Here is a 55,657-nt window from a genome sequence, read left to right as displayed (position 1 = left end):
CAATCCTCGACTCGATCTTTGCCCTGCAGCAGAAGTAGCCGAATTTCAGCTTTCACGTCGTAAGGAGGGTCGGACGAGCGAGTAGCGGTGCGGTTCGCCGCCTATAGCAGGGCGCGTCAGAAACTGCCTGCCGATCGGTCCACCTTCCGCTTTCGGGGGATAGACTGATCGGGCGCGGAGCCATTCGAACGAAAACCGGCATCAGGGCTCGTTCGAAAAGGTGGCAAGCAGCGAGATGAACTTCGGTCGCATCTTTTTCGGTATCGTCATGAAGGCGTCGACAAGCCGCTGTCCCTCTTCGGTCGCGACGAAGTCTTCCCGCAACGCCGCTTTTCTTTCCAGTTCGGCGCAGTCTATCCTGATCGGCCTGCTGAGGGTCTCGAAGAAGTAGGCGACAGGAACATCCAGGGCCTGGGCCAGGGAGTAGAGTGCCGAGGAGCTGACACGGTTTGAACCTCGCTCATATTTTTGGATTTGCTGGAAGGAGACGCCGACAGCGGCACCGAGGGCCGTTTGTGAAATGCGCAATTGCTGCCGGCGCTTCTTGATTCTTTTGCCGACCTCAACGTCAACGAGATGAAGCCCGTCGGTGATCGTCACCGATGCCGGATCTTTGAAGGTGGAACTGGTCGAGACATTCTGCTGCATGAAAACGCTCCCGCTGGCCAGCATGATGCTGGCTTGAGAAGCCGGGGAGTTGGAAATGCTGTTGGTACCAGCCCTCATGGATTTTAGCGCAAGCGCCTCTTGTATATTCCACGAGCTCCCCGACTCACTAGATCGCGAAGATTACGCTTTCTGCGTTTTACCAAATGAGGATTCCACGCCTCAAGGCGATAACCGCCTAGGTTGCAGACTAGCAAGATATTTCACGTTTGCAAAGAACTTTAAGACAACGTCTTAACATTTCCGAACTCAAGCTAATGCTCCTCCGGATCCTTCTCAGCCGCCAGCATGACCATCCTCAGCAGATAGCGAAGGAAGAGCATGTCTTCGTTTCCAGGATAGGTCTGGCAAATTTCCTCCGTCAGGCCCAAAAGCTTGGCGGCATCCGTGCGGACTGTCGCGAAGGCCAGGCGGCGCGCAGTCGGAGCATCGATGAGCGATTTATCGCGCCGAGCCACAAGACACCCCCGTCTATCCGCTGTGCACCAGACCGCTCCGGCTTCTTGTTCTCAAGCAGAGGACTTCTCCGACGATGCCGTAGTCTTTGTAGTGACGTGAGAGAAGGTCTTCGGGAAGGATCGAGTAGGCAACCTCTACCCGGTGTCCCTGGAGCGTGACATCGGCAAGCACCTGAACAGGATAGCCTCGTTGGCGCATCATCATGACGAGAGCGGGGTAGGTCAGAAAAAGAATTGCCTTCGCCCCCATACGGACGAGGCATTCAAGGACACCCGTCATCAAGAGATCGGAGGCAGCTATTCCGTTGATGAAGGGAGCATTGAGTGCGGTGGCGCACCTGCTCCACTCGAATATATCAGGTCCGGAAGGAAGGCTCCCGGGTGCCAGCTGACTGTAATCTCGGGCAAAGTGGGGTGCCGTGGTTGGAAGGAGGCGCGAATAGCCGATCACTTCCTTCTTGTGCACGAGCACAGCGTGCACAATATCCGGCCTGTCGTACTGGTCCCTCTCTCGCCGGTCTCGACGCCGCAGTTCGTTCCATTCCATCTGTTCAACGAAGCGGCGGTGCCGGAACGACCACACCTTTTCCATCAGCAATGGATCGTCATCTTCATCGAGGATGGTGAGCATGTTTGAACCCCGCGTGCATATTTTGAGCATGCAACCGGGGACTCCGAAAATCTATCCGTAAAATGTCGTATTTTTTAACGCTGCAAACCGCGGCGAAAGGATTCCGCGATCAACTGTGCCCGGTTGGATACCCCGAGCTTCTGCTGCAGGTTTCGGATGTGTTGCTGAACGGTGCGCTGCGAGCGATAGGTAATGCTGCCAATTTCCCTGTCGGTCTTGCCTGCTGCGCACAGGGTCAGGCACTCACTCTCGCTTCGGGTGATCTGCAGATCATCTCGCAGACAAGGCTCCGGCGGGGTGTTGAGATCCATGATACGCCGGTGGGTAGTCTCGGCGACAAACTGTAGAAGGGCCACTTCCGATGCCGCCACCGGGACACGCCTTCCCGCGACCGAGAAAAGGCCAGCGAGCCCGGAGCGAGAATGAAGCGGAATGGTCAGGCCATCGTGCATCCCGAAATCACGGGCTTCATCCATAATACGCTTCGGGCGCCCTGAAAGATGGCTGGCCCGCACCGACTGGGACCAGACAGACGGCCGTGCTGTTGCTCGGACGAGGCTGACGACGGGATCGGCGTGAAAATAATTGTTCTGAAGATAACGGTTGAGCCAGCCGTCGGGCCAACGTTGCCAGACGAGAGAGTCCAGTCGCTCATGGGCTAGTGGAAGAAAGGCCATTGCGAAATAATCGATCTCGAGCTGATGGCTCACCTTCTCCATCGTGCCAAAGATTTGCTGCAGGTCAGCCGGCTCTTCGCAACCGACCAGGAACTCATACAATACATCGGAAACTAACGCGCTCATCGGGGTCCTCCAACAAGGGCAGCATATCCGCCAGGCTGCACTTCATCAGGATGCATCCTCTGTTTGTATTGTCACAAAATCTTCACGTTGAAAAGCGGCTGGTCCGCGCAGGGCATCGAGTACGGCCGTGCAAGGTATCAGCTTCCTGCGCAACGAAGGCGGAGGCATTCCGAACCTCGTGGGGCTGCCTTTGGACCGGCGATCGCGAATGGCTCTCACCGACAGCTGATTGTCGCTGCGCAAGCATGTCTTCGCGACAGTCCGTACGTTTTCAAGGCAACTGCGATAGCATTCGAGGGTACCTTGCCAATGGGACTAATCCGGGTTTGGTGCGAAAAGCTCCGTCAGAATGAGCCCTCGAAGCACCATGCATGCAGTGTTCAAGCGACACCAGATCGACGTCTGCGCGCCCACAGATAAGCTCATCGAGCGCACTGGAAACCAGTTCTTTGACGTTCGAGGATGCATGCGAGGGGTATTTTTTTGGTTGCACGATCGCAAGCGTGGCGACTGGTCTCGGGTACCGCTAAAAAACGGTTTTTGTCGAGGTCGCTTTAAATGTGCGGTGATCACTCACGCCGTTGACCTGCGAAAGTCAGGGGATCGAGCCAAGTCGCCCAGGCGACCGACATTCCGGCAGACCAAACGGCCGTCGAGAGGCCGATGATTGTCACAAGATCGCTGAACGCCTTCTCGGTGTCTGTTGAGGCAATTGTCAGCTCGGCCTCCAGGTCGGCATCATCTGTTTGCTGTGCCGGCTTTGCGTGGCCATCTTGGGACTGTTTTACTTGTGGTCCAGCGCTTCCGACGACAACGAGAGGCGGGGTTTTATCGGACATGCTTGATTCCTTGATTGTGCTCGACAGCTGAACGAATGACCGGAAAAGGCATCGCATCAATGAGCTCGGCCTTCCGGCAACGATAGTTCCAGCACCAGTGAGGTGAACGCCACCTCTTCGACGTCTCGCAGTCTGTCATGTACGTTCTCGGGGCCGGCAATCATCGCTGCGATGGCAGTCGCCTTTACGCGATGGCCGTAATCCGAGACATAGCCCTGGAGAAAAACGTTTCGACCAACCATACTTACCGCGATGGACGAGGCTTCCAGCTCTGGTTCCGCAGACATGGCTGTCCGTACACGGGCGAGCTGATCGTGGGCGAGGAATTCCAGTTCGACGTTCATGTCAAGCTCCTTGTGATGCCAAGAGAACAGCGCAAAGCTGATTTGGTTCACAGGGCGGGACTTAGGTCCTAGATGCGGACGATCCCAATCGCTCGGCTGCGCGAATGAGGGCCGCTCGGGCATTGCGACTAAAGTCCTGCGGACCCCGGACTGAGGTCCGTGGTCTGGAACATTACTCGGTTCATGAATGTTTGCACCGCCGGCGGAATAGTCCGCTCAAAAGGAGGAAAACATCATGAAACTTCGAACAGTAGGTATCGCAACCGCGGTCGTCATGGCATCGGGCGTAGCGTTCGCACAATCGGCGATGGCACCCGAGAAGGTGATCACCTTTGTGCAGAAGGCTCCGGCCCCCAAGGAACGCATTGTGGTCAAGGAGAAGGTCGTCGTCGGCCAGCCGCTTCCCGACACCGTCGTCGTGACGCCTATCCCTGACGAGGCAGGCTACGCCTACGCTATCGTCAACGACGAGCGCGTGATCGTGGAACCCTCCACCCGCAAGGTGATCCAGGTCATCCAGTAACAACCAACCGTCGAACTTGGGGGGCGCTCACCATCATTCGAAGCGCTGGACTATTCCGAAAGGTTGGCCGATGCAGGTCTGAAGCCGTACCAGGCCGCCGAACGCGAGGCCTGGGAAGAGGCTGGCATCAAGGGAAGATCAACGAGAAGGTTTTCGGGCATTACGCTTATGCGAAGTTTCTCAAGGGTAGCGAGAGCGTTACCCAGTCGTCGGCGTCTATCTGCTCGAGGTTAGACGCGAGCGCCCGCGGTTTCCCGAACGAGGCGAGCGGGAACGGGCGTGGCGGCACCCGAGAGAGGCGGCGGTCCTGGTGAAAGAGCCGGAACTGGAGAGCTTGATCACCAGGGTGGGGCGAAAGGCGAGAGCATAGGTTTCCGTCCAAGCTCGCCGGTTCGATGCCAAGGCTAGGCCTTTTTGGGGTGTCGAACAAAAGACCGTCGACGAAGCTCGCAACGTCCAGAGGCTTTTGATGAAAGGGGACGTCAGCGTATTCGGTTGGAATGACCGGCCGATCGGCCGATCGCCTTGACCTTCGCGGCGACACGACCAGCGTTGTGGACATAGTGACCTGGACTTTGTGGGATGATTGGCGTTTGCAAAAATTCCGGCTTCGATTGCAACGATTGTGACGCTTAGGACCTTGGTCCGTTGGCAGGTATGGTTCATCGACCTACAATTGCCCTTAATCCGAGCGTTCGGATACGGGCGCTGGCGGCGGCGACGACGTGCTGATCTGTCGGTGCTCCAATGCTGGCTGCCGGAACGTGAGACTGGCAAAAGGCCTGATAATCGGGGCGTGCGTTGAGTAAGTCTTTTGACGAAATGACGGTCATCGAGAGACAAGAGGCGTTTGGCCGTCTGATTTGTCTCCTTCACAGGATGCGCCAAGATGCGGCAGATCAAGGAAGCGAACACCTGGTCAGGGCGTTGGACGAAATGCTCCACGCGGTTCGCGGTGCGTTGCCGTTGCTCCTAGAGGGTGATGGAAATCTAGCTGCGGATGTGATGAAGCAGGCAATTAAGCTCATCTTCGCCAACGCAAAGGTCGATAGCTCCGCCACCAATAGTACCCTTCACTGAATTTTCCACCTGATGTTATTGGGCGCAGGCTTTCACCAACGCCAACAACTGCGACCCAACTTTTCTCTGCGATTTGACAGGCCTTGGCAGTCTGCCGTGTCCCGAGCACGAAGGGCCGCGAAATCCAAAACTCAATAGACGCCCGGGTGACCCTGCAGGAGTCGTAGGAGGGGCTCTATCCTCGGATCGACTACCTCATAGTATGCCAAGCGCCCAACCTTTCGACGAGACAGGACATTCGCAGTTCGAAGCTGAGCCAAATGCTGGGAGACCATCGCCTGCGGGATGCCAAGAGTTTCCTGGATATCACCAACGGTCCTCGCTCCATCCAACAGACACACCAAGATCAAGACTCGTGTGGGATGCGCTATCAGTTTGAGTAGATGTGTTATCTCTCTCGCGGTTTGAGTTGAAGTTCGCCCAAGATCATTCATTGCTGCGGCTCGAAATTCCAGATTTTTATGTACGGTCCCCCGCAGATAAGATCATTCGCTAGAAATCAATAGTGTAATTATTATTTTTGCCATAACGAATCGGGGCTTTGTTCAGATTCATTTTGTGGCATCGGCTGATACTTGTGCTCTGGGCGGCAAGCGCCCCAAGCGATTGCGAGTGATGGTCAGGTAATTTTCGGTCGTAGCCTTCCGATGGCGGAGACAATAGCGATGTCTGAAGTGTCCCTTAGACGTGAAAAGAGAAGCCCGGCGCTTGGGCCGGGCTCTCGTGCACGCTTCGTCGTGTCAGTCCTGACGGAACGAGTTGTTCTGTCCGGTCTGAGACTGTCCAACACTATTCTGGGACTGTGATTGACGGCTGCGTCCGTCATCGATCTCGACTTCCGTCTTGCGTACGGTGTCATCGATCGTCTTTGTCTGCTCGGACGCGGTCTTGCGAATGCCGATCTCCTCGACCACGCGAGCTTCCTTCTGCACGACAGCTTCTTCGTGATGTTCCTCGGCGGAAATTGTCCGGTCCCGGAAGGCGTCGTCAGCGTCACTCACCGGACGATCAACGATTCGGCGCTCGATCTCGACGTTTTCCTCATGGAGGCGGACGTCTTCCTGCACAGGCTCCTCGACCGTATAGGCTCGAACACGAACGGAACCGTGGTTCACGTCACGCTTGCCGACGCGAAGATTTTCCTCAACGACTGGAATGCTCTGGTCGCGGTCACCGGCATCAAAGGCATCCTCGCGGGATGCGTTCGCTTGTGGCACGACGCGGTCGAGATCGTCATTGAACTTTCGCTGTTCAGAAAGGCCGGAGCCCGCACTAGTCCCGCGTTCATTGGCTGCGTTCCGGTCGTAGGTGGAAGTGCCATAGGCTTCGCTTGATCGAGCCTGCCAGCCTTCGCTACGCCATTGGTCAGCTCTCTCGTCGATGTCGATCGAACCCTCGTCATCAAGAATATCGTGGGCCGTTTCGTAGTTTGCATCGTCTACCTGAACCGAAACCAGAAATCCGCCGCGGCGAAGGCCTTCGGCATAAGTAGCGCGATCTTCATCTGGAAAGAACCAGTCCTCAAGTTTTGCCCAGAAGCCGGATCGGTCGTCGCTTGCCACGTTTGCGCGGTCGTTATCGCTTTCGTATCCGGAAAGGAAACGAATGGAATCGTCACCAATTCCAGCGTCTTTCAGGCGCGAAATAGCGTCCTCCGCTTCCGACCGTGTGTCGAAGAATGCCGACAGTGTGCTGTAGGACGAGCCCGGTACGGATGCAGGGGCGTTCTCGTTGTACAGGTTAGCCACGTTATTTCTCCTTGGTGTGCTTGTCTTTCGATGTGCGCTCGACCGTCGCTTGCTGCTTCCGCAGGTCAGCCTCTACGCGTTGGGATTGGAAGGCGGTCGTGCGACGGAGGTGAATTTCCTCGACGAGGAACAGCCGCTTGACGATGCGTTCCTCGAAGACCGGGACTATGGTGGTGTCGCCTTCCGTCCGGACTTCGGGAAGGTCGTCCACGAAACGATCGATCCGGACGCGCTCGACCTCTACGTCGTCTCGGCGAAGATCGAGTAGCAGGTCCTCGTGAACCTTGCATGTCCTCGTCCGAACCTCGACGCTACCGTCAATGATGAGCTCCTTGTCGACCGAGAGCTTCTCCTCGATGACCTGCAGGTTGCGTTTGTTTCCGTGCATCTGTTCACCTTCCGGGAGCCAAACGAAGACGATTCCGGATGGTTCCGTATTTGATCACCGAGGTTCAGGATGGTCTTTGATCGTACATTCGGTGCTGAATTATATGTTCAGACGATGGAGACTATTGAGCAGCACACGCCGGTCGGTACGGCAACGGCCACAACGTGTTCTTGGTCGCATGTGAACTCGGTCTCGGGGGATCATCGCCAAGCGGAAGCAACTTTTCGGAATGAGGTGGGAAAACGCAGGCAGAGGATCTCTGAAGCCCGAACGGCGGCGGCGAGAAGCTATGAGAAGCCGCCGCAGAGTATCTCGTTAGGCCGACGCAGCAGTCTCCTGAACGTGCCAAGCGACGGTAAGAGTTGCCTACGCAAAAGCCGAGGCGGCGTCCCCGCCGAAAAAGCATGCGAGCCGTAATGGCGGGTGTCGATCAGCGGCTGGTCGTCGTCGAAATTGCCGTTGCTGGCCGCGTTGTAAGAATTCAGGCTCCGTCCGCCGCCGCGCGTTCCGAGCGCCGTGGCGACCTCACCGAACTTTATGAAGCCCTTCCACTGCGCGCGATGCCCTGTTGCCATGACGCCTACTCCGAATCACTTCGTCGCGAATCAAAGACGTCTCAGGGTGATTCGGTCCGACACGAAACGAATCATTTTTCAATAACTTACGGAATCGCGTTCAGAGATTGATTCCGCATGAGACCCTGTCTCGACGATTGAGCAGGGGCTACGCCATCCGCTTCACACGGAGCCTCCAGCCATGAGGCGAGGTATGAACGGCCACGCCGTCGTCGTCTTCATCCATCTGGAGGGTGGCGACGATCCAGTCCGGCGGCGTGACCCCAGGCAGTTCCTCGGTACGCAGGACTTCGATCAATACATCGACGGCATCAAGACCACCGCGTGGTTCCCGCCCGTCGCGCTGCAGAGTCCAGAGGTGCTGCATGGTCATCCTGATTCCGTTCGTTTGGCCCTGCATAGCGGGTTCGGCCGTCGCTTCAAGCGCAGCACGAAGTGCTTCACCCTTTCCAAGGAACAACTGGAATCGTCCCAAGTTTCTTCCCTGGAAATCCGATAAAGGAGAAACTGTATGGCAAAGACACAGACACCAAGAGGCCGCGCGCAGGATCGTACGCGCGTCGCTGGCGGCCAGGATCATGAGGTGACATACGAAGCGAAGAAGGAAGGTGTTTCCAAGGATACCGTCAAGAAAGCGGTCAAAAGTGCTGGCAATTCCCGGAAGAAAGTTGAAGCCGAAATCGGGCGTCGCTGATCCTTTTCAGCAGTTCTCGGATCACTCTTTTCTATCGGAGCAGGCTGGCTTTCCGGGGGAGCTCATGACAAAGGCCAGGACCGACCACCGGATCATGTCACAGGCTGTCCGGGAATAGTATCGATATTATAAGGTCGAATGGGACGATCAGGCATCGTCGTTTCTCTGCGATGCAGCTATCGATCTTTACGACCACGGCTGCCGATCGGTTGAGGATATGGCGACGACGTTGATCGAGACCTACGTCGGGTTGGCTGATACTCGCGTCAACGCATCGTCTTCCGTCTCCGTGCACTGACGCGTCCGCCGGTATACAATCAGGAAACGCTGGAACTTCTGAACCCACGGGAAGTTTGAGGCCGGGAAGCACACGTACTCTCCTGCCCGAAGCCGTCTGGACCTCATTCGGATGGCACTCGAGCCCATGTCGCGTGTGCTTCCTCGCTGTCGACTTGACGGCATTCTCGCCCACTTGCCGTGGGCTGCAACGCGAGTAGAATCCGGAGGTCGGCCCACACTGCTTTCGGCGGGACCGCTTGAGAGATGTTTCGTGCTCTTGCCGTTGAACGGAGGGCACACAATTGTTCTTATCACTAACTTGCCTCGATGATCGCGATCTCGACGCCATCGTTGATGCGGTTCGTGGATGGTGTGCAGTTCATAGTATCGACATCGACGGCCCTCGCGGCCGTCGCGCAATGGTTATCGCGATCAATCATTGAGGCGACGGGGTCTGTGGACGACCTGTGGGGAATATTGGCCAACACTGTGGAAGCTGGCGGTGAAGACGAGGTTGGCCAGACAGTGCCGCGCGTTCTCGTAGTCGAGGACGAATTCCTGATCGCGCGGGAATTGGCCGCCGCCTTCGAGGATCGAGGGGCGATTGTCATTGGACCTTGTGCCACAACGGAGGACGCCACCCTGCAGTTGGGCGCGTGCTCGCCGACGTTGGCTGTGATCGATATCAATCTCGGTAAGGGAAAGTCTTTCGAGGTGCCCCGACTTTTAGTCGAACGCGGCATACCATTCGCTTTCGTGACGGGCTACGACCACTGCGTTATCCCCCACGAGTATTTCTCTATCCCCTTCTATCAAAGGCCGATGGACACCAACGCCTTTGCCGATGAGGTTTTAGAGCTGTCCTTCAGGTAGGCAAACAGATCAGCGTCGGCAGGTTGCAGCCCTCGATGGTCGCCCAATTCACGTTTGTTAGGGCAGCTTTGACCAAATAGGAACGGATAGCCTGTTCAGCGGTTTCAGCTTCTTTATCGAAAATCTTGAGCAATTAGCCGCGACGACAGAAGGTTTGGAGCAGTGCTTGCAAATAGATGTCGAGGCCGTCTCAAGGAATTCTACGGCGACGAAACAAGAACGCCAGATTCTGCCCTCAAGGAGGAGGACCTGCTAGCGGCGTTCGAAGAAGGTACCGCCGCCGCGAAAGGCAGGCTGGATAGAGGCTACCGCGGCTGCAGGCTAGCAGTGGCGAATACCGATAATCAGGCAAGCAATCTTTTTCAGGAGAGACGCTCGCGGCAGATGTCGCCGACAATCTTCTGCAAACCGGTGACGTGGTTCACCACCCAGGCGAGTTCGTCATCCGCAATAGAATAGTTCGCCGAATACCTTGCTTCGACGTAAGCTCGATCGATGCTGGTAAAACAACGCCGCGCAAACTTCGTGTCACGCGGCCAGGCGGCGATCAGGCGGTTGTCGGCCCGTTCGGCGTGCGACCGCAGGACTGACAGCCGATGTGATTTCGGACTGTAGAGCGTCAGAACTTGCAACACGCAGTGATACAGGCGTTCGATGGTTTGATGGAGGAGAAAAGCTGCCTCATTCCGAAAACCATCGACGATTGCCACGTCAGCAAGTTTTGCAAACCGTTGAGCGCTCGGATACCATTGATCGAAATAACCCTGTGCCTCGTCCCGCGCTTCCGCTGTAGAAAGCTGCCGGGGCGAGGCGAGAGGGTGACCGGGGGCCTCATACAGGGCAATGCCGTCGCGGGCTATATCGATAAAGAATGGTCGCCCTCTAGCAAGCTGATCGTTCACCTCATGAAGGGAATGAACGATGAAATTGACCGGAGTTTCAAGCTGCTTGGTAACGGTCAGTTCGCGAACGAGTCGCTCGGAGGCATTCTCCCAGTAATCGGAGGCTTCCGTCGCTCTGTGTGAATTGACGACAATCAGCAAATCGTAGTCGGAGCGATAGCCGCTTTTTCGGTCCTCGACCCAGCCACCGCGCGCGTATGAACCAAACAAAATAATCTTCAGGATGCGAGCGTTGTTTGCGTCGTCCTTCAACTTGGTTCTGCGCGCAGCCTCGAATTCCTCAAACAGGATGCGCGCGACCTCTGCAAGTTCGTCCTGCTTGCGCGGTGGCAGATGATCCAAACCTTGCATGTCTACCTTTCCATCAGCCCGATCCATACAGCTGGATGCGGCATTCCCAGGGAACCTTACACCATTGCTTAGGTCGCGGTGTACGGAAGTTTCACACAATCCACACGAGCAGTAGCTGGAGAACTCAAGCTATCCACATTATGGATGACTGATCTAAGGAGGCTCAGGTGATTCATGGCGAAATTGCAAATCCCAGTCATCGTCCTGCGCGGGACAGCATTCGAGCGCGGCCAACAGCATGTATCTCATTTGCGCAGTCTCATTATCGCTGACTACGATCGTTTGCGGCGCTCGGCTGAGACCACCGACTGGAACCGCGCATGCGCGAAAGCCGCAGCCTCCCTGGAAAAGGTCTCGGCGCTCGATTCTGATCTTCACTCGGAACTTGAAGGAATGGCCGCGGAGACGGGAATCTCTGCCATCGATATCTATCTGCTTTCCTGTTTCGAGTACTTTTCGGACAGGCGCACAGGATGCACGTCTGCGGCCATTTCCACACCATCTGGTGCGCTTGTTGCGCAGAATTGGGATGGACCTGAAGGCGCGGACCGGCATCTTGCCATTCTTGTGCACGAGGCTCCGGGCAAGCGCATGGTCACGATCGCAACCGCCGGGACTCTGGGTTGGGTCGGGCTGAACGACAGCGGGTTCGCATTTGTCAACAATGACCTCATGCTCGATGAGAAGCAGGACAGCCTGCCAAGCCTTGTTATTCGCCGACTGATGCTTGCGCGGCCAAGCGTCGAAGCCGCACTCGACGTTTTGATGTCTCAGCCCCACATGTCCGGCCGCTCTTTCATTCTTGGCGACGCCGCCGGTCGATTGCAACTCGCCGAGGTTGGCCCATCGATCGGTCTTTCTCACCGCATTGTTGATTCCATCGTGCATACGAACCATCCTCTCTTTCCCGATGCCTCGGTATGGGAAAATATCGAGGCTGAAGCGCGCCACTATCCGTCGAGCCGCGAAAGGCTAAGGGCAGCGCGCCGGTTCGCTTTGACGGATGCGGCAAGCCTGGCGGCGTTATTGCGCGATCGAACGGGAGCCCCGGATGCGATCTGCAAGTCGTTTTCACCACGCGAGCCGACCGCGACTGCGTTTTCAGTCATCTTCGACTGTGGTCAGCGCGAGGCAGCGATATGGCCTGGGCAGCCAGACGGATCCTCTCCCCAACGTGTTGGTTTGCTGGCCTAGCTGGCCACAGCAGAAGGCATCCCATTGATACGTGCGAAGTGCGCAAAGTGAGCGGCCAGTTCCGCTGCGCGCTCTTCACACTCTTCGGGGCTGTACGATTTGAGATCAAAGCCGAGGACTTCGTGAAGAACCTCCGATGAGGCATCCGTGAAACGAACGGTACCGTCATCATCAACACTTTCGATGCCATCGTAGTGCTGGCATCGGCAATTGATGTCGATTGCCTCGTCTAGTGTCAGCTTGCCGGGAAGATCGACAAGAAGGCCTGCCTTGGCTATGCGCACCGGATATCCACCAACAAGGCCCAGCGGCCCCGGCGCGTGGACGACATGTCCGGCCGGGTTTGCGAGGGCCAGCAGCATGGCTGTCGCCGACGAGGCGGTAACAGACTGGCCCGCCAGGCCCTTGACGCGACGAAACCGGCTGGCCACGGATTTGAACAGCGCGTCGTGGTCGATCTCTCCGGCTGGAACCTCCATCCCGTTGGCATAGATGCTCAGATGATAAGGCGCACCATCGGTCCCCCCGGTGCTTGGCATCCGGTAGCTCAAATAATGGTGGGCGAAGAAGCGCACGTCGACTTCTGCAGGTGGCAGGTTAAGCATGTGCGACGCGGCAAGTCTGATGCCAGGAACGGCATTGGCAATGTTGCCGATGCCGACCGACGGCGCCAGCCCTTCGCCGGCAAGCGAAGCGTTGACGACATCAGGATAGGATGCATTGACAACAACGGCCTTGCTGTCGACCAGGCGAACTGCCTTCATGAGCTTGCGGATCAGCACCTGGTGCATTGGCGTCCATATACCGCCGCGACCAGCATCAAGACGTGCGAAGGCTGCCGGCGGAAGCTTGGTTATTACCCACCAGCTGTGCAGTGTTGTGGCATTGAAGATGATGTCGGGCTTTAACCTTTCGATGAGATCAGCCGTCTGCTCCACCTCCATGAGGTCGACGGTCACCAGATCGACGGGTTGCGATTGACCAAGGTTGAGAGCCGTGTAGCGCGCAAGGTTGATCCGCTGCAACGCTTTTTCCTGGTTGCGTGCGCCAACCGTAAGCGCAAGCGGCGCGCCACTCTGCAACAGCAGATCCAGAACGTCGCCGCCAAGCACGCCCTGTCCGATAACGAGAATCTTCGTTTGACGATTGGGTGTCATCATATCCCTCCATTGCTCGTGATGCGGTTATTGCTCTCTCAAGACATCAATAGATTGCATTGTGCATTAGCTTGATCTAAACTGCAACCGAAAATTGGAACGCATAATGACACAGCTAATGCGAGCGCCGCATGTCGAACGCATCAAAGCCCCGACTTCTCGTCGATCTCCAGGCTATCGAACATAACTTCCGGGCAGTGAAGCGTCTGGTTGGCGAGAAGGTCGATGTGAGCGCGGTGGTCAAGAGCGACGCCTACGGGTTGGGGGTCGACCCCGTTGTCTCGTCCCTTGCAAGCGCCGGATGCAAGAGCTTTTTTGCAGCCGATGTGGACGAAGCAGTGCGGATCAGACGTCGGCTTCCGGATGCCGATATTTTCGTGCTCTCGGGATATCGCGCGCGACGCAAAGCACAATACCGGCACGATCGCCTTGTTCCGGTCTGCAATACGCTTGGTGAGGCCAGAGCGATCACATCTATGGGCTACTCATATGCGATGAATCTCGAAACGGGGTTCTCGAGGTTGGGGCTGAACCAGTCTGATGTCTGCCGCTTCATCCATCTCAATCAACGCTCCCCAGTCCTGGTGATGAGCCACCTTGCCTGCGCAGATGATCCACGACATCCGCTGAACGCTCTGCAGCGAGACCGGTTCATCGGGATTGCCGGCCTGCTTGGAAATGTACGGCGCAGTCTTGCAGCATCCTCCGGATTGTTGCTCGGCGCGGCCTATCGTTTTGATCAGGTGCGTATCGGTTCGGCCATTTTCGGGATCGGCAATGCCGACTTCAAGACCGATCCCTTCCTGCCCGTCATAAGGCTACGCGCCCGGATCGTTGATACGCGTTTGTTTCAGGCTGGAGCAACAGTCGGTTACATGGCGACGTTTCGCACGTCGCGTCCGACCTGGATCGCAGTCATTGCTGCAGGTTATGCGCATGGCTTCCCATGGTCGCTTGCCAACCGGATGTCGGTCGAGGTTGGCTCCTATCGCGCACCCGTGGTTGGCAGGGTGTCAATGGAATACGCTGCCATCGACGTGACGGATATTCCTGCCGCACTCAGGCGACCGGGTCTCTGGGTGGAACTCATAAGCACAAGTCAGCCGGTGGAAAAGTTAGCTGGCCCTGCAGCAACGATACCGCAGGAATTGCTTACAAGGCTCGGTCAGTCCAGCCAGCGCCGTTATCGCACAAATAGCGCGGGAGAGCAGACTTGAAACCTCGTCACCTTGCTTCGCTCTTCGTCTTGGTATCAGCCGCCATGTTCAGCACGGCGGGATTGTTCATGGGTCTTTTGAAGGCGCCGCTTTTAGCGGTTGTCTTCTGGCGCAGCGCCTTTGCCCTAATTTTTACCGTTTTGCTTCTCGTCCATCAACGTGATCTCCGCGCTTTGATTGGCTTTGACAGCCATGCGTTGCTGGCAAGCACAATGTCAGCATTGGCAACACTGTTTTTCATCGCTGCTCTGCGCCTCACATCGGTAGCCAATGTCGCGGTCATTCATGCGTCTCTTCCATTGTTGACAACCATGATTGCTGTTGTGGTCTCGAATGAAACCGCATCGAGCCGAACGACGGCGTTCGGCGTTCTTGCTGCCGCGGGTGCCATATTCATCTTCTCAGGTTCGGTGTCGTCAGGCTTGCGCATTTTGGGAGACGCACTGGCGCTGGCAATGACAAGCTGCATGGCAGTGATGACCATTGCCTTTAGGATGTCGAAGACGCCAACGGTTCTGGGGATGGTAGCGCTCTCCAACGCCATTTCGATGGTGGTGGCAGCATCCATTGGCGATCACCTTGCCGTGACAGGTCGCGAGGCCTGTCTTCTTGCGGCGTTTGCTTTGTTTCAGATGACGCTTGGCCTGGTCTTCTATGCCAAAGGCGCACGCCAGCTCCCGCCAGCAGAGACAGCGTTGCTTTCCCTGGCTGAAATGCCGCTTTCGATCATATCCGTCTGGCTTGCATATGGCATGCGTCCGTCCTGGCAAACTGCCTGCGGCGGAAGCCTTGTGCTTTGCGCGGTCGTTGCCCACCTCGCCACACCACGCAGTGCCATTCGGTGAAAGGGAAAGATGATGCGGAATTTTAACGGCGACCAGCCGACATTCCGGAACATTGCGGAGAGCTTTGAAGGTTTTATCATCGATCTCTTCGGTGTCCTCCATGACGGCGTCCGCTCATTTCCGCCGGCGCTTGACGTGCTTCGCCACCTTAGATCGATTAACAAAAGGATCTGCCTGCTGTCGAATTCACCGCGACGGACACAGCAGGTGGCAACTCGGCTTCAGTCGATGAAAATCGACGTGGGATATTACGACGCATTGATTACCTCGGGTGAGCTCGTATTCGAATCTTTATCGGAGCGGGAACCTTCCTTCATGCCAACCTTGGGGTCGAGGTTCTTCCACATTGGACCCGACGAGCTATCAGGGCTTCTGACCGGTCTGGCTTTCGCGAGAGTGGCAGATGTATCGGATGCGGACTTTGTTCTCGCTACGGGGACATCGGGGCAAACTGCGGGCTTTGCGGCATTGAAAGAGGCGGCAGCGCGCAACTTGCCGCTCATCTGCGCAAATCCGGATCTGAGCGTATTGATCGGCGACCGGGAGGTTGCCTGCGCTGGAGTGGTGGCGGCGGAGTATGAGTCTTTCGGAGGTAGAGTTTATCGGTTTGGGAAGCCGGCTTTGCCGACCTATCAAAAGGCGCTGGGAATGCTACAGCTGCCGCCCAATCGGGTGCTTGCGATCGGAGACAGCCTCGCAACGGATATAACTGGCGCCAATCAGGCAAATATCTCGTCCGCTCTGGTGCTGAGCGGAATTCACCATCACTATTTCAGGTCCCGACATGGCTTCGACAGGGCAGCCTTTGAACAGCTCTGCCAGAAGCACGGCTCCCGCCCGAGCCTCATTCTTTCATCTCTTGGCCTGAAGGAGGTGGCCCTCGATGCCGGCTTCGAGAACTTGGCCTAGCGCTGGATAACAGATCCAGTCCCGCCCTGGCCTTGCACGGCTTACTCCGCCAGCGGGTTGAGCTGCGCCTCGATCTTTCGCACCTCAGTCGTCAGCAACGCAACGAGCTCTGGCAGGCGGCCCTCGGTTAGTCGTGGGCTCGTCAGGTTGATGGCGAGCGAGGCGATCGCGTCTCTACCGGGCGGCAAGACAGGAACCGCGATAGACGATATGCCGGCGACCAGTTCGCCGTTATCGAGCGCATAGCCGTCGGTCCTTATCTTCTTAATCGCGTCCTTGATCTTGCGGGCTGTGAACGTACCATACTGTTTATAGAGCGCAGCATTCTGGTCGAGGATGACGTCTGCTTCGGCCTGTGGCAGAAAGGCCAGGATCGCCTGGCTCGCCGGCCCGATCCCCATCGGGATTTGTCCGCCTATATGGCCGGTGAGGCTGTCGATCACATATGTACCCTGCTGTCTGTCGACGCACACGGTGTTAAAGCCCGCGCGCGCCATGAGGAACACGGAATCGCCGGTCGTTGCAGCAAGACGCATCAGCGCCGGGCGGGCGAGCTGCCGCAGCCCGGTTCCGTCAGCTGCTGCAGCGCCCATGGCAAAGAGGGCCAGCCCCAACCTATATCTCTTGGTCTGACGTTCGCGATCAACCAATCCGTGCCGTTCGAGCGCGGTCACAATGCGATGGACAGTCGGCTGCTTGAGTTCCATAGCCTCGACGATCCTCGCCATCGAGGCGCCGCTCTGCCCAACTTCTCCCAGATATTTCAGGATTGCGACCGCTCGATCGAGTAATTGCGTGCCGGTTCCCGCGATCTCTTCCTTGGCCATGTCGTTTCCGCATTTTCTTTGGTGCGATTCCATATACATCGCGACGACAATGTAAACGGCATGGCCGCGCCTGAGGAGGATTTCTGAAGTTGGATTCAAAGAGACGACTCTTGCCGGAGTTGCGCGATGGGCCGTCTCCTTACACCAGAAGGCGCTCGCCGCTCCTTATGATGCTGGCTGATCGAAAGCCAGGCGAGCCTGGGCTCAAATCGGCGGCAGCTCGCTCGTTCGCTCGTCACTTGGGCGTGGGTCGACGCCGTTGCGGCTTGAATTCCACTAGCAGTGACTTCAACTCTACCTCGCGAACGCGTCGAGCTGCCTCGTCCGGACTTACCCAGACAATCGTTCGCTCGCCACGCTCCTTGAAGTTTCCGTGCGACTCTTTGATCTCGATTTGAAAGACATCGACGATACAAGGCACAACGTCGCCATCTCCCAGCAGCTTCAGGTAGGTGTATCTGCCGATCGGTTTCTTCCTGACTTTCCCACGCATACCAGCTTCTTCAAATGCCTCGATTGCAGCCGTCTTGTAAGGCTCCTTGCCTTCTATCGGCCAACCCTTGGGGATGATCCAGCGTCCACTGTCGCGGGATGTGACCATCAGAATCTCGATCGTTTGCCGATCGGCCTTGTATCGAAAGCATATGGCCGCGAATTGCTGCCTAAACTTTCCCGTGAAGAGCTTCTCCGGGACGGCTGCCAGCTGTTTCAAGAGCGATTTTGGTCTGGCCGTGCGCCCATTTTTGGATTGCTTTTTCCGCGTCATGTCCTTCGATGAATGGCAGAAAGCGTTGTTGGTCGCAAGGCCGCGCCGGCCCGACTTCCAAGTAAGTTCTTATGCAGACCGGATGACCCGAAAGATTTGCCAGCGCTTCCGTTTCGCTCCAAACTCCGATCGGCCGGGCAACCATGCCCGAGCAGAACGGAGCTGTGCAACAGTCAGGCTGTTGTGCAGCCTGTTCGAGCCGTTCGGTCGCAGATGTAGATTCGTTTGTCCGTTCCGCGTCAGTCGCCGACCACCGACGTCCGTAGCGCGTCCAGTTTGCTGCTCTCGCGCGGTCCAAGCGCGGCGAAAAGATCGGTCGCGTCATGAAAGCGGAGACGGTTCACAACATCGAAGATCTCTTGCGCGACGTCCGCGGTCAGAGCCCCCATGGAAGCGAGCCTTTCAAACTTTCGCTTCAGATCTGCATCCGATAGCGGATTTTTAGGTTCACCCTTGGGCAAACAAATCTCGACTGTCTTGTGGCGGCGGCCGTTGGCGATCATGGTGACACGTGCTGGCGTGGCGGCGGGAAAGACGCCGATATAGTCATCTGCGCTCGTCAATCGAATTCGCCCAGCAAGATTGGTCACGGACCGATCCTTGAGGTGATCGTCCTTGAGCGGCAGCAGTGCCTCGGGACCATGGATCAAGGCAAGAGCAACGCAAAAGGGGATGCTGTATTGCGCGGCCTCGCTCGATTGCGGTTCGCTCTGGTTGGGAAGTGTCAACGCCCGATCGAAGGTTTCGACGACGATGCTTTCAATCTCACTGTCGCAGACCTGCATCAGACTCTTGAGGATGAGCGCACCATCAATTGCGGCATGAGCCCACCGACAGCAGCTGTAGATCTTGAAATAGGCCTGCTCGATCGCCCAGTCGCGTCCAAAGTTTTCAATGAGCGCGGCACGATCGTAAGCAACAGGATCGTCGAGAAGATCCAATGGTCCTCTGTGGCCGCTAGCCGCCAGAGCAAGGGCCTGGAGACCATTTGCCGTAGCCCAGGGGATCCCTTCCTTGACGGTGTGGCCAAGCTGTGTCCAGCCGGTCGCGGCCTGAGATGTCGACGTCTGCCCGGCGATCGCCATCGCATGCGCAATGACTGGCGTGGAATGGCCGGCTAGCCACCCTGCAGCCGCTGCGACGCCAAGACCACACCATAGCCCGCTGTCGGTCGTGCGCAGGCTTGCGATGTCACGCGCGGCCGAGGCCCTGACGGCGACCTCGTAGCCGAGCACGATGGCAGTCAACAGCTGTGCCGGACTGGCATTTGTCGTTTGGCCGACCGCAAGGACGGCCGGGATAATTGCAGCCGCCGGATGTCCGGATGCCCCTCGATGACCATCATCGAGATCCAGGGCAGCAGCATAGGTCGCATTCACGAACGCCGCTCCCGCTGGCGGCAGTTTCGTCGCGGAAAACCAGACGGAAGAGCCTCCGCTGCCCCAGATGGTCGGGGCGGCAGCATGGGAGGCATTGCCGCCGGCAGTCGCGGAACCCGCTGCCGAAACACCCAAGGTGTCCAGGAGGGTTCTGCGGGCGGCGTCAAGAGCAGGTTCGGGCACATCCGTTGCCGCTCTGCAGGAATTTGCCAACGCCATCAGGGCGTAGGAATCCCCAAAAGCTCCAATACTCTTCAAGGTAGTACTCAAGTTTCGAACATCCCCAGTGAGAACAAGTTGAAAGTGGATAGCTACACGCGTTGACATCCATAATGTGGATGCATAGCCTGTCAACAACAAATGCGGGAGTGAGGTTCGAAATGGCCAGAAAGCAGGATTCCGGGCCGCCACGACTGGTCGTAGCCGTGGCTGCGCCAGTCAACATCACCGTTGACAGGCGCCCGGTATCAGCAAGGCGGGGCGAGAGCGTTCTGACCGCTCTCCGCTCGGAGATTGGCTACGTGCGCAACTCCGAGTTCTCGAAAGAAAGGCGCGGCGGTTTCTGCATGATGGGCGCCTGCCAGGACTGCTGGATCTGGCAGGCGGACGGTCGTCGATTGCGGGCCTGTACGACCCGCGTCGAGGAGGGGATGCAGCTGATGACAACACGGGAGGACCTGCCATGACTGCGCCGATCGTGATCATAGGCGCCGGTCCCGCGGGCATTGCGGCAGCTGGCGTACTCGTTGAGGCCGGTGTGAAACCAGTCCTCATTGATGAGGCACCTGAATTTGGCGGGCAGGTCTTTCGGCAACCGCAACCGGAGCTGATGCGACCGACAAGCCAGCTCTATGGGTTCGATACCGCAAGAGCTCTCGCGAATTTCAACGCAGTCGCGTCGTTGAGGAGCGACATTGACTACCGGCCGAACACCCAGATCTGGGGCGCAGCCGTTGGGATGCTCCACGTCGTCAATGCCGGCAGGGCTTCCGTGCAACCATGGTCGAGCCTCGTCATCGCATCGGGGGCGATGGATCGCCTGTTTCCGGTTAAGGGCTGGACTGCTCCCGGAGTTTACAGTCTCGGCGGCGCTCAGGTCGCCCTAAAGGCAGATGCTTCCCTCGTTGGCCGCCGCGTCCTGTTTGCGGGTACTGGCCCGTTACTCTATCTCGTCGCCTACCAATATGCCTTGGCCGGCGCGTGCGTAGTTGCCGTTCTCGAGACGGGCAGACCGCATCGTGCCTGGCGCCATGTTCCAGCACTGGCGAGCGGCAAGGCCATCTTCGTCAGAGGTCTCTACTACATGGCTGCACTGCGGGCACGAGGCGTTGCCATTCATCAGGGCGCCGAACCCATCGAAGTGATCTGTGGCGCTGATGAAAAAGTCGCCGCATTGGTTTTCAGGCACCGCCGGCGCGAGAGGATCCTGGCCTGCGATGCGCTAGCCATCGGGCATGGTTTGAAAGCCGAGTCTCAAATCGCGGATCTGCTCGGCGCTGAATTCGATTTCGACGAGGGACAACGGCAATGGCTGCCACGCGCAGATCTCGACGGGCGCTCGACGATATCGAACGTCTATCTTGCCGGCGATGGGATGTCAGTTCGAGGCAGCGGACTTGCGGAGTTAACAGGAAGAATTGCTGCCTCTGCATTGCTCGTCGACGCTGGATATGGTGCCCACGCGCGTTTGCGCCGCGATCGTCGACTTGTGGAGAGATCGGCGCGATTCAGGAGGGCACTGGACAAGGTCTTTGCGTATCCGCACGCGAAGGCTTCGGAAATTCCCGACGAAGTTACGGTATGCCGGTGCGAAGAGTTGACGGCCGGCACAATCCGGCAGGCAGTGCTTGCGTCAGGCGAGACCGAGATCAATCGGATAAAGGCGTTTTGTCGCGTGGGCATGGGCAGGTGCCAGGGCCGTATCTGCGGACAAGCCACGGCTGAGCTTATTGCGGCAACCGGCGGCGTCCCGATCGAGTCTGTTGGCCGCATCCGCGCTCAGGCTCCGATCAAGCCGGTTCCACTTTGCGAGCTTGCAAAGGGACTGTCATGACCAGTCTCTATGACCTCGCCATTATCGGGGGCGGCCTTGCGGGGTGCTCCACGGCACTGCACGCGGCTTTGAAAGGCGCATCCGTGGTCCTGCTGGAGCGAGGGCGGTGCGGCGCCCAGGCTAGCGGCGTGAACTATGGTGGCGTGCGTCAACAAGGACGCCATCCGGCGGAGCTCCCACTGTCGAGGCGCAGCCGGGCCATCTGGGGTAATCTGAAGCAACTGGTTGGCACCAGCTGTGAGTTCGCGGTGACCGGCCATTTGAAACTCGCCCGCAATGACGTGGATATGATGGAGCTGATCGCGCATCAGCGGTTGCTTGCCGAGCACGACATCTATGCTGCAATCCTCGATGCCAGCGATCTGAAGCGCCGCTTCCCTTATCTTTCCGGGCATTATCCGGGTGGGTCATTCTGCGGCGAGGACGGGCAGGCAAATCCACGTCTTGTGGCGCCTGCCTTCGCGCGCGCCGCGCGGGCCTGGGGCGCTCACATTCGCGAGGGTGTAGCCGTCAGAACCGCGGCCACTTGTTCGGAAGGATTCGTATTACATCTCGAAAACGATCCGGTTCCTGTCAAGGCGCGGCGCCTCGTTAATACGGCGGGGGCCTGGGGTTCGGCATTCGCCGCGCAATTCGACGATCATGTCGAAGAGGGCGTCATGGCGCCGAACATGTGCGTGACAGAACCCATCGCACCTTTGATCGGACCAAATCTCGGAATTTGCGGAGGCGGTATTTACATCCGCCAGGCGGCCCATGGCAGCGTCATTTTCGGGGCAGGTCTCGGCTCTGCCGATCGGGACTTGCAACGAGCCCGACCTCTGGCTGACGTGACAATGGAAGCTGCTGCCGAGGCGATCGCCATGGTGCCTGAGCTTGCCAATGTTCTCCTCGTCCGCAGCTGGACCGGCATCGAGGGACGCATGCCAGACGGCCTTCCGATTGTAGGGGAAAGTCCGAACGTGAGCGGTCTTTTTCATGCCTTTGGCTTTTCCGGTCATGGTTTCCAGCTGGGGCCAGCCGTGGGCGCAGTCCTTTGCGAACTTTGTCTTGATGGTCACTCGCCGACTTCGATTGCCGGCCTGTCCATGACACGATTCCAGCCGGCACTCACGCCGGCGGGCCAACCCTGAAAGAGGAAAAGAAAGGGGAACAGACGTGCGATATTCCTTCGTTCAACTGCTTGGAGGAGCGCTTGCGTTGACGGCAAGCCTTCAATGGAGCTCTGCGTTTGCCGCCGAGCCGGCTTATCACCTTGCCGAACCGGGCGTTCTTTCTGTCGCCGTCACTGGTGATATGCCGGGGCTGGTGGCGCGCGGTGGAAAACTTGCCGGCTATGACGGCGACATCCTGCAGATTGCTGCCGAAAAGCTGGGTTTGACAATAAGGCCGGTTCCGATGGAGTGGTCAGGCGCAATTGCGGCGGTGCAGACAGGTCGTGTGGATGTCATCGGAGGCAATGTCGCCTGGACAAAGCAACGGGCCGAAACCCTGTCGATGAGCGACCCGACCGGCTATTTCCAGAATGGTATCACCTCCAGGAAGGACGCTGGGTGGCATAGCCTCAAGGATCTGGAAAACCGCAAGGTCGGATCGATGACGGGATTCTCCTTCCTGCCGGAGCTCAGGAAGATCCCGGGCCTGGAGCTATCGCTTTACGACAGCACTGATGCTGCGCTGCGCGACCTGCTGGCTGGTCGTGTCGAAGCGCTGGTCGGAGACCCACCGGTCATCGACTATGCGCTGTCGAAGAACCCTGATTGGGGTCTCGTCAACCTGGCCTTCACCGATAACAACCCTGACTTCCCACTCCTGACCGGCCTTGGGCGTCAATATGTGTTCGGTCTATCCAAGGAAAATGCAGACCTGGCGGCGGCACTGAGCAAGGAGATCCGTGGCCTATGGGCCTCGTGCCAGATCAAGTCGATCGGCAAGCTCTACGGCAATATCAGCGAGGCAAACTACACACCGTCTGCAGAGAATTTCAGGGCAGGCGTTGACCGACCTGCCGATTGGAAACCACCGGTTTGTGACCATTGAACATCAGCGGCCGGTGAAACGGCCGCTCCTCACAGAAAAGGAGGTCACGATGGCCGCCGACGTGCTTCTTGAGGTTAAAGACCTCGGAAAATCATTTGGACCGTTGAGGGTTCTCAACGGCATCTCCTTTAATTTGCGTCGGGGAGAGCGCGTTGTGCTGATTGGCCCCAGTGGATCGGGCAAATCGACCTGTTTGAGAGCGATCAATTTTCTCGAGCCGCCAAGCGAAGGCGAAATTCGCCTGGAAGGGACACTGATCGGTCGTCGAAGGAACGGGCGTTTGATGAGTGAACGTGAGATGGCGCCGCAACGAGCCGACATAGGCATGGTTTTCCAGCACTTCCATCTCTGGCCACATTTGTCAGTTCGCGCCAACGTGGCACTGCAGCCGACAAAAGTTAGGGGGCTGAAGCATCGAGAGGCGGAGAAGCTTGCTGGCGAACTGCTCGCAAAGGTCCATCTTTCGCGGAAGGCCGATGATATGCCGCATCGGCTCTCTGGCGGACAGCAGCAGCGTGTTGCGATCGCCCGCGCGCTTGCCCAGCAGCCGAAGTTGCTGCTTTTCGACGAGCCGACGTCCGCGCTCGACCCGGAACTGGTCGGGGAGGTCCTGACAGTCATAAAGGAACTCGCGCAAGAAGGTCGGGCGATGGTGCTCGTCACGCATGAAATTGCCTTTGCGCGCGAGGTTGCCGATCGCATCATCTTCATGGATGGCGGCCGTATCATTGAGGAAGGTCCGGCCAAGACGGTTCTGGATGACCCGCAAACGCCCCGCCTGAAGCAGTTTCTTGCGAGCCTGCAGCTTGGGGGACGGGATCATGGATGACACGTTTGCTGGCACGCTTGCAGGAGCACTCGTTTCAGGCGCGGCAGTAACTATCGAGGTGACCGCTGGATCGCTCATCGTGGCTCTCATTATCGGCGTCGCTCTGGCAACCAGTGAATTTCTGTCAGACAACAGCCTGCTGCGGATCGCCATCCGTTTTTATGTCGAGAGCCTGCGCAACATTCCGAGCCTGACCTTCCTCTTTCTTCTCTACTTCGGTCTGGCGTCGCTCGGGCTCAGGCTGTCCTCAATCGCAGCGGGCGTCGCCGGATTAGGCATGATCGGCGGTGCTATCTGCGTCGATATCTTCCGCTCGGGATTTCAATCCGTCCCGGTCGGGCAAAGCGAGGCAGCGGCGTCAATCGGCCTCACGCCGTTCGCTGCATTCCGGCTGATCGTGGTCCCGCAGGGGTTGAGACTTGCGCTCCCTTCCATCGGAAACTACGCGGTCTCGCTTGTCAAAGATACGTCCCTGGTCGCGGCCATCGCCGCGCCCGAGATCCTCTTCAATGCAAGACAGCTCGTCAACGAAACCTTCGAGACGACACTGATCTACGCCGGTGCTGCCGCTGTCTATTTGATCCTGACCAGCGTCGTTGCGCGGTCCGTCGCCCTGATCGAGCAGAAACTGGGGATTGAATGATGTTCATTGAAATCATTTCCAACAACATCGCTGACTGGGGTCCGCGTCTCCTTCACGGACTTCACCTGACCCTCTCTTTAACCGCGTCAGGATTCTGTCTGGCTGTCATGCTGGCCCTGTTGATCGAGTACCTGCGCTCGCGGCGTGCACTTGTTCCGCAACTGGTCGCGCGCGTCTACATTACGGTTGCTCGCGGCGTGCCCATTCTTGTGATCCTCTATCTGCTCTATTTCGCTCTTCCGGGAGCGGGCGTTACCTTGTCGGCATTCATGGCCGGTACGCTCGGGCTTTCCGCGGTCTATGCGGCCTACCTGGCGGAGGTTTTTCGTGCCGGTTTCTGTGCAATTCCCGCTGGTCAGCGCGAGGCTGCTCTTGCTGCCGGTCTGACGCCACTGGCAGCCTTCAGGCTTATTCTATTGCCGCAGGCCATCCGGCAGTCGGTAGCACCTTTGTTGATCAATCTCGTCTCTCTTATGAAGGACAGTTCGATCTGCGCCCTAATATCTGTTCCTGAGCTGACTTTGGTGTCACGCGAACTGATGTCTGAGAGTTTCCTTCCGTTGCACGTCTTCGCGCTTACGGCGTTGCTCTATTTCAGCCTTGCATGGCCGGCTTCTATTGCCGCCCGAATTATCGAGCACCGGTTACAGGGACGCGCGCGGCTTCGAGCCCACCGCAGTGCCCTGCCAAGTCTTCTTGCCAGAACCTGTCCGTAGGTACTAGCCAGGTCCCAATCACCACGGAAATCAAAAGTCGAGTCAATCAGGAGTGCAGATGAAGAAACTGATAAATCGCCCGGAAGAGGTCGTCCGGCAAGCGCTGGAGGGTGCCGTTGCGCTATCGCCTGGCACTGCCCTTCTTTCCGACGAGAACATCGTCATACAATCCGGCCTGCCAGACGCAGCGGCTCGTCCCGTTGCCGTGATCTCTGGTGGTGGAAGCGGACATGAACCGGCACATGCAGGTTACGTGGGCCGATCCATGTTGACGGCTGCGGTTGCGGGTGACGTCTTCACGTCGCCGAGTTCCGACGCCGTACTGTCTGCCATCAGGGCCGTCAGTGGGCCGGCCGGTGCTGTGCTCATCGTCAAGAACTATACCGGCGACAGGCTGAACTTTGGACTTGCAGCCGAAATCGCGAGGGCAGAGGGGATTCCGGTCGAGATTGTTGTTGTCGCTGACGATGCCGCTTTGCGCGATACGGTAGCTCCAGACAGACGGCGCGGCCTCGCCGGCACGGTTCTCGTTCACAAGATAACAGGAGCCGCAGCGGCTCAAGGACATTGCCTTGCGGCTGTGGCCGCAATCGCGAGAGATGCAGCACAGCGGGTTTCCTCGATGGGAATCTCGCTCGGAACCTGCATCCTCCCCTCCGTCGGGAAACCTGGTTTTGTCCTTGGAGAGAAGGAAGTCGAGGTTGGGCTCGGCATTCACGGCGAGCCGGGAGTTTTCCGCATGGAGATTGCGAGCGCCGATGAATTGGTCGAACTGACTTTGAAGACGATCCTGGTTGACGGCAAGGTCCGGAGAGGAGACGAGGCCGTTCTGCTCGTGAACGGGCTCGGTTCAACGCCGCCGCTAGAGCTTGCAATCCTCGCCAGAAGCGCACTACGAAGCCTCGCCAAGGGTGGGGTGACGGTTGTACGGGCCTGGGCTGGCACGTTCCTATCAGCGCTCGATATGCAAGGATTTTCACTGTCGGTCATGCCTGTGACATCTCGAGACTTGCCGTTTTTCGATATGCCGGTCGAAGCGCAAGCCTGGCCGGGCGGCGGCCTTGTGAACGCGGAGCCCTTGGTGGCAGTGCCCAGTCCGCACGATCTCCCGATTGTGGCGCAGGAAGATCAAGCAAACGTCTCACCCGCCGGCCGGCGTCTGCAGGAGATATTTGCCTCCGCCGCACGCGCATTGATTGCAGCGGAAGATCACCTTGCCACGCTGGACGGAATTTCGGGTGACGGCGATCTCGGGGCGAGCATGCGTCGCGGGGCTGAGGCCATCCTGGACCTACCGGAGGGCGCATTCTCTTCCGTCTCAAAAGGGTTATCTACAGCCGCCGATCGTGTCAGAAGAGCAATCGCTGGGAGTTCAGGTCCCTTCTACGCTGCCGGACTGATGCGGGCGTCCAGGCATCTGGCTACGATCGACGAGCCGTCTGCGAGCGATGTCGCCGCTGCGTTTGCGGCCGCCGTCCAGGCGATATCCGAACTGGGCGGAGCAACGCCCGGCGACCGCACAATGGTAGACGCATTGCAACCCGCGGCCTCAACGTTCGAGGAGCAAATCGCCGCGGGACTTCCTCTGAAGGAAGCATGGGAACGAGCCGTGACGGCGGCAGAGGAGGGCATGCGACGAACGATTGACATGCGGCCAAAGCTTGGGCGGGCCAGCTATATCGGTGGGCGCGTAATCGGCAGTCCTGACGCAGGGGCAGCGGCAGTGACCATCTGGCTTGCTGCGAGTGGGGCAGTGGAAGATGCTTCACACGCTAAGACATAGAATTGAAGCTGGGACGGGAAAAACCTCCTCGTGATCATTTTCCAAGAATCGGCTTTGCACCACACTAAGGTTGCCTGTCGGCTTGGCGGCTTGTCCGTCGTCGAGCTTCCAGTTGCTACAGCCGCGACTGCAAACAGAGGTCGGGCGGAGGGAGGCGGCGGCATATCGAAACACGGCGGAGCGTCATCCTAGCCGCGATGACTGGCCACGAGGAAGGGGGTGATTGCCATACGCGCCGGCGAGGCGGACGACATCACCCGCGAACTCTACGAACTTGTGGGCATCTACAATCCGATGACTGTCACATTTGTCAGTCGTACTGAGCCGACTTCGTTTCAGCCTCTTCCGTGCCTTTTCTAGCCAGGAAAAGGCAGCGGAAACCTCTACCAAAGCGATACAGTTTGAACGGTTCAGATCAGTGACGGTAACCGCGGCGTATAGCCTCAGTGCTCCACACGCCGCCATCTCCAGCCAGCAATCTCTGGCATGTCCTCGCCGTATTGCCTGATGAAAGCAGCATGTTCGACAAGCTTGGCATTCAGCGCCTGCACCTCGTCCGGCACCTTAACGGCGAGACCTGGAATCCGTCTGATCGCCTCCAGTGCCAAATGATACCGATCGATTTCGTTCATAACAGCCATATCGAACGGCGTGGTCGTCGTTCCTTCCTCTATAAAGCCTCTCACATGGATGTTCTCGTGGTTCGTCCGTCTATAGGTCAAGCGATGAATGAGACTCGGATAGCCGTGATAAGCGAAGATGACGGGCTTGTCGGCCGTGAAAATTTCATCGAACCTCTGATGGTCCATCCCATGGGGATGTTGATCCGGATCTTGCAGGCTCAAAAGGTCCACGACATTGACGGTCCTGATCTTCAGTTCAGGAATCGCTTCATGGAGAAGCATGACCGCCGCAAGCGTTTCCATCGTTGGCACGTCGCCGGCGCATGCCATCACGACGTCAGGGGTCAGGGTATCGTTTTCGAAGCTCGCCCAGTCCCAGACGCCAAGGCCAGCCTCGCAGTGCAAGATGGCTTCATCCATCGACAAGTACTGTGCTTGCAGTTGTTTTCCAGCCACGATCACATTGATGCGATTAAAGGTGCGAAGGCAGTGATCACCGGTCCATAAGAGGGTGTTGGCGTCAGGAGGAAGGTAAATTCGAACGATGTCAGATTTCTTGTTTGCGACGAGATCCACGAAGCCGGGGTCCTGGTGGGAGAAGCCATTGTGGTCCTGCCGCCAGACATGCGACGTAAGAAGGTAGTTCAGTGATGAGATCGGTTTTCGCCACGGCAGTTCGCGAGATACCTTTAGCCATTTTGCATGCTGGTTGAACATCGAGTCAACGATATGGATGAACGCTTCGTAGCACGAAAAGAATCCGTGGCGTCCGGTGAGAAGGTAGCCCTCGAGCCAACCCTGGCAGAGATGCTCGCTGAGGACCTCCATGACCCTTCCATCGCGGCCAAGATGAACGTCGTAGTCCTCGATCTTTTGCATCCAGACCCGGTCCGTTTCCTCAAAAACGCTCCCGAGACGATTGGACTCGGTTTCGTCAGGTCCGAAGATACGAAAGTTGCTGTGGGCGGCGTTGAGGCGAAGGACGTCACGCAAATACCGTCCCAGAACCTCCGTCGACTGCATCAGGTTCGACCCGCGATCGCCGAGCTCGACTGCGTGTTGCGCAATTTCCGGGAGGATGAGTTCCGTTCGCAGTCGCCCGCCATTTGCAAATGTTATCGCACCCATTCTCTTTTCGCCTTTGGGTGCTAGCTCGCGCAGCTCCTCCTTCAGGCGGCCGCGGGAGTCAAACAATTCCTCTGGCTTATAGCTTCGCATCCAGTCTTCGAGGATCTTGCGATGGCCTTCGTCGGCGCGGCAGTTTGAAACGGGAACCTGATGGGCTCTCCAGAAATCCTCCACCTTCTTGCCATCGACCTCTTTCGGACCGGTCCAGCCTTTTGGGCTGCGTAAGACGATCATTGGCCATCGTGGGACGCCTTCATACTCACTGGCCGAGCGGGCATCCCTTTGGAGGGCTTCGATGAGATCAAAAACTTCATCGAGGGCCTTTGCCATTTTCCGATGCATCTCTGCCGGGTCATGTCCCTCGACAAATATCGGCTGGTAGCCATAGCCCCAGAACAGGCTTTCGAGGTCGCCATCGCGTGTGCGGGCGAGGACTGTCGGATTGGCTATTTTGTAACCGTTGAGATGCAGGATCGGTAGGACCGCCCCGTCGCGGACTGGATTGAGAAACTTGGTGGAATGCCAGGCGGCAGCCAGAGGGCCGGTTTCGGCTTCTCCGTCGCCAACGACGCAGGCTACGACCAGGCCCGGATTGTCAAAGACGGCCCCAAAAGCATGAACGAGAGCATAGCCAAGCTCGCCGCCTTCGTGGATCGAACCGGGCGTTTCTGGCGCCACATGGCTCGGAATCCCGCCAGGAAACGAGAATTGCTTGAAGAGCCTGCGTAGGCCGTCGGCATCTTCCGTTACCTCCGGATACACCTCGCTGTAGGTCCCTTCCAGATAGGTATTTGCGACCATTCCCGGTCCGCCGTGACCCGGGCCGCATATGTAAAGGATATCTGCGCCGCGGTGTTTGATGATGCGGTTAAGGTGAGCGTAAATGAAGTTCAGGCCCGGCGTCGTTCCCCAATGCCCAAGGAGCCGTGGCTTGATCTGCTCGGGCCTCAGTGGTTCGTTAAGAAGCGGGTTGTCCATGAGATAGATCTGACCGACCGAAAGATAGTTTGCGGCGCGCCAATAGCGGTCAATGAGCCCGAGCTCCTGGTCGAGCATTGCGATGTTGTCTCCCATTTCGAACTCCTTCAACGAAGTCGGTGTTGATTGATGACAGCAAGTGCTTCGTCGGCGATGACCTGCTCCTCGTCTGTGTGGACGACGAACGCTGCAACAGCACTGTCCCTGGCGTTAAGGACGGGTGCGTTTGTTCTGTTGGCCGCTTCGTTCAGCGTAAGCCCCATCCATGACAGGTGTCTTTCGATGCCTTTGCGGATCTCGGGCTGGTGTTCGCCGATGCCGCCTGTAAAGACCAGCGCGTCAATGCCCCCGATCGATACGGCAAGCCGACCGATCTCTCCGGCAATTCTGAAACAAAACAGATCAAGTGCTTCCCTGGCGCTCGGCCGGAAGTCCTCTAGCAGGACCTGGGTATCACCGCTTATTCCCGAGACGCCAAGAAGGCCGCACCGGTGATAAAGAAAATCTTCGAGTTTGTCGGCATCGGGAAATTGCGATCTGAGCAGATGGATCAACACGCCTGGATCGAGCGCTCCTGGGCGCGTTGCCATCGGGATGCCGTCGAGAGCGGAAAAGCCCATGCTGGTATCAATACTGACCCCATCGACCATGCCGCAAAGACTGGCGCCGTATCCGAGATGGGCGCACACAACTCTGCCGCCGCCGGCGTAAGGCGCAAATTTCTTGAGGAACCCTGCGACATATTTATACGAGAGACCATGAAATCCGTATCGCCGTATGCCAGCTTCGTGCATAGCGTTGGGAATGGCCAACCGGCTCGCGAGGCTGCATTGAGAGGCATGGAAGGCCGTGTCGAACGAGGCTGTCTGCACCACACGGGGGTATAGGGAAAAGACAGCGTCGATGAGATCCAGCGCCTGTTTCTGGTGAAGGGGTGCCATGGGGGCCAAGTTTTGGATTTGCGATATGACGCTGCCGTTCAGAAGCACAGGTCCTTTGAAGGCCAACCCGCCGTGCACGACACGGTGGCCGACAAATCCAATGTGAAAATCACCGTTCAACAATCGATCAAGAACGGTTGAAGTTGCCCTGGTGCCGAAGCTGCTTTCCGCCGCAGGTAGTGCGATATCTTCGACCTCGTCGGCTACCTGGTATCTAAGCCGTGGATGCTGACCCAAGAGTAACGTCGCGCGACCAATACGCTCCGCGCACCCGGAGCCAATGTCGAACATGCCAATCTTCACGCTCGATGAACCGACATTGAAAGCAACGCCCACGTCCTTGCTCATGGGGATCCCCGCTTGTCCGTAACTCTATCTGGATCTCGCTTCATCCACAGCTGCAGCCAGAATCTGCAGTGCATAGTCACCGGTCGTCTTTTCGTCATCCGCGGTGAGTTGCAACGTGCGGCAGCGGTGCTTCAGATCACGCAGGATCCGACGCCGAACCCTTTCGATGACTGGCGCACGTTCCTTCCTCAAGAGTTCCTGGAGACAGGCGACAGCGACCAATTCTGACACCATGAGCTTTCCTTCGACTTCCCCTTGGGTTGGAACGGCGAAATGCTCGCCGCCCGGTTTGGAATCCCGATCAGTGGACAGCATTGTCTGTCTCCTTCCCTCTTTATCGCTCTTCTTCTTGATCGAGCGACCGTCTCACCTTTCCGAAGGAAGACGATCCGGCTGCAGCAGTCGAGCTTTTTGACTTCGAGCCAATGAATACGGTCGGGGTCGTGGGTTGCGTATCCAAAGCGTCCCGTAGCTAGCTTTAAAAAGGACACCGGATTGACCGGCTTGCTCATGGGTCGACAACACTGCCGCAAGTCCATGCGCGAAAGGCCGATCGCTCAATTCCTTATCGCGCCTTGTTCTCTCAAACATGCTGCAGCCAATGAGCATTCGCAAAATCCGCCTCGAAAGCAGGACCAGCATCGACGTGGAGAGACGATCTCAGGTCCTGAATGGTTCACCGATACTAGCTGCGGAAGTTTAGGGGAGGGAACGAAGGCTTCCTTGATGGAGATCAATCTGGGATATCATTTACAGCAAACGTTTGTAATTTCGCAGATCGTGTTTTGCTAATGTAACCATAGGATCAGCTTCGGATCCGAATGTGTCGGGCGCTGATTTCGTGGAGATGACGACCTCGCCTCGCCCAATCAGCTGCTGGTCGGAGCGACCCTGCAATTTTCCCAAGCTCCAGCCCGTGTCGCCGATTTCTCAGCGCAGTAGGAGTTTGTTTACCACGCCTTTGCTAGAGTCTCGCTGTCGCGGGGATGAGATACCGAGACATTTGCGAGGAGCCTGGTTCGTTTTTAGTCGTGGCTCCTCGCGCCCCGCTCGACAGCAAATATTAAATCCGTTCCTCGTTGCCTGCCGGTGGTGGCAGGGCGACTCGGTAGTAGGGATCGATCCAGATCAGGTGATCTGTTGTCGATTTCACGCCTGGTACGTTCTCGGCGGCGGCCTTGGCAGCGAGCCTCTCGCGTTCGTCAAAGATGGTACCGGCAAGTTCGGCTATGCCGTTTCTCACCTGACAGCGGATGAGTCCGTTTCTGCTCCAGGTTTGCTTCGCAAGCTCGGCCTCGACGGCATCCTGGATCGTGGTGTCTTCGACCGACGGCACGGAGAGGTTTTGCGTTCTCGCCAGCGCGCGCAACAGGTCGGATCGCGAAATGATGCCAACCAGTCTGCCCTCCGAAACAACTGGCAACCGTTTGACGCAGTTTCGCTCCATTAGGAGCACAGCGTCAGAAAGAGCTGCCGTGGGAGTTGTGACGAGCAGGTGCGGGTTCATCACCTCCTTTACAAGGCGGCCGTGGGTGCGAACGTATTCATCGGCCATTTTGCCTGGGCTTGTCAGAAAAATCTGCAACCATGATCTTCTGCGGTCGGTCTTGAGTTCGTGGCGCCTCAGGAAGTCGCTTCCGCTGATCATACCGATCAGCACACCGTCATCGTCCACGATAGGAAGGCCGCTAATCCGATTTGGGAGCATGAGGCTCGCTGCAACGAAGACCGTGGCGGACTCGCCTATCGTTATCGGCGACGGTGTCATTGCGTTTTCAACGATCATTCCTGTCTTAAGGGCCCCATCTGCGGACAAAGTAGACCTTCACCAATTGGGCAAGGAGTGCGTAGAGGAGAAGGATAACTGCGAGCAATGGCCAGTAAAGAAGCGGAAGGTATACGAAACCGAGAGCCGCGCCGAGGCCTGTGAAAGGCAAGGCAATACCCACCACTGCTATGAGAAGACTTGTAACGATAAGGGCTGGACTGGCAACGCTCTCAAGGAATGGTATGCGCGCGGTTCGGATGATATGAATGATCAAGGTCTGAGTGAGCAACGATTCTACGAACCACCCCGTCTGGAATAGTGCCGGATTGGTCCACGCTCCGAACGAAATCAGCATGACGGCGAAGGTCAGATAGTCGAAGATCGAGCTGACCGGTCCGAGCAGTATCATGAATCTGAAAACACCGGTGATGTCCCATCGCCTTGGCAAGGATACATAATCCTCGTCCACCCTGTCCGTAGGTATGGCCGTTTGAGAGATGTCATAAAGCAGATTGTTAGTCAGGACCTGAATTGCCGTCAGGGGCATGAATGGCAGAAAAATACTTGCCCCAAGGACGCTGAACATATTACCGAAGTTTGAGCTTGCGCTCATCCTGATGTACTTGGTGATGTTCGAAAATACTCTTCGCCCCTCCAGTACGCCGTCGCGCAACACCAGCAAGCTCTTCTCAAGCAAGATGATGTCGGCCGACTCACGGGCGATGTCGACGGCGCTATCGACGGAAACCCCCACATCCGCCCGCTTCAGCGCAGGTCCATCATTGATTCCATCCCCTAAGAAACCGACGACACGGCCACTTGCCTGCAGGAGACTGACGATGCGTTCTTTTTGAGCCGGTGTCAGCTTTGCAAATACATGAATTGAAGCCGCCGCGGTCCTGGCCGCGTGATCGTCCATTTTTTCAAGGTCGGGACCAAGAAGAACATCCTCGACTTCGATACCAACGTCACCGCAGATCTTTCGCGTGATGACCTCATTGTCTCCTGTGAGGATTTTGACCTGTACGCCGCTGGCTTTTAGCGCCGCGATGGCCTTTGGCGCACTCTCCTTCGGTGGATCGAGGAAAGAGATATACCCAAGAAGCACCATAGCGCATTCGTCCTTTACGCTGTAGTTCGTCTTTATCGCTTGCATTTCCTTGTAGGCGACCGCGACGACGCGAAAGCCGCTCTTGTTCAAGACTACAGTTTCTTTCTTTGCTGTCTCCAGGTGTCCCGCATCCAGGGTTCCAATCGTTCCCGCATCCTCGTAGTGCGTCGAGACGCTGAATATCTCCTCAACGGCTCCTTTGCAGATCAGCACATGCCTGTCTTGCCGATCGGCAACGATAACCGACAGGCGTCTCCGGGAAAAATCGAACGGTATCTCCCCGACTTTTTCGAAATGCTCGTCTACTCCAAGAGCGTCGTGCACGTCGCCATGCTCCAGAACCGCAATGTCGAGGAGATTTTTCAGGCCCGACTGGAAGTAACTGTTGAGATAGGCGTAATGCAGGACCTTCTGTGAATCCCTCCCATGCATGTCGACGTGCTGCTTCAGGATAATCTTGTCTTGCGTGAGCGTTCCAGTCTTGTCTGTACAAAGGACGTCCATTGCGCCGAGATTCTGGATGGCGTTCAAACGCTTGACGATGACCCGCGACCTGGCCATGGCCAAAGCACCTTTGGCGAGATTGATGGTCACCGCCATCGGCAGCATCTCTGGTGTCAATCCAACGCAGATAGCGACCGCAAAGAGCAGGGCTTGAAGCCAGTCCCCCTTGGTCACCCAATTGATGACAAAGACGAGGGGAGCAAGGACGAGCGTGACGCCGATCATAAGCCAAGTGAAGCGATTGATCCCACGATCGAAAGCGGTTTTCTCCTGTTGCGCTACAACCTTTTCGGCCAACGCTCCAAAGAATGTGCTGGCACCTGTCTTGATGACCAGCGCGCGACCAAACCCACTCACGACGTTTGATCCTACGTAGCAGAGGTTTTTTCGATCCAGTGGGCTTTCCATTCGATGAGGGCGACACATTGCCTGCTTTTCGACAGGCATTGTCTCCCCGGTCAAGGCGGATTGGTTCACATAGAGGTCGGTCGCCGTCAGAAGACGCACGTCGGCAGGAATAAGATCACCGGCCGAAAGTTGTATAACGTCACCTGGAACGAGATCCTCGACAGCGATCTCCTCGGTTCTGTCGATCGCGCCCTCAGGACGGTGAACGGTCGCAAGGGACCGCACCATGGCGCGAAGCTTCGCGGCAGCGTTGCTGGAGCGGTGTTCCTGGATGAAGGCCATGCCGACGGAAAGAATGACGATCGCCGATATGACGATCGCGGCGCGGATATCTCCAAGGGAATAGGATACGAGTGACAGTGATAGCAGAAGGGCGTTCAGAGGGCTATTTGCGCGCGACCAGATTTCACGGAGAACCGGCGCGCGCTGCTCATGACTGATCAGGTTAGGACCGTATCGCGCGCGCCTGAGCAAAGATTCAGAAGACGAAATGCCGTAAAAGCCCGACCGGAGCAACTCACACGCCTTTTCTTGCGAACTATCGCTGATCGTCTTCAGGTCATCGGAAACACGACCGTTGGAATGAATTGCGCTAAGAGACCGCGCCTGCACCCTCAGGTCCGCCATGCGGCTCGAGCCTCCAGTTCCTCACGCGTATGCCATTCGACGTCATTAGGTGACTTCATTTTCCCGGCTATCCATGGTCTGCATCCTGAACGATTTTCGACCGGCGTTCGAAGACCCGCGTGATTTCCTTGTTTCGGCGGCGTCTTCGTTCCTCTCGCAGGTGACACCGACGTCGCCAAACCAAGGTCCGCTGCCATCGGTCGAGTCGAGAATGTCGATTTTGACTTCATCCCGACGACCCACCTATGAAGTCCGGAAAAATATGCAGACCATTCGCCTTTCGGTTAGGCTTTGCGATCGTCCTCTCATCACCTCTAGGAACGGCCTAGTTCCAAAGTGCTTGTGTTGCTCGCAACGCATGGACTTCATGGGTTACTCCTGCTTCCGGCGCGGTGGAGCCGGAAAGAACGCTGAGACGCCGGATACTATGGTGGTGATCGCTCCAGCGATGACGATGATCCAGGTCGCTGCGACCGGATCGACGTACGGGTCGCCCACCCACGGGAGAACCATCATCCAGATCCCGAGCGCAAACTCGATCAGGGCCTCCCACCGGCCCGGAAGAAGGATGCCTCCAACCGCGATCAGCGACATTGCAATACCGGTGAGAATGAGTGCCCATGCCAATCGGTCGCCTGCTATCGGGTCACCGAACGTGGATGGCAGCAACCATTGGATCGCGAACATCGATACTCCAAGTGTGACCATCAGCGGATCCTGCCAGCCAGGTTCGTTCATCGTATCCTCCAAGGTGCGTTGAGGCTGCAACAGGATAGTTTTCTTTGATCAGATTTCATTGCGCTCGATCAAATCAGCAAGTGGCCACCCGGCAGTTCCATCCCCGCTCTAGGCAGACTGAGATCAGATGGTTCGTCTGAGGGATGTCGTGGGGTCTCTTTGCGCGGTGGCGTCAACCCCGCTGGCCCGCCTATACGGCAAGCTATTCCCGGTTTAGGCCGAGACCGGCGATCGATGTCAGCTCGGAAAGATAACATAATTGCTTTTCACGGGCGGACGGGGCGCCAATTCAACATCCCTGAGCGTAGGGCTTGAAGTCCATGGTGCCATCGCGCACCGCTTGGAGTTCATAGGGCGCGACGTAGGAATCGTCGGTCGTCAGGCAAAGCTTCTGAACGTTGATATTGCCCATCTCGTTCATGTAAGGCCGAAGCTGTGCATCGCTTAGGTGGGCGGCGCACCGATAGGTAACTTCCTTCTTGATGGAGCGATCATAGGCATCCCGAAAGCGGTTCCACACCGTCCAAGCATGCAAGGCGGCACCGGCGTAGCCGACAACGATTGATAGCCGCAGCCCTCTTTCATCCAGCGTGATCGGAAGACACGACCCACGCGACCCTCCCTCGATTGATAGCGAATCTCGCACAGATTGCGAGCAAGGAGGATCCAACTCAATACAGATTATGCGCAACGCCTATTAGCTGCAGATAGGTCAGCCATGCTGGCTTGATTTCAGGTTTCTTTAGTAGCAATATTATTGAAGGTCATTCGCAGCGTTCCAAGCTCAAGCCAAGGCGTGAAAGCGACGGAAGCGAAAAGCTAGAACCACGAGCGATCCAACGTAAGGCTCCGAGAAGTGAAATCCCTCTGGAGCCTTTCGTTTGTCTGGCCTCGCCATTCGTGGTGCGACGCTTCGCATGTCAGTATCTTCTTGCGAGTTCCCGCACGACATCGGCTTCGAGTTCGGCGCAGACACTCTCGTATTCCTCGATAATAAGTTCACTCCCGGAACTGCGCCTAAAGCCATCGAGCGCAATACACGCCTCATCATATATCTCGAACAGATCGCGCAGACGCGCCGGGACAAGAGGTCCAGCCAATGTCGCCAGTCTTGCGCGGTGTTGAGGCAGCTTGAGCATCAACCGTCGTAATCCAGATTGCGCGTTACCGCGACTACCCTCGATCTCCTCTTGATCGCTAGCCATTAGCAATCCCTCGACCCCACTGCCAAGGGTAGCGCCGCGATGCCCTTTAAAGAAGTAACTTACCGTATGCTCTATCTCCGCCTCAAATGAGGGGCTGCTGAATTAGCTGAACCTTTTGGGTGGGTTAGCATTGTTAATTCGGGACACTTTTTCGCGGCTACCGTGGCCTGTTCCCTTGCGCCTCTAGTTGTATTTTATCGGAAGGCGGACCCGATGAGAATTCACACTCCAAGCGTACACGCCGAACCATCGCCTGTTGAGGTTCTTAAACAGCTCGATCGGATCCTATCGAGTTCTGACTTTGTCATACCGGATCGAGGGCGGAGGTTCTTGGAGTTTATAGTCCACGAAAAACTGGAGGGACGAGCGAGCCATCTGAAGGCCTTCACCATCGCACAAGCCGTTTTTGAACGGGGGGTCAATTTCAATCCACAGAACGACCCTTGCGTCAGGATGCAGCAAGCCAACTCCGCAGCGCGCTCGAACGATATTATCTTACGGCGGGCGCGGCGGACGAGGTGTTGATAACGGTTCCGCGCGGCGGGTACGCCCCTTCAATGACGTTCTCCGGGAGCGTGTCCGGTATCGAAGACGTCGCAGGTGAACGGCAGGTGGATTCTGCCGCACCCGCTTCCGAGCCATCGCTCGTGCAAGCGTCCGAGCCGCCAAAACGGGAAAGCAGAATTCTCCGATGGATTCTGGTCGTGGCGGGACTAATCGTTCTTGCTGCGGTCGTGCTTGCGTCATTTGCAGAGCGGGACAACCCAGCCTTGAAAGAACCCGTGATGGTTGGTGGCAGGTCGACAATTTATGTTGAGCAATTCAGATCCGATAGCGACAGCAAGCTTTCAGCCCCCGATCTTAACGGCCTGCGGAATTCCATTATCGTCAACCTCAGCAAGTTCACAAAAGTTGCGGTGCTAGATGGCGCGGCGAACGAAGACAGTGCGGTGTATTTGCTGCAAGGAACTCTCCAGCGCGAAGGAGACGACCTGCGATCACTCGCCCGGCTCGTGCGGCAGGCTGACCGCGCCGTCGTATGGTCCGGCGACTACAACATCAACCTGAATGGCCGAAGCATGCTTGACGTAGAGGCAGCAATCGCGCGCTCCATTTCTTCGGCCATCGCGGCACCGTTTGAGGAGCGCGTCGTTTCTCCGCCTGATGGGGCCAAGGGCCAACCGCGTTAGTCGTGCGATCCATCTAACAGCGCGGCGTTGATCGGCGGCGCTCGGCAAGGTCGGCAATGATATCGCTACCTGGGGACATGGCGTTTAATCCTATCCCGAAATGGAGGGCGGCGAGCATGGCGGCCAGCCGCCCACAGCGTCATTGGCCCCGCTCCAAACAGCGGCAAAGCCATTTCCGCTCCTTCTCGCGTTCCGGGCGCGGATCGCTGGCGATATAATCGAGCCTCATTTGCAAGGCCTCGTGGTTCATCGATCCGTGAACGCAGATCAGTCCGGGGCCGACGGGGATCGGCGGCCCTTGTCGGTGATCCCTTGCCGCGCTTGTCGGCAATGGCAAGGGGCGGAGAATTCGCGAACTGGACGTATTTGAAGGTGCCATCCGCGAAATCCCTTCTAGGCTCGATATCGAAGCAATCGGCTGTCGCCCCGACCCTCCTGTATGCTTCCTCGTAGTCCTCCTCGGCGCAGACGGCTGCAATCCGCAATTTTCGGCGCGGCTTGAATGGCCCGAACTGACGCCCACAGGCTGCGAGCATGCCGAGGGCCACGGTAAAGCTCGTCTTTCCCGTAGACGTCTGAGCGACCAACTCGGAGATATGCTTTTTCATGGCAAGGCCGGGGATGAGCCATTCGCGGCGCCGTATCGCCTCGCGCGGGCCGAACGTGAATTCCCGCATCGTAACCGGGAACTGAACAATGCCGCTTCCGTCATCGGCCATCGGCGCGCCTCCTTTGGTGGCGGCACGAGCGACTATGCGCGGTTAGCGGGGAAATATTTCCAAAAAGGCAACGCTTTGAGATTCGGCGGGAGAGAGCGGCCCCGGCAATGGGGCATTTTTGGCGGGGATGGAGCGCCCCGCCGCGCATATCAATACCTGCCTTGCATGCGGTCCGCCTTTCGAAGGCGTTACCGGCGGGCTTGTAGGGTGGGCGGCGGAAGGGCTATATTGAGCGGACCCAATGTTACTCTTGTTTCCTTCCGCGCCCGGCAAGCCACGCCGGGCGTTACTCTGTTATGCGGACTCCAGTTCGCGGGCGAGGCGGCGAATGCCCTCCAGCCAGCGCTCGACCTGTTTCTTGGAGTATCCCGGGCGGGAATGCTTTGAGTCCGGCATTGTCACGATAGAAGGCAAAACAGGACCATTGTCCGATCCAGATAGGACCTCAGTCCGATGTGCAATCAATAACCACCGTTTAGATTGTCATCATCTTAAACAAGCGAAGCACGCGATTTTACTCGCATATATTGATTGGACCAGACGATGCGCATCACCACATTGGCCTCCACGGCGGTACTCACCCTCGCTGTTGCAACGTTCCCGCTTGCCGTTGGTGGGTTCGACACCGTTGCGATGGCAAAAGGCGGCGGAAACGGCGGCGGGAACGGGGGTGGAAACGGTGGTGGCAGCAGTGGCGGCAGCCACGGAAGCAGCGGTAGCCGGGGAAATAACGGCACACACGGAGACAGCGGCAGCAAGAGCGGGGCTTCAACTCATGGCAACGCGAAATCTCAGGGCAACGCGAGTAAGTCTTTCAGTGACGCTGGTAGGAAATCGCAGTCCGCAAAAGCTGACAAGCCAACCACTGCTACCCAGGAGAAAAACACTGCCGCACAGCTTGCTGGTCTCAACTCGCTGAAACGGAACTACAAGGCCTATCTGCACACGTCTGACCCGAAGATGACCGCGATTGCGGCCTACGCGGTTGCCTATGCCCAGTATGAGATCGATAACGGAACTGAGCCGTCGGTCGATGACCCGATCTTGGGTGACGAGGCCTTGGAGGATGCTCTGGCATCCGCAACGAAGACAGGGCAAGTCAGCCCTGCCGTTCTTGACCAGGCAAAGGCAATCCTCGGCGTTGGCGAAGCGGACGGGAAGATCGACCAGATCCGAGGTTCGCTGGAGACTTCCGCTCCGGAAACTCCAGACGAATAAAGGGAAACCTGGTCAACAAGGCGTTGCTGATTGCATGGACCTTAGTCCAACTTGGCGCTCACGTGAGTGCAGCCTAATATGAAGCTGTCCTCTTGAGAGGATGGGCGGAAGCCTGGTGGCTGGGATCAGACATCATGCCTATGCCAGGCTTCCGCGCCGTGCTTGACGAACGTGTCCCGGCGCGGAAAAGCCGACGGACAAACTTGTCAAAAGATGAACATACTTAACGTTCAGGCTCGTGCCTGCATCGAGGCATAAAGTCGATACTCATGCATACGGCGATTTCGTTCGGACCGGGGAGCGCCAGATGAATTTCATCGACCTAGTCGGCAAGCGTGTTCTTGTGGTCGAAGACGACTACTTACAGGCAAGCAATGTAACCCTTGCGCTTGAAGACCAGGGCAGCGAGGTGATCGGCCCATTTCCTGATCTGGAAAGCAGCCTGTTGAACCTGGAGGCTAGAAATATCGATATCGCCGTCCTGGACATCCATCTCGGTAGCGATCTGGTATACCCCGTTGCAGACAGGCTGGATCAAGCACGGGTGCCGTTCGTATTTGCTACAGCCGGCAATGAAAGCGGCATTCCCGACCGTTTTTGCAGGGTTCGGCGTCTTTTGAAGCCTTTCAGCATCGAAGAACTCGCAGTGGAACTGGCCATCTTGGTGGCCGAGCGCAAAGTGACGTGGCAATAGCGGGTTTCGTCGGCACAGACAGGACCGTTCACGGACCGGACTGACCAGCTACCGAGGAAACTCGATCCTCACAGGAGCGAGATCGCCCCAAAGACCGGGCTTATTGGGACTTTTCACCTTTGCGACGCTGGCGGGAGGCCCGCTTCACCGAGGCGGCAACGATCAATGCGGTCCATAATCCGACGGAAAAGATGAGTGGCTGACCATCCAGCGAGCGCTTGCGACGGCCAAAGTGGGGGATACCATTATCCTGGCTCCCGGGCTCTGCCTGCAAGACATCAGGTCTGTTCGTCCAGGCGAGACGGGAAAGCCCGTGGTCATTCGAGGCGCCGGTGCCTCTGTGGTCAATGGCGGTGGGAGCCTACGGGCTATTGAAATCAATCACAGCTTCATCGAACTACATGATTTCGTGGTCGACGGTCATTTCACGGCAGCGGAAACGGAGGGAAGCTACCGAGACAAGCTTATCTACATGATGTGCAACACACCGGGTCCGGCACTTTCCGGGCTGCGATTGATCTGAAAGGACATCCGCAATACCGGCGACGGGTGCGTTCGGCATCGCTACCAGGCGCGGGACAACGAAATTGCCAACTCGAAAATTTCACCCTGTGGTCACTTCTATTCCGTCTACAAGGATGGCGCCAAGGACGGCGAGGGCATCAAGTCGCTGTGGCTTCTTTTGGTCCGTGTAAAAAGGAGTTTCGGTTAGAGACGGCGAGATTTTTTTGTTGGCGCCACCGGAGAAGGCATGCCAGCAAAGGGTACGGTTTGATGCATCGCCTTCACGCTCGAATTGGCGTGATTGCAGTATTAATATTCTGTGATTATGGGGCAGGAAACGGGGCGCGATGCTTTACGGCAATACCCCGAATTCCCTGACGCATTAGCCAATGCGAAGATGATCCTCCACCGACTTCACGCCGGCGGCCGACCAAGCAGCGTTCTCGGCGGCCTTGCGCTCGGATAAACGTTTGACTGTTCCATCAAGAGTGACCTTGCCATCAAGGACGTTTACTCGAATAGCTCGGGCCTCAAGTTCCGCGTCCCGTCGGAACGCTTCTTCGATCCGTCGTTTGACGTCACCGGATGTTGCCCGTGGAGCGACGGTTATAAGGTTGGAGATCCCAACGACACCGGCGAGATCGCGAATGGAATCTGCTGCCGCTTTCCGTTGATACTGCCATTCAACCTTGCCTTCGAGGGTCACCCAGCCATTCTGTACCCTTACATTAACCGCGTCCCTTGGAACCGTCGTGCGCCATGAGAGCGTACTGACTGCACGTCTGGCAATCTCGTCATCGGCCGTGATGTGTGTGCCGTAGGGGCGAACTTCTATTTCCTGAGCGATGGCATGTACACCTGTCACGCGCCGCGCCGCACGTTCGGCGGCATCCTTTTCAGCATAGGTTGCAACGTGTCCGGTGAGCGTGACGACGCCACCTTCGGCCGTAACACCAATATGTGCTGCGTTTATGCTCGGCTCGAATTCGAGCTCGTCTAACACAAATTGCCGCAGAAATACATCTGTCATGGGAAGCCTCCTTCTACGGTTCGACGTTCTAATCTTAAAAGCAACCGCGAAGACGAACTTTGACATGCCGCAAAGTGCAACATTCTTGTTTTCACATGTGAGGCATCATGTAGCTATATTTTAGGTGGTCTGTCTTCAGGCGCTATTTGGTAGAAGAGTGCGTAAGCACTCGGTTAGCCGGAACCGAAACCTTCGAACATGCAATCTCCGGACTTCTGAAGAAGAGGGTCGATTTCTTTGCGAGGCGGAGCACCTAGGCCACCGAATTGCGGAGATCAAGAACGACACCCACGCGATAGAAGGGTGTTGCATTGCTTGGGCTAGACTGTCGACCTGAACGCGGCGCAGAAACGGTATGTCATCTTCGGAAGCGGGGAACTGACGCGCGCCATCCTGCGGGAACTTAGTCGTTAGTCGGGGGACGGTGACCGTCATGTATCGAGGTTTCCCATCGTGTTTAGCGGGTGTAGAAGGGTCTCCCATAGCAGCGCGACGAGGGGAGCATCCGATCACTGAAGGATGATCGAAGCAGTAAGGTCTGGGCAAGACGGACACGCTAGCCATTCCAATCTATCTACGCGTTTCATACCTTTAGCAGCCGCTCCGCAGACCCTATCCTTGATCGATTGGAATACGGAACGAGCCGCAGAGGCTTGTCTTTGGCGCAAGACGTACGCTGTAGGGTAACACAAGCATCGCTCGACGCGGGCCCGCCTGCATGCTAGTTTAGCGGTCCCTAAAATATTGTGTGCGAGAAATCCGGTTGTGACGCTTGAGGGGAGCTGCCGAGATGACAATCGTTCGCAGTTTGCTTGTATGTGCGGGTTTGGTTGGTCTCGGATGCACAACGGGACTGACTCAGCAGGTCACCGGAACGCTGGGTTCGCCAGGCGCGACGACAACGATTACCGGACAGCAGTTGCCGCCACCTGACCCGAAATTCGGTGGCGTGATCAACCAGAAGGCATCCGAATCGACGCCATGGTGGGCCCCACGCGTCGTGCCACCCAAGGGTGCGCCCAACGTGCTGCTCATCATGACGGATGACCAGGGGTTCGGAGCGCCCAGCACCTTCGGCGGCGTTATTCCCACGCCGACGATGGATCGTATTGCCAAGGAGGGGCTTCGCTTCACGAATTTCCACTCCACGTCGCTCTGTTCACCGACGCGGGCTGCGCTGATTACCGGGCGCAACCATCATTCGGTCGGCTTCGGCGTCGTGGGTGAAATCGCGACAGGCTTTCCCGGCTACGATTCCATTATCCCGATCGAGAAGGGCACCATCGGCACCATCCTGAAGGAGAACGGATACGCCACGTCGTGGTTTGGCAAGAACCACAACACGCCGTCCTACCAGTCAAGCCAAGCCGGCCCCTTCAACCAGTGGCCGAATGGCATGGGCTTCGACTACTTCTACGGCTTCGTCGGCGGCGATGCCAGTCAGTGGCAACCGAACCTGTACCGCAACACGACGGCAATCTACCCCTTCGACGGCAATCCCGGCTGGAACCTGGAGACGGCAATGGCGGATGAAGCGATCGGCTACATCAAGCAATTGAAGGAGATTGCCCCCGGCAAGCCATGGCTCGTCTACTATGTGCCGGGCGCCACCCATGCGCCCCACCATCCGACGCCGGAATGGATCAAGAAGATCAGCGATATGCACTTGTTTGACGATGGCTGGAACAAGGTGCGCGAAACGATCTTTGCCAACCAGAAGCGGCTCGGCATCATGCCTCAGGACGCCAGGCTTACGCCCTGGCCAGATGGCCTGCCGCAATGGGATTCACTAAGTTTCGAGGAGAAGAAACTGTTCACCCGGCAGGCGGATATCTACGGTGCCTATCTCGCCTATGCCGACCACGAGATCGGACGCGTCGTCCAGGCGGTTGATGATCTCGGCGAACTCGATAACACGCTGATCATCTACATCGGCGGCGACAATGGCGCGAGCGCTGAGGGAATGGTCAACGGCACTCCGAACGAGTTCACTACCTTCAACGGTGTCTCGGTGCCGGTCAAGGACCAGTTCCTCTGGTATCCATTCTGGGGTTCGGAACGAACCTTCCCGCACTATGCTGCCGGCTGGGCCTGGGCGATGGATACGCCGTTCAAGTGGGTCAACCAGGTACCCTCGCATTTCGGAGGAACGTCGCAGGGCGTCGTCATGTCGTGGCCCGGCCATATCACTGATGCCGGCGGTGTAAGGCGCCAGTTCCATCACGTCATTGACATCGTGCCGACCATACTTGAGGCAGCGAGCATTCCGGCGCCGGACATGATCAACGGCATTCCGCAGAGCCCGATCGAAGGTGTGAGCATGGTCTACACCTGGGACAAGGCCAACGCGAACGCCCCCACCCGGCATGACACGCAATATTTCGAGATGCTCGGCAACCGCGCCATCTATCACGACGGTTGGGTGGCTGCCACGACACCGGCCACGCTGCCGTGGGAACTCAGCACCAAGACGCCGCCTGACGTCATCACCGGCTACGACTGGGAACTCTACAACGTAGTGGATGATCCAACCCAGGCCAACGACCTTGCGGCTGCCATGCCAGAGAAGCTGAAGCAGATGCAGGACCTCTTCTACGCCGAGGCAAAGAAGTACAATGTGTTGCCGCTCGACAACTCGACACTTGCTCGCTGGAACACGCCGCGCCCAAACCTTACGGCGGGGCGCACCGAGTTCTCCTATTCGGGCGAACTGAGTGGCGTCCCTGCGAGTGCGGCGCCCGACATCAGGAACAAATCCTATACTATCACCGCCGATGTCGACATTCCCGAGGGCGGTGGAGAGGGCATGATCGTCACGGAGGGTGGTCGCTTCGGCGGCTACGGCCTGTTCCTGAGCAAGGGCGACTTTGGCGTCGGACGAGGCAAGGTGGTGTTCCTCTACAACTTGCTCGACCTGAAGCGGACCATGTGGGAAGGGCCCGAGCTGGAAGCAGGCAAGCACCGGATCACCTTCGACTACAAGGCGGACGGTACCAATCTTGGTACAGGCGGTATGGGCATCCTCTCCGTTGACGGACAAGAAGTAGCTCGCAACTCGCTGGAACACGGCATCCCGGTGACGTTCCCGGAGGACGAGACCTTCGACGTCGGCCAGGACACGCGCACAGGCGTCGCGCTCGTGGAGTATCGCTATGATACGCCGTTCAAGTTCACCGGCAAGATCGACAAGCTAGTGTTCGAGCTAGGGAGGAGCAACCAATGAGCCTCAAACACACCTTCAGCACCCTTGCGGTCGCTGCGACGCTCGGCGTTCTCACATCGTCGACAGTAATAGCCGAAAACGCCATCACCGCTCCGGCGACGAAGTCCATCGGCACATCGAGCACACAGAAGACCGAACTCGTCCCCTCTCTGATCGTGATGAATTCCGATGGCGCGACCCTAAAGGGCGACACGCTGACTCTGACGAGCGTTTCCAGCAACTCAATTCTGTTTGCCGACCGGCCGGTCCGCTCCGCCGGCCATGCGCTCACCGCGCACTTGCTGGAAGAGTGGGCTCAGGGCGGTAGCTTCGAAAAGGATCCGCCGAACGCCACCGTCTCGGTGCTGAACAAGGACGCGTCCGGCGTCGAGGACGCCGTCGTCGTTCTGAAGGAACCGAAGCTCGAAGGCACGAACCTGACGTTCAAGGTGGATGTGCTGGAGGGCAACCTTGCCGAAGCAAATGGCCCGGCATCGATCTTCATCGACATCATTGGCATGCCGAGAACGCCGATGTCCTTTGCGGGCGTGGCGCGTCGCACTGCGTATCGGGGAGCCTGGTACGGTGCGGCCGCCGCCGGCGCCGCCGCAGCCACCTACGACCGCCCCTATTATCGACCCTATTATCCTCCGTCGGGCTGCGGCTATTATCCGCTGCCGCCATGTTAGTGCTGAAGCGTCGTCCTGACCGGAGTGTCAGAGAGGAGGATCGGCGTGACCAACCACACAATTGCTGTCGCGGCCATCGGTGAAATCGTGACCGGTCTCGCGTTGGTCGCAATTCCCGCGCTCGTCGGTGAGTTGCTGCTTGGGGAGGCGCTGGTGGGCGTCGCGGTCGCCGCCGCGCGCGTCGCTGGCATGGCGCTGATCGGACTGGGGATCGCCTGCTGGCGGGGTCGGCCCCTCGAAGGCATGCTCTTCTACAGCACGATCGTGACGCTGTACCTCGCCTATCTCGGTCTCGCTCACGGACCAATGGGCGTTCTGCTTTGGCCAGCAGTCGTCCTGCACGCTGTCCTGTCGGCCCTGCTGGTGCATGCTTGGCAAGAGGGTCGGGTCTCCTGAGGTGTGCATGAGGAGGCTGTGAGGAGCCATTTGCCGCCGCGTGGCGCTATTTTGCACGAGATTTAGACATGTTGGGCTTCAAAAAACGGGCCCACCATCATGCGCTTGCGCAATGGCCGAGAATGAGATCCTGAGCGGACGCGGCACCTGACGACCTACGTTCTTGGGGCAAGGGCTTACCCATGCACCAGCTGACAGTTGCGCTGCCAATTGTCCTGGTTCGAGCACGCGCTCGTCGCTCAAAGGCCCGAGGTCACGCGACATGGTTCGGCTATCTTCTTGTCGAGATCACGCCTGCGTTCGTCAGCGGCATCCAGCATCAAAGAGGTCATCGGCAAGCCCCCGCATGATGTTGTTTGAACTGGAACCATCCTGAACGATATCCCGATCGACGTGACGTCCTGCATGACAATTGTCGCGGGCGTACCACCATAGCGAGGGGAACCAACAAAGAGCTCTGTCTGGTTCGACCATTTGAGAAGGGGCTGCTCAGCGCACCGGAAAATTGTCCGCGCGGCCATGTAAGTCTCTGATTTCATGCACCGGGTTCCGGGCACATAATGCTGCACAGATGCTCGCTGAGGCGCTATTTTTGATGATTTGATCAAACGCAATGTAGTGCGGTGAAAGTGAGAGGATCATAAAACGTGAGGCTTGCCCTCGATGAGTATTGTTCAATGGAGGAATGTCATGAACGATCTCGCCTTACGCCAAAATATCATCGACGAACTCGTATTCGACCCGAGCATAGATGCGGCCAATATCGGCGTCGCGGTTGAAGAGGGCGTCGTCACACTTTCCGGCCATGTCGGTAGCTATGCCGAAAAGATCGCCGCAGAAATGGCGGTAAAGCGGGTCAAAGGCGTGCGTGCCCTCGCCGAGACGCTTGAAGTCAGGTTCCAGGGCCACAAGCGACATGCAGACGACGAGATCGCGGCGCGCGCGCTGGATATCATCGAATGGGATGCGCTCTTGCCGAATGGCGCGATCGGCGTGAAAGTTCAGAAGGGTTGGGTGACGCTGACTGGCGAGGTCCAGTGGCATTTCCAGCGGGTTGCGGCAGAGCGGGCGGTTATGAAGCTCGGCGGTGTTGTGGGTGTGACGAACGTCCTCTCGATCAAACCTTCCGCCTCAATCCCCGATGTGAAGAAGCGCATTGAAGGGGCGCTCAAACGCAATGCCGACGTCGAGGCGGAACGTGTCGAAGTCGCCGTCCTGGATGGCAACGTGACCCTGAAGGGCGGCGTCACGGGTTGGCGGGAACGGACTGCCGCGGAACGGGCGGCCTGGTCGATTCCGGGCGTCGTAAGCGTGACCAACAATCTCGCGGTCCGCGGTTGATGGAGGAGCCAACAGAAATTAATACGGCCGAAACTAGCCCTGCTGGAATTGGTGGGGTTGCAATGCACGCTCGGGATGGCTTGAAATTGCTACGTTGGCTCTTCATTGACCATGCGTTGCTGCTAGTACTCATTGTGATGATCGCTGCGGTCATCAGCGTCCTTATGTATCGTCCGACCAGCGACGTGGCCCGGTCCGACTTTCACCTGCAAAGATCGATCAAAGATGGACCGTGAACGGGAGCGATCGCAATGTCGACGGCCCTAGGAAAACTGACATATAGAGAATGCCTGGACATGCTGAAAAGTGCGCACTTCGGTCTCTTGGCTTGTAGTAATGAAAACAGCCCTACGTCGTTCCTGTTTATTTCGCGTTTGAGGCGAGCGTCGCTTTTAGGGTCTTTCAATGCGCAAAGTCGACTCGATGAGACGGAACCCCAAAGTTTGCCTTCAAGTGGAAGACTGGCCATCGAAACGATGCCCGCGACGCGTCGTGCTTGAAGGACGTTGCCAGGAATTTGCCGACCTCCACGCACGGACTTTGTTGCGGCGCACAGAAACTGGTGGGAGATGGGTTCGCTGAAGCTAGACGAGGTTCCACCGGCGCATATCTCTCCGCATCTTTTCCATGGAATCTTCAGGATGATGTTTCTGGTCGAATGGCAAAGCAGATCGACTAGAACAGCAATGCTGGCCTCGGCCGAGTACGCCCTGGAACGGAACCAGTGTCCATTGGCGGCTTGGCCGAACGTGCCGAGCCCTTAGTGTATGGTGTCGGAAACGGCTTGGGTAGCGGCAGACCCTGGTGAAAGCCGCGCAATAAGGATCCCGGAAATATCGTCAACATTGACGACGCCGCGATGGTAAATCTCAATCGCCGCCACGCATACGAGGCAAGATACCGATGTATCGAGGGGTACGCAGTAGTGGCGATACCAGTTCTGCACGGCGACCGATAGTGTTTTCAGCTCCGACGATGTTAGGGCAGGCAGGGTCATCGACGCTCCTCCGGATATCGGACGTACCTTAATTGCTGATCTGCCAGAAAGACTTTGACCGATGTCAAATCATTCCTGCCGGAAGGCAATTTTCATTCTGCCATGGGCCGGTTACACCAGCGCGGCGTTCTTGGCTTTGCCAGGTCGCTCTTGGAGGCCGGCCTCGGTGCGTTCGCGCTCGCTCTCTTGCATCGCTACGCGCGACAGCCGCGGCGCGTAGACGAGCTTTTTGATTGGGTTGGCCTTTCCAGATGGCGAGACGATTGTCGCGATGTCGGGCGGCTGTTAACAAGGTGGCGATTGCCCGAGCGCTCGCCATGGAGCCATCGCTGGTTCTCGCTGGCGAGCCTACAGGCAATGTTGATACTCGCGCGGCGAGCGACGTATTCGAGTTGATGCAGACAATCGTGAAGAGGGTACAACGTCGTCAAACGTCACCCACAACCACGGCTTGCGCCTCGCTGCGATGGACTGATCGTTCGGGAACGAAAAGCTAAAAAAGGACGCAGGGTAGTATAGAAGATAACACCACGTCCGCTGTCCTCAATATGTCACAGATTGTTACAAAACTTAGACAAACTGGCACCGAAAAGGCATCCGGCCGTAACGCTAGCATTGTTTACTGCAGCCTCATGATTGGAGGGAGCAAATCATGCTGGCGAATATAAGACCGTTGTTTCAGGAAGCTGCGGCGATACGCGAGCCCTGCACGCTGGCCACACTATTTGACCGCAGTCCCCTGGAGCACGCAACGGCTGGTCAGATCGTCTTTTTTGAAGGCGATCGCGCCCTGCATCTCTTTGCCATCCGCGAGGGAAATCTGCGCGTCTGCCGGCAACTTCACGATGGACGTCGTGTGATCACGGGCTTTTTGACCAAGGGAGACATCGTGGGCGTCTCTTTTAAGAACCGCTATCTTTACAGTGCAGAGGCGTTGGACGACGTCCACTTTCAGCGCCAGACGAAAGTGGCGTTCGACCAGCAACTCCTGGCTCGTCCTGACCTGCGACCCATACTTCTCTCACAACTCTGTGACGAGGTCGCCGCCGCGCAGGATCAGATGGTCCTGTTGTCCTGCAAGAGTGCGGAAGAACGGCTTTGCAGCTTCCTCTTGGCCCAGTTACACAAGAGCACGTCTCTGGGTTTTGCCAGGGACGTGATCAGCCTCCCGATGACCCGGCTGGATATTGCTGACTACCTCGGTCTGACGATTGAAACGGTCTCGCGGACCGTTACGAAACTGGCTGGACAAGGCATTCTCTCGACGGGTCGAAGACACGAAATACGCGTATTGAAGAAGTCGGCGCTTGTACTGCGGGCTGGAGAGGGCGATGCTGACGTCGATAATGAGCTCAATGATACTCTAAGGTGCTGCCGTCATTGAAAGGTAAGGCACGATGCCAGTGGATGCCACCGTTCCGTTCGCTCCGGCGCAGGATCTCGATGTCATTGCTCGCGTATTCGATGACACGAGCGTGATCATTCATGGCGTGGATGGGGTTATCAGTCACTGGACGTCCGGTAGCGAGCGGCTTTATGGTTGGAAGCGTGCCGAGGCGGTGGGGCAAGTCGTTCACCGGCTGCTTCGTACGAAGCTGCCGCGGCCGATCGAAGACATCCGCCGGGACGTATTTGCCGGCTTATCGTGGGAAGGCGACATTGTGCATCGTCACAAGGATGGCCACCCGATGACGATCGCGACGCGATGGGTCGTTTTCGACGCGAAGTCCTCTTCACCGGTGGTCATTCAGACGAATACGGATGTTTCGGAGACCAGAAAAATCCAGGACGATCTCGCCGAACGCGAAGCGCACCTTCGATCTATCCTGGACACAGTCCCGGATTCAATGGTCGTGGTCGACGAGTCCGGATCCATCACCTCGTTCAGCAGTGCGGCAGAAAAATTGTTCGGCTACAGCTCTCGCGAAGTCATCGGCCGCAACGTTCGCATGCTGATGCCATCGCCCTTCCGAGAGGAACACGACAGGTACATCGCCGATTACCTTCGCACCGGTAGAGGCAGGATCATCGGTCTTGGGCGAGTGGTCAAGGGCCGCAAGAAGGATGGATCATTGTTTCCGATGGAGTTGGCGGTCGGCGAAGCGGTTTCGAACGAAACACGAATATTTACTGGATTTGTTCGCGACTTGACCGGCCGGCAGCGCATCGAGGAAGAGCTTAGACAGTCTCAGAAGATGGAGGCCGTAGGGCAGTTGACCGGAGGTTTGGCTCACGACTTCAATAATCTCCTAACGGTGATCAGTGGCAATCTCGAAATGCTCGAGTCGCTGTTGGAAGGCGACTACCAGCACGAACTGCTTCGCGAGGCTCAGGATGCCGTACACGACGGAGCAAAGTTGACGAGCCAGCTGCTCTCCTTCGGTCGGCGTCAGCCGCTCGAGCCGGAGAGTACCGATGTCGGTTCACTTGTGTCGGGTTTTTCTGAGCTCCTGAGACGATCGCTGGGCGAAACGATCGAGCTTCGAACGAGTATCAGGGGCAGCAAGCATATGGCCATGGTGGACAAGTCACAGCTTCAGGCCGCCTTGCTCAACCTGGCTTTGAACGCTCGAGATGCGATGCCGGGTGGTGGTAGTCTCACGCTCGACATCTCACGGGTTGAACTCGATGCGGACTACGCACAGATGTATCCGGAAGTGAAGCCCGGCAACTATATTCTCGTCGCAGTGACGGACACGGGAGAAGGAATGAGCGAGGAAGTAAAGAACCGCGCATTTGAGCCTTTCTTCACCACTAAGGGGATCGGCGCGGGGACTGGCCTTGGCCTCAGCATGGTCTATGGCTTTGTGAAGCAGCTCGGTGGACACATCCAGCTCTACAGTGAACTGGACAAGGGAACAACAGTCAGAATTTATCTGCCTGCCGTGGGTGCTGAAGTCACTCCACAGTTGGGAAAGACATCGGGCGGCGAAGACGCGGCTGGCGGAAGCGAGCACATTCTGGTGGTGGAGGATGACGAGCGTGTAAGGCGGGTCGTCGTCGCGCGGCTGGTGAATGCTGGCTATTCAGTTCTGGAAGCTCCTGATGCCACGCGTGCACTCGAACTGCTCTCAAGCACCGAGCCGATCGATCTGCTATTTACCGATATCGTCATGCCGGGCGGAATGACCGGTGACGAGCTTGCGCGTCAGGCCACGCTATACAGGCCTGACCTCAAAGTGCTATTCACATCCGGATACGCAGAGCCGAGTATAGCAAAACGTTCCCTGCCCATATCCAGCTGGCTTAAGAAGCCATATACAGCGCAGGAGCTTTCGAGCCGACTGCGCCAACTTCTCAATTGACGGTGCCGTCCGTTTTTTGAGGTCCTCCCGGCCGTCTCAGTTAGGCGATTGCTTACTAGCGTGCCAAGAACAGCGGGACAGGGCAACTCTTTAACATCGAACGGGTGACGCCGCCGAACAGTCGCTGCTTAAGTCGCGGGTGGTTATAGGCGCCCATGACCACCATGTCGGCGCCGACATCGACGGCGTGCTGGCGCAAGGCCGTATCTACGCTGAGATGTCCGCTCGCAATTCGGTCGACCTCGGCTTTTATACCGTGCCGTGAAAGAAACGTGGCGATCTCGACTCCAGGTTCCTCACCATTCGCATAGCGTCGAGCGACCGGATCGACCATCGTTACATGCACCGCCTCACATCCCTTCAGGAACTCCATTGACTGGCGTGTGGCACGCGCTGCCTCATCACTCGAATCCCAGGCGAGCAAGACCGAGGAGGGGAAAGAGCTTACTGCCTGCCGGCGAGGGTTTAGGAGAATTGGTGTCGGCGACTGGAATAGGGCGCCGTCGATAATCCGCCGCTGTAGTGCCGCGTTGCCGGCAGCCTCCGGGCCAACCAGAATGATATCAGCATAGAGGGCATGTTGGGCAATGTCGTGATCTGCCCATGCAAACTCGGTGTAAATTTCTTGAATGTCGAATGACAAGTCAGACCGTTCCAGAACTTCGCGAATTGCTGTTGCCGCTTCAGAAAGGCGATCAATTTCCTTTTGTTGTTCGTCGAGCCACGTCGTCGTCACAGGATAGACCGCAACTGGCGGAACTGCGCACATGCATATTACGACCGCATTCAGGTGGGCGCCTTGGGTCTCGCAGAACTCGATAGCTGTCTTAACGTCCGTTTCCCATTCGTCGACGCTAAAGACGCACATGACGGTATTTATGCTCATGGCTCCGAACTCCTTCTTGGATAGCTAAGAACTTACCGTATCTTGTGAACGGGTCATTGATGTCCGTCAAAATGGGATTTCAAGAACGTTCCCGCAGCAGCTGTGATCCGGATCCTGGCCTGAAACTGTGTGTTCGGAGGCGATCCAGAATCGAAGTGGGCTTGTTGACAACTGTCAATTCAGGGCGCTGGCCCGATCCGACCTCTCATGTGGTGGCCGATGTTGATATTGGTCGAGACGCCTCTTACGCCGGGAATGCTTCCGCTGCGACCCTTGCAGCATCCCGGTCAAGAGGGGTGTCAACTTTTCCGTTCAGTGTCACGAACCCTTCCTTGACCGAGATCTCGACCACTGAGGAGGAAAGCCGGGATCCGTCTGCAGTCGCGCGGATACCGCCGCACACATAGCGTCTCGCTCCAGACATTGACGAAGATCAAGGCACCTGAACAACTCTCCAGTATCATCGCGTCAATCAATAAGAGGCTTTCGATGACTTCATCTGCGCAATGGCCATTGACCGCGACACGCCAAAGTTTGCTGTGCCAGGGACGCGATCAGGTGAGTTTAACCTAGAGCGAGGGAATGATGTTGTCAGGATCCGCACAGACATGTTTTATCGCTTCAGCGACGCTCTTGGCAGCGTGCGTGGGCGGGAGTGTGGCTGCCGATCGCGGGAATGGCCAAAAGATTGCCGAACGTTGGTGCACTGGATGTCACGTCGTCTCTCCGCAGCAGCAGCAAGGCAGCGATCAAATCCCGACCTTCGCGCAAATCCGGCGGTCGGACCGTTTCGATGATCAGTCACTTTCGACCTTCCTCGCAGCCCAGCATAATTCTCGTATGCCAAATTTTTCCCTGACGCGGTCCGAGATCGCGGATCTCGTTGCGTACATCAAGGCCCATGGTCGCTGATTGCCCCATTGCTTGCCGCAATGCGTAGCTACGCTTCAATCAGAAGGCACTGACCAAACGACTGGGATATCCAACCGCGCGCGATCACCGCTCGGCGGGCCGACGACTTAGAAACTCAGTGCTGGCAAATGAAACAAGGCGTTTGAGGTGGATCAATTTCATTGGCGGCAATTCGAGTCATTGGTACGCGATGTGCCAGTCATTGTATGGGGACAATCGAGGAGATTTTCCATGCCGCACAAACAGGTTCTTTTCCATTCCGAAGCTCGAGGCAAGGTTTTGCAAGGCGCAAGCAGACTGGCCGACGCGGTGCGGATCACGCTAGGCCCTCGGTCGAAGTCGGTGCTCATTGAGAAGAAGTGGGGGGCTCCGATTGTATGTAACGACGGTGTCACCATCGCAAAAGAATTCGACCTGAAGGATCCAGAAGAAAATTTGGGCGCCAGAATGCTACGCTCGGCGGCGGAAAAGACCGGTGAGGTCGTTGGGGACGGAACCAGCACGTCGACAGTTCTAGGCCGTAAACTCATAAATTCTCTTGGCGTATTGCGTTCGGCGTGATTCAAGGCTTCCGAATTAGGAGCTATGATGACACGCCGCCGCTACGAACTCACCGACCACGAGTGGTCAATCATTTCGTCCCTACTGCCGAACAAGCCTCGCGGCGTTCCTCGTGTCGATGA

The 55,657-nt window shown here is 57.3% G+C and carries 57 protein-coding genes and 3 pseudogenes (1 of these 60 cut by a window edge); 34 read left to right on the top strand and 26 right to left on the bottom strand.

What is annotated here, in order from left to right; translation table 11 throughout:
- Positions 1–38 carry the final stretch of a helix-turn-helix transcriptional regulator gene (locus FHT97_RS28775; RefSeq protein WP_183758726.1) on the top strand. Its footprint begins 424 nt before the window's first position, so 38 of the gene's 462 nt are visible here — the last part of the coding sequence; its start codon lies beyond the left edge, outside the window; the stop codon is at positions 36–38.
- Positions 39–201: 163 nt separating this feature from the next.
- On the opposite strand, the gene FHT97_RS28770 is transcribed toward FHT97_RS28775, so the two are convergent.
- The 6 genes from FHT97_RS28770 to FHT97_RS28745 all read right to left on the bottom strand — a co-directional run bounded on the left by FHT97_RS28770 (position 202) and on the right by FHT97_RS28745 (position 3,741).
- Entirely contained in the window at positions 202–648 is a 447-nt protein-coding gene (locus FHT97_RS28770) for a helix-turn-helix transcriptional regulator (protein WP_183864953.1), read from the bottom strand.
- A gap of 272 nt (positions 649–920) precedes the next feature.
- The gene (locus FHT97_RS28765; RefSeq protein ID WP_183864952.1) at positions 921–1,124 is read right to left on the bottom strand and encodes a hypothetical protein; all 204 of its coding nucleotides are present in this window, start codon (positions 1,122–1,124) and stop codon (positions 921–923) included.
- A 13-nt stretch (positions 1,125–1,137) separates the two neighbouring features.
- The gene (locus tag FHT97_RS28760; RefSeq protein ID WP_183864951.1) at positions 1,138–1,755 is read right to left on the bottom strand and encodes an acyl-homoserine-lactone synthase; all 618 of its coding nucleotides are present in this window, start codon (positions 1,753–1,755) and stop codon (positions 1,138–1,140) included.
- 74 nt (positions 1,756–1,829) lie between these two features.
- Complete coding sequence (locus FHT97_RS28755) at positions 1,830–2,558, bottom strand: LuxR family transcriptional regulator (protein WP_183864950.1); 729 nt, start codon at positions 2,556–2,558, stop codon at positions 1,830–1,832.
- Between the two features lie 569 nt (positions 2,559–3,127).
- Positions 3,128–3,397 carry a hypothetical protein gene (locus tag FHT97_RS28750; RefSeq protein ID WP_183864949.1) on the bottom strand — a complete coding sequence of 90 codons (270 nt, stop codon included), beginning with the start codon at positions 3,395–3,397 and terminating at the stop codon, positions 3,128–3,130.
- Between the two features lie 56 nt (positions 3,398–3,453).
- Entirely contained in the window at positions 3,454–3,741 is a 288-nt protein-coding gene (locus FHT97_RS28745; protein ID WP_183864948.1) for a BON domain-containing protein, read from the bottom strand.
- Between the two features lie 235 nt (positions 3,742–3,976).
- Between FHT97_RS28745 and FHT97_RS28740 the strand changes: the two genes are divergently transcribed.
- The 3 genes from FHT97_RS28740 (at position 3,977) to FHT97_RS28735 (ending at position 5,344) form a co-directional block, all read left to right on the top strand.
- Positions 3,977–4,264, top strand: a complete 288-nt coding sequence (locus FHT97_RS28740) for a DUF1236 domain-containing protein (RefSeq protein ID WP_183864947.1) — start codon at positions 3,977–3,979, stop codon at positions 4,262–4,264.
- Positions 4,265–4,327: 63 nt separating this feature from the next.
- Positions 4,328–4,498 (top strand): NUDIX domain-containing protein, encoded by a 171-nt coding sequence (locus tag FHT97_RS31675; RefSeq protein WP_348649655.1) that lies wholly within the window; start codon positions 4,328–4,330, stop codon positions 4,496–4,498.
- A 567-nt stretch (positions 4,499–5,065) separates the two neighbouring features.
- On the top strand, positions 5,066–5,344 hold the full coding sequence (locus FHT97_RS28735; protein ID WP_183864946.1) for a hypothetical protein: 279 nt from the start codon (positions 5,066–5,068) through the stop codon (positions 5,342–5,344).
- Between the two features lie 740 nt (positions 5,345–6,084).
- Here FHT97_RS28735 and FHT97_RS28725 read toward each other — a convergent pair.
- The 3 genes from FHT97_RS28725 to FHT97_RS28715 form a co-directional block, all read right to left on the bottom strand.
- Complete coding sequence (locus FHT97_RS28725; RefSeq protein ID WP_312859787.1) at positions 6,085–7,092, bottom strand: YsnF/AvaK domain-containing protein; 1,008 nt, start codon at positions 7,090–7,092, stop codon at positions 6,085–6,087.
- 1 nt (position 7,093) lies between these two features.
- Positions 7,094–7,480: a DUF2382 domain-containing protein gene (locus FHT97_RS28720; protein ID WP_183864945.1), complete on the bottom strand. Its 387-nt coding sequence runs from the start codon at positions 7,478–7,480 to the stop codon at positions 7,094–7,096.
- Positions 7,481–7,767: 287 nt separating this feature from the next.
- Positions 7,768–8,055, bottom strand: a complete 288-nt coding sequence (locus FHT97_RS28715; RefSeq protein WP_183864963.1) for a hypothetical protein — start codon at positions 8,053–8,055, stop codon at positions 7,768–7,770.
- Positions 8,056–8,248: 193 nt separating this feature from the next.
- Here FHT97_RS28715 and FHT97_RS28710 point away from each other — a divergent pair, with 193 nt between their 5' ends.
- From FHT97_RS28710 to FHT97_RS28700, 4 genes and pseudogenes are all read left to right on the top strand, one after another.
- On the top strand, positions 8,249–8,554 hold the full coding sequence (locus tag FHT97_RS28710) for a hypothetical protein (RefSeq protein ID WP_183864944.1): 306 nt from the start codon (positions 8,249–8,251) through the stop codon (positions 8,552–8,554).
- Positions 8,555–8,566: 12 nt separating this feature from the next.
- Positions 8,567–8,749: a DUF3606 domain-containing protein gene (locus FHT97_RS28705; protein ID WP_183864943.1), complete on the top strand. Its 183-nt coding sequence runs from the start codon at positions 8,567–8,569 to the stop codon at positions 8,747–8,749.
- 64 nt (positions 8,750–8,813) lie between these two features.
- Positions 8,814–9,047: pseudogene (locus FHT97_RS31245) on the top strand (hypothetical protein).
- A 437-nt stretch (positions 9,048–9,484) separates the two neighbouring features.
- The gene (locus tag FHT97_RS28700; protein ID WP_183864942.1) at positions 9,485–9,901 is read left to right on the top strand and encodes a hypothetical protein; all 417 of its coding nucleotides are present in this window, start codon (positions 9,485–9,487) and stop codon (positions 9,899–9,901) included.
- A 362-nt stretch (positions 9,902–10,263) separates the two neighbouring features.
- Here FHT97_RS28700 and FHT97_RS28695 read toward each other — a convergent pair whose 3' ends face one another.
- Positions 10,264–11,154 carry a HEPN domain-containing protein gene (locus FHT97_RS28695; protein ID WP_183864962.1) on the bottom strand — a complete coding sequence of 297 codons (891 nt, stop codon included), beginning with the start codon at positions 11,152–11,154 and terminating at the stop codon, positions 10,264–10,266.
- 174 nt (positions 11,155–11,328) lie between these two features.
- Here FHT97_RS28695 and FHT97_RS28690 point away from each other — a divergent pair, with 174 nt between their 5' ends.
- The gene (locus FHT97_RS28690) at positions 11,329–12,348 is read left to right on the top strand and encodes a C45 family peptidase (RefSeq protein WP_183864941.1); all 1,020 of its coding nucleotides are present in this window, start codon (positions 11,329–11,331) and stop codon (positions 12,346–12,348) included.
- On the opposite strand, the gene FHT97_RS28685 is transcribed toward FHT97_RS28690, so the two are convergent.
- Entirely contained in the window at positions 12,345–13,508 is a 1,164-nt protein-coding gene (locus FHT97_RS28685; protein WP_246712832.1) for a hypothetical protein, read from the bottom strand. The genes FHT97_RS28690 and FHT97_RS28685 overlap by 4 nt on opposite strands.
- Positions 13,509–13,636: 128 nt before the next feature.
- Between FHT97_RS28685 and alr the strand changes: the two genes are divergently transcribed.
- Genes alr through FHT97_RS28670 form a run of 3 tightly spaced genes read left to right on the top strand, consistent with a single transcriptional unit; the run spans position 13,637 to position 16,476 of the window.
- Positions 13,637–14,722, top strand: coding sequence for an alanine racemase (gene alr / locus FHT97_RS28680; RefSeq protein ID WP_183864940.1), 1,086 nt, complete (start codon positions 13,637–13,639; stop codon positions 14,720–14,722).
- Complete coding sequence (locus FHT97_RS28675; RefSeq protein ID WP_183864939.1) at positions 14,719–15,567, top strand: DMT family transporter; 849 nt, start codon at positions 14,719–14,721, stop codon at positions 15,565–15,567. The genes alr and FHT97_RS28675 overlap by 4 nt, the downstream gene beginning before the upstream one ends.
- Positions 15,568–15,576: 9 nt before the next feature.
- A complete protein-coding gene (locus tag FHT97_RS28670; protein ID WP_183864938.1) occupies positions 15,577–16,476 on the top strand; it encodes a TIGR01459 family HAD-type hydrolase in 900 nt (299 codons plus the stop codon).
- Between the two features lie 41 nt (positions 16,477–16,517).
- Here FHT97_RS28670 and FHT97_RS28665 read toward each other — a convergent pair whose 3' ends face one another.
- The 3 genes from FHT97_RS28665 to FHT97_RS28655 form a co-directional block, all read right to left on the bottom strand.
- On the bottom strand, positions 16,518–17,303 hold the full coding sequence (locus tag FHT97_RS28665; RefSeq protein WP_183864937.1) for an IclR family transcriptional regulator: 786 nt from the start codon (positions 17,301–17,303) through the stop codon (positions 16,518–16,520).
- A 235-nt stretch (positions 17,304–17,538) separates the two neighbouring features.
- Positions 17,539–18,069 (bottom strand): NUDIX hydrolase, encoded by a 531-nt coding sequence (locus FHT97_RS28660; protein WP_183864936.1) that lies wholly within the window; start codon positions 18,067–18,069, stop codon positions 17,539–17,541.
- A 239-nt stretch (positions 18,070–18,308) separates the two neighbouring features.
- Positions 18,309–19,718 (bottom strand): MmgE/PrpD family protein, encoded by a 1,410-nt coding sequence (locus FHT97_RS28655; protein WP_246712831.1) that lies wholly within the window; start codon positions 19,716–19,718, stop codon positions 18,309–18,311.
- A 110-nt stretch (positions 19,719–19,828) separates the two neighbouring features.
- Between FHT97_RS28655 and FHT97_RS28650 the strand changes: the two genes are divergently transcribed.
- The 8 genes from FHT97_RS28650 to FHT97_RS28615 are packed head-to-tail and all read left to right on the top strand — an operon-like array spanning position 19,829 to position 27,512.
- Complete coding sequence (locus FHT97_RS28650) at positions 19,829–20,134, top strand: (2Fe-2S)-binding protein (protein ID WP_183759206.1); 306 nt, start codon at positions 19,829–19,831, stop codon at positions 20,132–20,134.
- The gene (locus tag FHT97_RS28645; protein ID WP_183864935.1) at positions 20,131–21,501 is read left to right on the top strand and encodes an NAD(P)/FAD-dependent oxidoreductase; all 1,371 of its coding nucleotides are present in this window, start codon (positions 20,131–20,133) and stop codon (positions 21,499–21,501) included. Before FHT97_RS28650 ends, FHT97_RS28645 begins: the two co-directional genes overlap by 4 nt.
- A complete protein-coding gene (locus tag FHT97_RS28640; protein WP_183864934.1) occupies positions 21,498–22,634 on the top strand; it encodes an FAD-dependent oxidoreductase in 1,137 nt (378 codons plus the stop codon). Before FHT97_RS28645 ends, FHT97_RS28640 begins: the two co-directional genes overlap by 4 nt.
- A gap of 25 nt (positions 22,635–22,659) precedes the next feature.
- On the top strand, positions 22,660–23,541 hold the full coding sequence (locus tag FHT97_RS28635) for a transporter substrate-binding domain-containing protein (protein WP_348649654.1): 882 nt from the start codon (positions 22,660–22,662) through the stop codon (positions 23,539–23,541).
- Positions 23,542–23,590: 49 nt separating this feature from the next.
- Positions 23,591–24,370: an amino acid ABC transporter ATP-binding protein gene (locus tag FHT97_RS28630; RefSeq protein ID WP_183864933.1), complete on the top strand. Its 780-nt coding sequence runs from the start codon at positions 23,591–23,593 to the stop codon at positions 24,368–24,370.
- Positions 24,363–25,013 carry an amino acid ABC transporter permease gene (locus FHT97_RS28625; RefSeq protein WP_183864932.1) on the top strand — a complete coding sequence of 217 codons (651 nt, stop codon included), beginning with the start codon at positions 24,363–24,365 and terminating at the stop codon, positions 25,011–25,013. The genes FHT97_RS28630 and FHT97_RS28625 overlap by 8 nt, the downstream gene beginning before the upstream one ends.
- Complete coding sequence (locus FHT97_RS28620) at positions 25,010–25,729, top strand: amino acid ABC transporter permease (RefSeq protein WP_183864931.1); 720 nt, start codon at positions 25,010–25,012, stop codon at positions 25,727–25,729. Before FHT97_RS28625 ends, FHT97_RS28620 begins: the two co-directional genes overlap by 4 nt.
- Positions 25,730–25,787: 58 nt before the next feature.
- The gene (locus FHT97_RS28615) at positions 25,788–27,512 is read left to right on the top strand and encodes a dihydroxyacetone kinase family protein (protein WP_183864930.1); all 1,725 of its coding nucleotides are present in this window, start codon (positions 25,788–25,790) and stop codon (positions 27,510–27,512) included.
- A 443-nt stretch (positions 27,513–27,955) separates the two neighbouring features.
- On the opposite strand, the gene FHT97_RS28610 is transcribed toward FHT97_RS28615, so the two are convergent.
- From FHT97_RS28610 to FHT97_RS28575, 8 genes are all read right to left on the bottom strand, one after another.
- Positions 27,956–30,337: a phosphoketolase family protein gene (locus FHT97_RS28610; RefSeq protein WP_183864929.1), complete on the bottom strand. Its 2,382-nt coding sequence runs from the start codon at positions 30,335–30,337 to the stop codon at positions 27,956–27,958.
- 11 nt (positions 30,338–30,348) lie between these two features.
- A complete protein-coding gene (locus tag FHT97_RS28605; protein WP_183864928.1) occupies positions 30,349–31,530 on the bottom strand; it encodes an acetate/propionate family kinase in 1,182 nt (393 codons plus the stop codon).
- A gap of 24 nt (positions 31,531–31,554) precedes the next feature.
- The gene (locus FHT97_RS28600) at positions 31,555–31,845 is read right to left on the bottom strand and encodes a hypothetical protein (protein WP_183864927.1); all 291 of its coding nucleotides are present in this window, start codon (positions 31,843–31,845) and stop codon (positions 31,555–31,557) included.
- A 748-nt stretch (positions 31,846–32,593) separates the two neighbouring features.
- Positions 32,594–33,316 carry a CBS domain-containing protein gene (locus tag FHT97_RS28595; RefSeq protein ID WP_183864926.1) on the bottom strand — a complete coding sequence of 241 codons (723 nt, stop codon included), beginning with the start codon at positions 33,314–33,316 and terminating at the stop codon, positions 32,594–32,596.
- Positions 33,317–33,323: 7 nt separating this feature from the next.
- Positions 33,324–35,948, bottom strand: coding sequence for a magnesium-translocating P-type ATPase (gene mgtA / locus FHT97_RS28590; protein WP_183864925.1), 2,625 nt, complete (start codon positions 35,946–35,948; stop codon positions 33,324–33,326).
- Positions 35,949–36,320: 372 nt separating this feature from the next.
- A complete protein-coding gene (locus FHT97_RS28585; protein ID WP_183864924.1) occupies positions 36,321–36,686 on the bottom strand; it encodes a hypothetical protein in 366 nt (121 codons plus the stop codon).
- Positions 36,687–36,975: 289 nt separating this feature from the next.
- Complete coding sequence (locus tag FHT97_RS28580) at positions 36,976–37,221, bottom strand: hypothetical protein (RefSeq protein ID WP_183864923.1); 246 nt, start codon at positions 37,219–37,221, stop codon at positions 36,976–36,978.
- Between the two features lie 385 nt (positions 37,222–37,606).
- A complete protein-coding gene (locus FHT97_RS28575) occupies positions 37,607–37,891 on the bottom strand; it encodes a nodulation protein (RefSeq protein ID WP_183864922.1) in 285 nt (94 codons plus the stop codon).
- Between the two features lie 704 nt (positions 37,892–38,595).
- Between FHT97_RS28575 and FHT97_RS31240 the strand changes: the two genes are divergently transcribed.
- A complete protein-coding gene (locus tag FHT97_RS31240; protein WP_246712830.1) occupies positions 38,596–39,081 on the top strand; it encodes a hypothetical protein in 486 nt (161 codons plus the stop codon).
- A 65-nt stretch (positions 39,082–39,146) separates the two neighbouring features.
- On the opposite strand, the gene FHT97_RS28565 is transcribed toward FHT97_RS31240, so the two are convergent.
- The gene (locus tag FHT97_RS28565; protein ID WP_183864921.1) at positions 39,147–39,800 is read right to left on the bottom strand and encodes an AAA family ATPase; all 654 of its coding nucleotides are present in this window, start codon (positions 39,798–39,800) and stop codon (positions 39,147–39,149) included.
- A gap of 543 nt (positions 39,801–40,343) precedes the next feature.
- On the opposite strand from FHT97_RS28565, the gene FHT97_RS28560 reads away from it, so the two are divergent.
- The 3 genes from FHT97_RS28560 to FHT97_RS28550 all read left to right on the top strand — a co-directional run bounded on the left by FHT97_RS28560 (position 40,344) and on the right by FHT97_RS28550 (position 42,235).
- Complete coding sequence (locus tag FHT97_RS28560; protein ID WP_183864920.1) at positions 40,344–41,018, top strand: hypothetical protein; 675 nt, start codon at positions 40,344–40,346, stop codon at positions 41,016–41,018.
- A gap of 307 nt (positions 41,019–41,325) precedes the next feature.
- Entirely contained in the window at positions 41,326–41,712 is a 387-nt protein-coding gene (locus FHT97_RS28555; protein WP_183864919.1) for a response regulator, read from the top strand.
- Between the two features lie 313 nt (positions 41,713–42,025).
- Positions 42,026–42,235, top strand: coding sequence for a hypothetical protein (locus FHT97_RS28550; RefSeq protein ID WP_183864918.1), 210 nt, complete (start codon positions 42,026–42,028; stop codon positions 42,233–42,235).
- Positions 42,236–42,598: 363 nt separating this feature from the next.
- Here the strand turns inward: FHT97_RS28550 and FHT97_RS28545 are convergent, their stop codons facing one another.
- Positions 42,599–43,246, bottom strand: a complete 648-nt coding sequence (locus tag FHT97_RS28545; RefSeq protein ID WP_183864917.1) for a BON domain-containing protein — start codon at positions 43,244–43,246, stop codon at positions 42,599–42,601.
- Positions 43,247–44,036: 790 nt separating this feature from the next.
- Between FHT97_RS28545 and FHT97_RS28540 the strand changes: the two genes are divergently transcribed.
- The 4 genes from FHT97_RS28540 to FHT97_RS28525 all read left to right on the top strand — a co-directional run bounded on the left by FHT97_RS28540 (position 44,037) and on the right by FHT97_RS28525 (position 48,874).
- Entirely contained in the window at positions 44,037–46,469 is a 2,433-nt protein-coding gene (locus FHT97_RS28540) for an arylsulfatase (RefSeq protein WP_183864916.1), read from the top strand.
- Positions 46,466–47,137, top strand: a complete 672-nt coding sequence (locus FHT97_RS28535) for a hypothetical protein (protein ID WP_183864915.1) — start codon at positions 46,466–46,468, stop codon at positions 47,135–47,137. The genes FHT97_RS28540 and FHT97_RS28535 overlap by 4 nt, the downstream gene beginning before the upstream one ends.
- A 45-nt stretch (positions 47,138–47,182) precedes the next feature.
- The gene (locus FHT97_RS28530; protein ID WP_259131391.1) at positions 47,183–47,533 is read left to right on the top strand and encodes a hypothetical protein; all 351 of its coding nucleotides are present in this window, start codon (positions 47,183–47,185) and stop codon (positions 47,531–47,533) included.
- 690 nt (positions 47,534–48,223) lie between these two features.
- Positions 48,224–48,874: a BON domain-containing protein gene (locus FHT97_RS28525; RefSeq protein ID WP_183864914.1), complete on the top strand. Its 651-nt coding sequence runs from the start codon at positions 48,224–48,226 to the stop codon at positions 48,872–48,874.
- A 760-nt stretch (positions 48,875–49,634) separates the two neighbouring features.
- Here FHT97_RS28525 and FHT97_RS28520 read toward each other — a convergent pair.
- Positions 49,635–49,871 (bottom strand): hypothetical protein, encoded by a 237-nt coding sequence (locus FHT97_RS28520; RefSeq protein WP_183864913.1) that lies wholly within the window; start codon positions 49,869–49,871, stop codon positions 49,635–49,637.
- Between the two features lie 210 nt (positions 49,872–50,081).
- Here FHT97_RS28520 and FHT97_RS31235 point away from each other — a divergent pair.
- The 3 genes and pseudogenes from FHT97_RS31235 to FHT97_RS28510 all read left to right on the top strand — a co-directional run.
- A pseudogene (locus tag FHT97_RS31235) lies at positions 50,082–50,390 on the top strand (hypothetical protein); the annotation flags it as partial.
- Positions 50,391–50,523: 133 nt separating this feature from the next.
- Positions 50,524–51,255, top strand: a complete 732-nt coding sequence (locus FHT97_RS28515; RefSeq protein ID WP_183864912.1) for a Crp/Fnr family transcriptional regulator — start codon at positions 50,524–50,526, stop codon at positions 51,253–51,255.
- Between the two features lie 13 nt (positions 51,256–51,268).
- Entirely contained in the window at positions 51,269–53,176 is a 1,908-nt protein-coding gene (locus tag FHT97_RS28510; RefSeq protein WP_183864911.1) for a PAS domain-containing sensor histidine kinase, read from the top strand.
- 55 nt (positions 53,177–53,231) lie between these two features.
- On the opposite strand, the gene FHT97_RS28505 is transcribed toward FHT97_RS28510, so the two are convergent.
- Positions 53,232–54,062 (bottom strand): universal stress protein, encoded by an 831-nt coding sequence (locus FHT97_RS28505; RefSeq protein WP_183864910.1) that lies wholly within the window; start codon positions 54,060–54,062, stop codon positions 53,232–53,234.
- Positions 54,063–54,644: 582 nt separating this feature from the next.
- Between FHT97_RS28505 and FHT97_RS28495 the strand changes: the two genes are divergently transcribed.
- The 3 genes and pseudogenes from FHT97_RS28495 to FHT97_RS28485 all read left to right on the top strand — a co-directional run.
- Entirely contained in the window at positions 54,645–54,974 is a 330-nt protein-coding gene (locus tag FHT97_RS28495; protein ID WP_310503156.1) for a c-type cytochrome, read from the top strand.
- A gap of 231 nt (positions 54,975–55,205) precedes the next feature.
- Positions 55,206–55,535, top strand: a complete 330-nt coding sequence (locus FHT97_RS28490; protein ID WP_281412096.1) for a TCP-1/cpn60 chaperonin family protein — start codon at positions 55,206–55,208, stop codon at positions 55,533–55,535.
- Between the two features lie 27 nt (positions 55,536–55,562).
- Positions 55,563–55,657: pseudogene (locus FHT97_RS28485) on the top strand (IS5/IS1182 family transposase); the annotation flags it as partial.

The organism is Rhizobium sp. BK399 (assembly GCF_014194695.1).
Lineage (GTDB): Bacteria > Pseudomonadota > Alphaproteobacteria > Rhizobiales > Rhizobiaceae > Rhizobium.
Note: the sequence above shows the minus strand (reverse complement) of the source record. Positions and strands in the feature narration are given on the sequence as shown.

Excerpts from the sequence above, each read along its gene's own strand:
- FHT97_RS28520 (WP_183864913.1), bottom strand. The coding sequence starts at position 49,871 with ATGACCCTGCCTGCCCTAACATCGTCGGAGCTGAAAACACTATCGGTC.
- FHT97_RS28620 (WP_183864931.1), top strand. The coding sequence starts at position 25,010 with ATGATGTTCATTGAAATCATTTCCAACAACATCGCTGACTGGGGTCCG.
- FHT97_RS28560 (WP_183864920.1), top strand. The coding sequence starts at position 40,344 with ATGCGCATCACCACATTGGCCTCCACGGCGGTACTCACCCTCGCTGTT.
- FHT97_RS28585 (WP_183864924.1), bottom strand. The coding sequence starts at position 36,686 with ATGAACGAACCTGGCTGGCAGGATCCGCTGATGGTCACACTTGGAGTA.
- FHT97_RS28705 (WP_183864943.1), top strand. The coding sequence starts at position 8,567 with ATGGCAAAGACACAGACACCAAGAGGCCGCGCGCAGGATCGTACGCGC.
- FHT97_RS28715 (WP_183864963.1), bottom strand. The coding sequence starts at position 8,055 with ATGGCAACAGGGCATCGCGCGCAGTGGAAGGGCTTCATAAAGTTCGGT.
- FHT97_RS28555 (WP_183864919.1), top strand. The coding sequence starts at position 41,326 with ATGAATTTCATCGACCTAGTCGGCAAGCGTGTTCTTGTGGTCGAAGAC.
- mgtA (WP_183864925.1), bottom strand. The coding sequence starts at position 35,948 with ATGGCGGACCTGAGGGTGCAGGCGCGGTCTCTTAGCGCAATTCATTCC.
- FHT97_RS28625 (WP_183864932.1), top strand. The coding sequence starts at position 24,363 with ATGGATGACACGTTTGCTGGCACGCTTGCAGGAGCACTCGTTTCAGGC.
- FHT97_RS28645 (WP_183864935.1), top strand. The coding sequence starts at position 20,131 with ATGACTGCGCCGATCGTGATCATAGGCGCCGGTCCCGCGGGCATTGCG.
- FHT97_RS28660 (WP_183864936.1), bottom strand. The coding sequence starts at position 18,069 with ATGACGCGGAAAAAGCAATCCAAAAATGGGCGCACGGCCAGACCAAAA.
- FHT97_RS28670 (WP_183864938.1), top strand. The coding sequence starts at position 15,577 with ATGATGCGGAATTTTAACGGCGACCAGCCGACATTCCGGAACATTGCG.
- FHT97_RS28755 (WP_183864950.1), bottom strand. The coding sequence starts at position 2,558 with ATGAGCGCGTTAGTTTCCGATGTATTGTATGAGTTCCTGGTCGGTTGC.
- FHT97_RS28510 (WP_183864911.1), top strand. The coding sequence starts at position 51,269 with ATGCCAGTGGATGCCACCGTTCCGTTCGCTCCGGCGCAGGATCTCGAT.
- FHT97_RS28525 (WP_183864914.1), top strand. The coding sequence starts at position 48,224 with ATGAACGATCTCGCCTTACGCCAAAATATCATCGACGAACTCGTATTC.
- FHT97_RS28600 (WP_183864927.1), bottom strand. The coding sequence starts at position 31,845 with ATGCTGTCCACTGATCGGGATTCCAAACCGGGCGGCGAGCATTTCGCC.
- FHT97_RS28595 (WP_183864926.1), bottom strand. The coding sequence starts at position 33,316 with ATGATCGTTGAAAACGCAATGACACCGTCGCCGATAACGATAGGCGAG.
- FHT97_RS28665 (WP_183864937.1), bottom strand. The coding sequence starts at position 17,303 with ATGGCCAAGGAAGAGATCGCGGGAACCGGCACGCAATTACTCGATCGA.
- FHT97_RS28745 (WP_183864948.1), bottom strand. The coding sequence starts at position 3,741 with ATGAACGTCGAACTGGAATTCCTCGCCCACGATCAGCTCGCCCGTGTA.
- FHT97_RS28750 (WP_183864949.1), bottom strand. The coding sequence starts at position 3,397 with ATGTCCGATAAAACCCCGCCTCTCGTTGTCGTCGGAAGCGCTGGACCA.
- FHT97_RS28575 (WP_183864922.1), bottom strand. The coding sequence starts at position 37,891 with ATGGCTAGCGATCAAGAGGAGATCGAGGGTAGTCGCGGTAACGCGCAA.
- FHT97_RS28610 (WP_183864929.1), bottom strand. The coding sequence starts at position 30,337 with ATGGGAGACAACATCGCAATGCTCGACCAGGAGCTCGGGCTCATTGAC.
- FHT97_RS28690 (WP_183864941.1), top strand. The coding sequence starts at position 11,329 with ATGGCGAAATTGCAAATCCCAGTCATCGTCCTGCGCGGGACAGCATTC.
- FHT97_RS28695 (WP_183864962.1), bottom strand. The coding sequence starts at position 11,154 with ATGCAAGGTTTGGATCATCTGCCACCGCGCAAGCAGGACGAACTTGCA.
- FHT97_RS28760 (WP_183864951.1), bottom strand. The coding sequence starts at position 1,755 with ATGCTCACCATCCTCGATGAAGATGACGATCCATTGCTGATGGAAAAG.
- FHT97_RS28630 (WP_183864933.1), top strand. The coding sequence starts at position 23,591 with ATGGCCGCCGACGTGCTTCTTGAGGTTAAAGACCTCGGAAAATCATTT.
- alr (WP_183864940.1), top strand. The coding sequence starts at position 13,637 with ATGTCGAACGCATCAAAGCCCCGACTTCTCGTCGATCTCCAGGCTATC.
- FHT97_RS28535 (WP_183864915.1), top strand. The coding sequence starts at position 46,466 with ATGAGCCTCAAACACACCTTCAGCACCCTTGCGGTCGCTGCGACGCTC.
- FHT97_RS28720 (WP_183864945.1), bottom strand. The coding sequence starts at position 7,480 with ATGCACGGAAACAAACGCAACCTGCAGGTCATCGAGGAGAAGCTCTCG.
- FHT97_RS28505 (WP_183864910.1), bottom strand. The coding sequence starts at position 54,062 with ATGAGCATAAATACCGTCATGTGCGTCTTTAGCGTCGACGAATGGGAA.
- FHT97_RS28540 (WP_183864916.1), top strand. The coding sequence starts at position 44,037 with ATGACAATCGTTCGCAGTTTGCTTGTATGTGCGGGTTTGGTTGGTCTC.
- FHT97_RS28565 (WP_183864921.1), bottom strand. The coding sequence starts at position 39,800 with ATGGCCGATGACGGAAGCGGCATTGTTCAGTTCCCGGTTACGATGCGG.
- FHT97_RS28650 (WP_183759206.1), top strand. The coding sequence starts at position 19,829 with ATGGCCAGAAAGCAGGATTCCGGGCCGCCACGACTGGTCGTAGCCGTG.
- FHT97_RS28685 (WP_246712832.1), bottom strand. The coding sequence starts at position 13,508 with ATGATGACACCCAATCGTCAAACGAAGATTCTCGTTATCGGACAGGGC.
- FHT97_RS28545 (WP_183864917.1), bottom strand. The coding sequence starts at position 43,246 with ATGACAGATGTATTTCTGCGGCAATTTGTGTTAGACGAGCTCGAATTC.
- FHT97_RS28490 (WP_281412096.1), top strand. The coding sequence starts at position 55,206 with ATGCCGCACAAACAGGTTCTTTTCCATTCCGAAGCTCGAGGCAAGGTT.
- FHT97_RS28495 (WP_310503156.1), top strand. The coding sequence starts at position 54,645 with ATGATGTTGTCAGGATCCGCACAGACATGTTTTATCGCTTCAGCGACG.
- FHT97_RS28640 (WP_183864934.1), top strand. The coding sequence starts at position 21,498 with ATGACCAGTCTCTATGACCTCGCCATTATCGGGGGCGGCCTTGCGGGG.
- FHT97_RS28710 (WP_183864944.1), top strand. The coding sequence starts at position 8,249 with ATGAACGGCCACGCCGTCGTCGTCTTCATCCATCTGGAGGGTGGCGAC.
- FHT97_RS28615 (WP_183864930.1), top strand. The coding sequence starts at position 25,788 with ATGAAGAAACTGATAAATCGCCCGGAAGAGGTCGTCCGGCAAGCGCTG.
- FHT97_RS28740 (WP_183864947.1), top strand. The coding sequence starts at position 3,977 with ATGAAACTTCGAACAGTAGGTATCGCAACCGCGGTCGTCATGGCATCG.
- FHT97_RS28515 (WP_183864912.1), top strand. The coding sequence starts at position 50,524 with ATGCTGGCGAATATAAGACCGTTGTTTCAGGAAGCTGCGGCGATACGC.
- FHT97_RS28605 (WP_183864928.1), bottom strand. The coding sequence starts at position 31,530 with ATGAGCAAGGACGTGGGCGTTGCTTTCAATGTCGGTTCATCGAGCGTG.
- FHT97_RS28770 (WP_183864953.1), bottom strand. The coding sequence starts at position 648 with ATGCAGCAGAATGTCTCGACCAGTTCCACCTTCAAAGATCCGGCATCG.